46 protein-coding genes and 2 pseudogenes (1 of these 48 only partly in view) are annotated in these 52,561 nt (G+C 69.3%); 28 read left to right on the forward strand and 20 right to left on the reverse strand.

The annotated features are described in order from the left end of the window. The 3 genes from secA to ABZ412_RS23640 form a co-directional block, all read left to right on the forward strand. Positions 1–1,687: the 3' portion of a preprotein translocase subunit SecA gene (secA, locus tag ABZ412_RS23630; protein WP_357283595.1), read on the forward strand. The gene continues 1,139 nt to the left of window position 1, outside the view; 1,687 of the gene's 2,826 nt are visible here — the last part of the coding sequence; the start codon falls outside the window, past its left edge; it ends in the stop codon at positions 1,685–1,687. A gap of 171 nt (positions 1,688–1,858) precedes the next feature. Continuing rightward, positions 1,859–2,098: a hypothetical protein gene (locus ABZ412_RS23635; protein ID WP_357283598.1), complete on the forward strand. Its 240-nt coding sequence runs from the start codon at positions 1,859–1,861 to the stop codon at positions 2,096–2,098. A 282-nt stretch (positions 2,099–2,380) separates the two neighbouring features. Then, a complete protein-coding gene (locus ABZ412_RS23640) occupies positions 2,381–5,002 on the forward strand; it encodes a LuxR C-terminal-related transcriptional regulator (RefSeq protein WP_357283601.1) in 2,622 nt (873 codons plus the stop codon). Between the two features lie 37 nt (positions 5,003–5,039). On the opposite strand, the gene ABZ412_RS23645 is transcribed toward ABZ412_RS23640, so the two are convergent. Then, positions 5,040–5,357, reverse strand: a complete 318-nt coding sequence (locus tag ABZ412_RS23645) for a hypothetical protein (RefSeq protein ID WP_357283604.1) — start codon at positions 5,355–5,357, stop codon at positions 5,040–5,042. Between the two features lie 344 nt (positions 5,358–5,701). On the opposite strand from ABZ412_RS23645, the gene ABZ412_RS23650 reads away from it, so the two are divergent. Further along, positions 5,702–8,479, forward strand: coding sequence for a LuxR family transcriptional regulator (locus ABZ412_RS23650; protein ID WP_357283728.1), 2,778 nt, complete (start codon positions 5,702–5,704; stop codon positions 8,477–8,479). 6 nt (positions 8,480–8,485) lie between these two features. On the opposite strand, the gene ABZ412_RS23655 is transcribed toward ABZ412_RS23650, so the two are convergent. From ABZ412_RS23655 to aroA, 4 genes are all read right to left on the reverse strand, one after another. Next, complete coding sequence (locus ABZ412_RS23655) at positions 8,486–9,010, reverse strand: nitroreductase family deazaflavin-dependent oxidoreductase (protein ID WP_357283607.1); 525 nt, start codon at positions 9,008–9,010, stop codon at positions 8,486–8,488. A gap of 27 nt (positions 9,011–9,037) precedes the next feature. Next, complete coding sequence (locus ABZ412_RS23660; protein ID WP_357283610.1) at positions 9,038–9,193, reverse strand: hypothetical protein; 156 nt, start codon at positions 9,191–9,193, stop codon at positions 9,038–9,040. A gap of 78 nt (positions 9,194–9,271) precedes the next feature. Then, entirely contained in the window at positions 9,272–10,279 is a 1,008-nt protein-coding gene (rsgA, locus tag ABZ412_RS23665; RefSeq protein ID WP_357283730.1) for a ribosome small subunit-dependent GTPase A, read from the reverse strand. Then, complete coding sequence (gene aroA / locus ABZ412_RS23670) at positions 10,276–11,577, reverse strand: 3-phosphoshikimate 1-carboxyvinyltransferase (protein WP_357283612.1); 1,302 nt, start codon at positions 11,575–11,577, stop codon at positions 10,276–10,278. Before aroA ends, rsgA begins: the two co-directional genes overlap by 4 nt. A gap of 106 nt (positions 11,578–11,683) precedes the next feature. Between aroA and ABZ412_RS23675 the strand changes: the two genes are divergently transcribed. After that, on the forward strand, positions 11,684–11,974 hold the full coding sequence (locus tag ABZ412_RS23675; RefSeq protein ID WP_357283615.1) for a hypothetical protein: 291 nt from the start codon (positions 11,684–11,686) through the stop codon (positions 11,972–11,974). Between the two features lie 52 nt (positions 11,975–12,026). Here ABZ412_RS23675 and ABZ412_RS23680 read toward each other — a convergent pair whose 3' ends face one another. After that, positions 12,027–13,535: an aldehyde dehydrogenase family protein gene (locus ABZ412_RS23680; RefSeq protein WP_357283618.1), complete on the reverse strand. Its 1,509-nt coding sequence runs from the start codon at positions 13,533–13,535 to the stop codon at positions 12,027–12,029. Positions 13,536–13,681: 146 nt separating this feature from the next. Between ABZ412_RS23680 and ABZ412_RS23685 the strand changes: the two genes are divergently transcribed. Beyond that, positions 13,682–14,449, forward strand: coding sequence for an SOS response-associated peptidase (locus tag ABZ412_RS23685; protein WP_357283732.1), 768 nt, complete (start codon positions 13,682–13,684; stop codon positions 14,447–14,449). A 34-nt stretch (positions 14,450–14,483) separates the two neighbouring features. On the opposite strand, the gene ABZ412_RS23690 is transcribed toward ABZ412_RS23685, so the two are convergent. The 4 genes from ABZ412_RS23690 to ybaK form a co-directional block, all read right to left on the reverse strand. Continuing rightward, positions 14,484–14,786 (reverse strand): hypothetical protein, encoded by a 303-nt coding sequence (locus tag ABZ412_RS23690; RefSeq protein WP_357283621.1) that lies wholly within the window; start codon positions 14,784–14,786, stop codon positions 14,484–14,486. 168 nt (positions 14,787–14,954) lie between these two features. Then, complete coding sequence (locus ABZ412_RS23695) at positions 14,955–16,646, reverse strand: MDR family MFS transporter (protein WP_357283623.1); 1,692 nt, start codon at positions 16,644–16,646, stop codon at positions 14,955–14,957. Next, positions 16,643–17,188 carry a MarR family winged helix-turn-helix transcriptional regulator gene (locus ABZ412_RS23700; RefSeq protein ID WP_357283626.1) on the reverse strand — a complete coding sequence of 182 codons (546 nt, stop codon included), beginning with the start codon at positions 17,186–17,188 and terminating at the stop codon, positions 16,643–16,645. The genes ABZ412_RS23695 and ABZ412_RS23700 overlap by 4 nt, the downstream gene beginning before the upstream one ends. Positions 17,189–17,344: 156 nt before the next feature. Next, on the reverse strand, positions 17,345–17,836 hold the full coding sequence (gene ybaK, locus ABZ412_RS23705) for a Cys-tRNA(Pro) deacylase (protein ID WP_357283629.1): 492 nt from the start codon (positions 17,834–17,836) through the stop codon (positions 17,345–17,347). A 129-nt stretch (positions 17,837–17,965) separates the two neighbouring features. Between ybaK and ABZ412_RS23710 the strand changes: the two genes are divergently transcribed. The 4 genes from ABZ412_RS23710 (at position 17,966) to ABZ412_RS23725 (ending at position 21,210) form a co-directional block, all read left to right on the forward strand. Continuing rightward, positions 17,966–18,799 carry a sigma-70 family RNA polymerase sigma factor gene (locus ABZ412_RS23710; protein WP_357087019.1) on the forward strand — a complete coding sequence of 278 codons (834 nt, stop codon included), beginning with the start codon at positions 17,966–17,968 and terminating at the stop codon, positions 18,797–18,799. Between the two features lie 65 nt (positions 18,800–18,864). After that, entirely contained in the window at positions 18,865–19,146 is a 282-nt protein-coding gene (gene rsrA, locus ABZ412_RS23715; RefSeq protein ID WP_357283734.1) for a mycothiol system anti-sigma-R factor, read from the forward strand. 247 nt (positions 19,147–19,393) lie between these two features. Then, a complete protein-coding gene (locus ABZ412_RS23720) occupies positions 19,394–19,609 on the forward strand; it encodes a biotin/lipoyl-binding carrier protein (protein WP_213559751.1) in 216 nt (71 codons plus the stop codon). An 86-nt stretch (positions 19,610–19,695) separates the two neighbouring features. Then, complete coding sequence (locus ABZ412_RS23725; RefSeq protein ID WP_357283632.1) at positions 19,696–21,210, forward strand: histidine kinase N-terminal domain-containing protein; 1,515 nt, start codon at positions 19,696–19,698, stop codon at positions 21,208–21,210. A gap of 351 nt (positions 21,211–21,561) precedes the next feature. On the opposite strand, the gene ABZ412_RS23730 is transcribed toward ABZ412_RS23725, so the two are convergent. Together ABZ412_RS23730 and ABZ412_RS23735 are read right to left on the reverse strand one after the other, a co-directional pair. Continuing rightward, positions 21,562–21,816 (reverse strand): WhiB family transcriptional regulator, encoded by a 255-nt coding sequence (locus tag ABZ412_RS23730; RefSeq protein WP_033087439.1) that lies wholly within the window; start codon positions 21,814–21,816, stop codon positions 21,562–21,564. Positions 21,817–22,071: 255 nt separating this feature from the next. Then, positions 22,072–23,010 carry a diacylglycerol kinase family protein gene (locus ABZ412_RS23735; RefSeq protein WP_357283736.1) on the reverse strand — a complete coding sequence of 313 codons (939 nt, stop codon included), beginning with the start codon at positions 23,008–23,010 and terminating at the stop codon, positions 22,072–22,074. A gap of 220 nt (positions 23,011–23,230) precedes the next feature. Between ABZ412_RS23735 and ABZ412_RS23740 the strand changes: the two genes are divergently transcribed. Then, on the forward strand, positions 23,231–23,689 hold the full coding sequence (locus ABZ412_RS23740) for a hypothetical protein (RefSeq protein ID WP_357283635.1): 459 nt from the start codon (positions 23,231–23,233) through the stop codon (positions 23,687–23,689). 93 nt (positions 23,690–23,782) lie between these two features. Here the strand turns inward: ABZ412_RS23740 and ABZ412_RS23745 are convergent, their stop codons facing one another. The 4 genes and pseudogenes from ABZ412_RS23745 to ABZ412_RS23760 all read right to left on the reverse strand — a co-directional run. Then, positions 23,783–24,262 carry a GNAT family N-acetyltransferase gene (locus ABZ412_RS23745; protein ID WP_357283639.1) on the reverse strand — a complete coding sequence of 160 codons (480 nt, stop codon included), beginning with the start codon at positions 24,260–24,262 and terminating at the stop codon, positions 23,783–23,785. Then, on the reverse strand, positions 24,259–24,876 hold the full coding sequence (locus ABZ412_RS23750; protein WP_357283641.1) for an acid phosphatase: 618 nt from the start codon (positions 24,874–24,876) through the stop codon (positions 24,259–24,261). The genes ABZ412_RS23745 and ABZ412_RS23750 overlap by 4 nt, the downstream gene beginning before the upstream one ends. Before the next feature lie 163 nt (positions 24,877–25,039). Continuing rightward, on the reverse strand, positions 25,040–26,263 hold the full coding sequence (locus tag ABZ412_RS23755) for a hypothetical protein (RefSeq protein WP_357283644.1): 1,224 nt from the start codon (positions 26,261–26,263) through the stop codon (positions 25,040–25,042). A gap of 1,269 nt (positions 26,264–27,532) precedes the next feature. Next, positions 27,533–28,951, reverse strand: a pseudogene (locus tag ABZ412_RS23760) (DEAD/DEAH box helicase); the annotation flags it as partial. A gap of 430 nt (positions 28,952–29,381) precedes the next feature. Here ABZ412_RS23760 and ABZ412_RS23765 point away from each other — a divergent pair. The 3 genes from ABZ412_RS23765 to ABZ412_RS23775 all read left to right on the forward strand — a co-directional run bounded on the left by ABZ412_RS23765 (position 29,382) and on the right by ABZ412_RS23775 (position 31,575). Beyond that, positions 29,382–30,416 carry an alpha/beta fold hydrolase gene (locus tag ABZ412_RS23765; protein WP_357283646.1) on the forward strand — a complete coding sequence of 345 codons (1,035 nt, stop codon included), beginning with the start codon at positions 29,382–29,384 and terminating at the stop codon, positions 30,414–30,416. 145 nt (positions 30,417–30,561) lie between these two features. Then, positions 30,562–31,251, forward strand: coding sequence for a ferritin-like fold-containing protein (locus tag ABZ412_RS23770; RefSeq protein WP_357283649.1), 690 nt, complete (start codon positions 30,562–30,564; stop codon positions 31,249–31,251). 96 nt (positions 31,252–31,347) lie between these two features. Continuing rightward, positions 31,348–31,575: a DUF3107 domain-containing protein gene (locus tag ABZ412_RS23775; protein WP_213559758.1), complete on the forward strand. Its 228-nt coding sequence runs from the start codon at positions 31,348–31,350 to the stop codon at positions 31,573–31,575. Positions 31,576–31,672: 97 nt separating this feature from the next. Here ABZ412_RS23775 and ABZ412_RS23780 read toward each other — a convergent pair whose 3' ends face one another. Then, complete coding sequence (locus ABZ412_RS23780; RefSeq protein WP_357283651.1) at positions 31,673–32,338, reverse strand: TetR/AcrR family transcriptional regulator; 666 nt, start codon at positions 32,336–32,338, stop codon at positions 31,673–31,675. 389 nt (positions 32,339–32,727) lie between these two features. Between ABZ412_RS23780 and ABZ412_RS23785 the strand changes: the two genes are divergently transcribed. From ABZ412_RS23785 to ABZ412_RS23795, 3 genes are all read left to right on the forward strand, one after another. Beyond that, a complete protein-coding gene (locus tag ABZ412_RS23785; RefSeq protein WP_357283738.1) occupies positions 32,728–33,723 on the forward strand; it encodes a DUF3152 domain-containing protein in 996 nt (331 codons plus the stop codon). Positions 33,724–33,867: 144 nt separating this feature from the next. Further along, entirely contained in the window at positions 33,868–35,052 is a 1,185-nt protein-coding gene (moeZ, locus tag ABZ412_RS23790) for an adenylyltransferase/sulfurtransferase MoeZ (RefSeq protein WP_357283654.1), read from the forward strand. Between the two features lie 171 nt (positions 35,053–35,223). Further along, entirely contained in the window at positions 35,224–36,075 is an 852-nt protein-coding gene (locus ABZ412_RS23795) for a TIGR02569 family protein (protein ID WP_357283740.1), read from the forward strand. Positions 36,076–36,160: 85 nt separating this feature from the next. On the opposite strand, the gene ABZ412_RS23800 is transcribed toward ABZ412_RS23795, so the two are convergent. Next, positions 36,161–37,615 carry a nitrate/nitrite transporter gene (locus ABZ412_RS23800; protein ID WP_357283657.1) on the reverse strand — a complete coding sequence of 485 codons (1,455 nt, stop codon included), beginning with the start codon at positions 37,613–37,615 and terminating at the stop codon, positions 36,161–36,163. A 145-nt stretch (positions 37,616–37,760) separates the two neighbouring features. Then, positions 37,761–38,444, reverse strand: coding sequence for an FCD domain-containing protein (locus ABZ412_RS23805; RefSeq protein WP_357283659.1), 684 nt, complete (start codon positions 38,442–38,444; stop codon positions 37,761–37,763). A gap of 218 nt (positions 38,445–38,662) precedes the next feature. On the opposite strand from ABZ412_RS23805, the gene ABZ412_RS23810 reads away from it, so the two are divergent. The 8 genes and pseudogenes from ABZ412_RS23810 to ABZ412_RS23845 all read left to right on the forward strand — a co-directional run bounded on the left by ABZ412_RS23810 (position 38,663) and on the right by ABZ412_RS23845 (position 48,072). Beyond that, positions 38,663–39,814 (forward strand): MFS transporter, encoded by a 1,152-nt coding sequence (locus ABZ412_RS23810; RefSeq protein WP_357283742.1) that lies wholly within the window; start codon positions 38,663–38,665, stop codon positions 39,812–39,814. 284 nt (positions 39,815–40,098) lie between these two features. Beyond that, the gene (locus ABZ412_RS23815; RefSeq protein ID WP_357283744.1) at positions 40,099–41,601 is read left to right on the forward strand and encodes a nitrate/nitrite transporter; all 1,503 of its coding nucleotides are present in this window, start codon (positions 40,099–40,101) and stop codon (positions 41,599–41,601) included. Between the two features lie 39 nt (positions 41,602–41,640). Then, the gene (gene nirB / locus ABZ412_RS23820; protein WP_357283746.1) at positions 41,641–44,193 is read left to right on the forward strand and encodes a nitrite reductase large subunit NirB; all 2,553 of its coding nucleotides are present in this window, start codon (positions 41,641–41,643) and stop codon (positions 44,191–44,193) included. 65 nt (positions 44,194–44,258) lie between these two features. Continuing rightward, positions 44,259–44,654, forward strand: coding sequence for a nitrite reductase small subunit NirD (gene nirD, locus ABZ412_RS23825; RefSeq protein WP_357283661.1), 396 nt, complete (start codon positions 44,259–44,261; stop codon positions 44,652–44,654). Next, positions 44,651–45,796: pseudogene (locus ABZ412_RS23830) on the forward strand (uroporphyrinogen-III synthase); the annotation flags it as partial. The gene nirD and the pseudogene ABZ412_RS23830, both read left to right, overlap by 4 nt. Before the next feature lie 560 nt (positions 45,797–46,356). After that, positions 46,357–47,181 carry a CbiX/SirB N-terminal domain-containing protein gene (locus ABZ412_RS23835; protein ID WP_357283664.1) on the forward strand — a complete coding sequence of 275 codons (825 nt, stop codon included), beginning with the start codon at positions 46,357–46,359 and terminating at the stop codon, positions 47,179–47,181. Positions 47,182–47,317: 136 nt separating this feature from the next. Further along, a complete protein-coding gene (locus ABZ412_RS23840) occupies positions 47,318–47,530 on the forward strand; it encodes a hypothetical protein (protein ID WP_357283665.1) in 213 nt (70 codons plus the stop codon). Positions 47,531–47,664: 134 nt separating this feature from the next. Continuing rightward, positions 47,665–48,072 (forward strand): nuclear transport factor 2 family protein, encoded by a 408-nt coding sequence (locus tag ABZ412_RS23845; RefSeq protein WP_357283667.1) that lies wholly within the window; start codon positions 47,665–47,667, stop codon positions 48,070–48,072. Here ABZ412_RS23845 and ABZ412_RS23850 read toward each other — a convergent pair. Further along, positions 48,069–48,707 (reverse strand): TetR/AcrR family transcriptional regulator, encoded by a 639-nt coding sequence (locus tag ABZ412_RS23850; protein ID WP_357283670.1) that lies wholly within the window; start codon positions 48,705–48,707, stop codon positions 48,069–48,071. The genes ABZ412_RS23845 and ABZ412_RS23850 overlap by 4 nt on opposite strands. A 117-nt stretch (positions 48,708–48,824) precedes the next feature. Here ABZ412_RS23850 and ABZ412_RS23855 point away from each other — a divergent pair, with 117 nt between their 5' ends. The 3 genes from ABZ412_RS23855 to ABZ412_RS23865 form a co-directional block, all read left to right on the forward strand. Further along, on the forward strand, positions 48,825–50,207 hold the full coding sequence (locus ABZ412_RS23855) for an NAD(P)-binding domain-containing protein (protein WP_357283673.1): 1,383 nt from the start codon (positions 48,825–48,827) through the stop codon (positions 50,205–50,207). A gap of 13 nt (positions 50,208–50,220) precedes the next feature. Next, on the forward strand, positions 50,221–51,369 hold the full coding sequence (locus tag ABZ412_RS23860; protein ID WP_357283675.1) for a serine hydrolase domain-containing protein: 1,149 nt from the start codon (positions 50,221–50,223) through the stop codon (positions 51,367–51,369). Between the two features lie 58 nt (positions 51,370–51,427). After that, positions 51,428–52,561 (forward strand): class I adenylate-forming enzyme family protein (locus tag ABZ412_RS23865; RefSeq protein WP_357283678.1); only part of this gene is annotated, 1,134 nt, incomplete at its 3' end.

A 52,561-nucleotide genomic window follows, 5' to 3' on the forward strand; every position in this document is an offset into this window, starting at 1 on the left:
GGCCGAGCTGCACCAGACCTACGGCCTGGGCGTGGTGCCGATCCCGACCAACAAGCCGATGGTCCGCCAGGATCAGTCCGACCTGATCTACAAGACCGAAGAGGCCAAGTTCGCCGCGGTCGCCGACGACATCCAGGAGAAGCACGAGCTGGGCCAGCCGGTCCTGGTCGGCACCACCTCGGTCGAGCGTTCGGAGTACCTGTCCAAGCTGCTCACCAAGCGCGGCATCGCGCACAGCGTGCTGAACGCCAAGTTCCACGAGCAGGAAGCGCAGATCGTCGCCGAGGCCGGTCGGCCGGGCGCGGTCACCGTCGCCACCAATATGGCCGGTCGTGGTACCGACATCGTGCTGGGCGGCAACCCGGACATCATCGCCGACATCCTGCTGCGCCGGCAGGGTCTGGATCCGGTCGAGACCCCCGACCAGTACGAGGCCCAGTGGCACGCCACCCTGGACCGGGTCAAGCAGCAGGTCGACGCGGACGCCGAGGCCGTGCGCGAGGCCGGTGGCCTGTACGTGCTGGGCACCGAGCGCCACGAGTCGCGGCGTATCGACAACCAGCTGCGCGGTCGTTCCGGCCGTCAGGGCGACCCGGGCGAGTCCCGCTTCTACCTGTCGCTGGGCGACGAGCTGATGCGGCGCTTCAACGGCGCGGCGCTGGAGTCGATCATGACCCGGCTGAACCTGCCCGACGACGTGCCGATCGAGGCCAAGATGGTCTCGCGGGCCATCAAGTCGGCGCAGACCCAGGTCGAGCAGCAGAACTTCGAGATCCGCAAGAACGTCCTCAAGTACGACGAGGTCATGAACCAGCAGCGCAAGGTGATCTACGCCGAGCGCGCCCGCATCCTCAACGGTGAGGACATGGAGGGCCAGGTGCAGGAGATGATCACCGACGTGATCACCGCCTACGTCAACGGCGCCACCGCGGAGGGCTACGTCGAGGACTGGGATCTGGACAAGCTGTGGGGCGCGCTCAAGACGCTGTACCCCGGCAGCCTCGACTACCGCGAGCTCACCGGTGAGATCGAGAGCGGCGAGCCCGGCGACCTGTCCCGCGAGGAACTGCTGGACGCGCTGCTCGACGACGCGCACACCGCCTACGACAACCGTGAGGCCGAGATCGACGGCCTCGCGGGCGAGGGCAGCATGCGCAACCTGGAACGCCAGGTGCTGCTGAGCGTGCTGGACCGCAAGTGGCGCGAGCACCTCTACGAGATGGACTACCTCAAGGAGGGCATCGGCCTGCGTGCCATGGCGCAGCGCGACCCGCTGGTCGAATACCAGCGCGAGGGCTTCGACATGTTCGCGGCCATGCTCGAGGGCCTCAAGGAGGAGTCGGTCGGCTTCCTGTTCAACCTCCAGGTCGAGGTGCAGCAGCCGCAGCCGGTGGGCGTGAACGTGGCCGCGGGCCTGCAGTCGCCGGTCGGCAACCGTCCGCTGCCCACCCAGGAGGACACGGCGCAGGCGGGTAACGGCGCTCCGGCGGCGTTGCGCGCCAAGGGAATCGACGAGTCCGGCCCGCGCGGGCTGTCCTACAGCGGCCCCGACGAGGGCGGCCACGCGGCCGTCCGCAGCGACAGCGACGAGTACGGCGCCGAGGACGGTCAGGGCGGCACCCGCCGCGAGCGTCGTGAGGCGGCGCGGGCGCAGTCCAAGGCGGATCGGTCCAAGCGCCGCCACTGAGTTCGCGACCCTGTCGAAACGTGCCGCGCCCCGGGTGTTCTCACCCGGGGCGCGGTGTTTTCCATAGTGCGCCAGGAGTTTTCGCGCGGTCATGAAACGATCATGATCGGTGCGATGAAATGGTTTCGGTCCGATCGCCTCGGGGCGGTCGCTAAGGAAGGAAATCAGATCATGCGCAAGACTCTCGCCCTCACCGCCATGGCCTTGGGAATCGCCGGACTGGGCGCCGCGACCGCGCACGCGGAGACGCTGACCGTGGACGGCAGCTACCCGACGGTCGACGCGTGCGCCTCGGATGGCAACAATGGCCGGTTCCAGGCCGGTGGCGTGCAGCTCCGCGGCGAGGACGGTTGGCAATGGAGCTGTGACCAGGGCTGGGATGGTCAGTGGTACATGACCATCTTCCGTTGATCGGAAGCCGGTAACCGGCCCTGTTGAACTCTGTGCTCCCGGTGAATTCGCCGGGAGCACAGTTGTTTTCGTAGCGCGGCTGGTCCTGGGGCGCGTATCCTAATTTGTGCCTTTTCGCTTTTGCGGTCCCCGATGCGAGGGTATTCATATCGCGCGAACTCGGTTGCGCGTTAATTGAATTGCTCCTATTGATCTTGTGATCTGCGTCATTCGGGACAATTTGTGCCAGTTACTTGCGGAGGGCTTGGTTGCACGCTATTAGCTAGACTAAATTTCCCGAATGTGTGGGAGGACCTGAAGCTCTACGGGAGGGAACGAGAACGCATCCACGTGGATAGCGTTCTCGCGGAGGCGCGTTCGGGCCGCGGTGCGGCGCTGGTGCTGTCCGGGGATCCGGCGATCGGCAAGACCGCCCTGCTCCGGGCCGCGCTCGACCAGGCCGCGGACTTCCGGGTGCTGCGCTGCCAGGGCATCCGCGCCGAATCCGGCCTGGACCACGCGGCCCTGCACGAGCTGCTGCTGCCGGTCGCCGACCGGCTGCCGCTGCTCCCGCCCGCCCAGGCCCGCGCCCTAGGCGTGGTGCTCGGCCTCGACGCCGGTCCCGCCGACGCGTTCCTGGTGGGGGCGGCGCTGGTGCGGCTGCTGACCGAACTGGCGGCCGAGCAGCCGCTGCTGCTGATCGTGGACGAGGCCCGCCTGGTCGACCCGGAATCGGCGCGGGCCATCGTCTTCGCCATCCGCCGCCTCACCGCCGCCCCCGTCGCGCTGCTGGCGGCGCTGCGCGACGACCCCGCCGACACGCTGTGGCGGGACCTGCCCGCGCTGCGGGTCACCGGCCTGCCCGACGCGGAGGCCCGCGGTCTGCTCGCCGACCGGTACGGCCCGCTCGGCGCGCTGCGCCTGAGCCGGATTCTCGCCGTGGCCGGCGGCAACCCCCTCGCGCTGCTCGAATTGCCCGGTGTCGTGGGCGATCTCGCGGGCACCGCCCCCGAACCCATGGCGCTGGGCCCCGGCGTGCGCACCGCGTTCGGCGAACGCGTCGCCGCCCTGCCCGCCACCGTCCGGACCCTGCTGACCGTGGCCGCGACCGAGACCCGCGGCGTGCTCGGCATCGTCACCGCCGCCGCGGCCGCCCTCGGCGTGGACTCCCGGGCCTGGGAGTACGTCACGGCGACCGGACTGCTCACCATCAGCGACGGCCGCGTCGAACGCACCCACGCGCTGCTGTGCGCCGCCGTGCACGCGGCCGCGACCGTGGCCGAGACCCGCGCCGCCCAGCTGGCCGTCGCGGACGCGCTGACCGGGACCGGCGATCACGACCTGAGCGCCTGGCATCGCGCCCTCGCCGCGGGCCGACCCGACGAGGACCTCGCCGCCGCGCTGACCGAACGGGCGACCGCCGCCGCGCACGGGCCGATGGCCGCGGCAGCCATGCTGCGCCAGGCCGCCGCCATCTCACCCGATCCGGAGCGGGCCGGGGAGCGGCTGGCCGCCGCGGGCCGATTCGCCTGGGCGGGCGGCGATATCGCCTCCGCGCACGGCCTGCTCGACCGCGCCGTCGCGCGCCTGGGCCCCGAACGGGCCGCGACGGCCGCGCGCGGTCTGGCCGGACTGCTGGAATTCGTTGCGGGAGAACCGGAACGGGCGAGCTGCCTGCTGCTGCGCGACGCCGAACTGGTGGACCCGGCGACCGCCGCCAACCTGCGGGTCGACGCCGAACGCGCGCGCTGGGCCGCCGGGCACGGCGTGCTCGACCTGGATCCCGCGGAAATGACCGTGCGGGAAGGCATCTCCCGCTTCCACACCATGATCCGGCCGCTGCCGCCCGCCCCGCTGGTGCTGCTGTGGGGGTTGGCCGAGACCGCCCTGGAGCCGTACACCCAAGCGGCGGCGTCGCTGCGGGGCAGCGCCGCCCCGGCGGCGGTGTCGCTACTGCCGCAGCTGGCCATCCTGCAATTCGCCAATGGCCGCTTCCCGGCCGCCGAGCGCACCCTGGCCGAGGCGTTCGAGCTGGCCGAGGCCGGGGGCGTGGACAACGTGCTCGCCCAGTGCTGGGCGCTGCGCGCGAAGATCGCCGCCCTGCACGGTGATTCGGACGGGGTGCTGGCGGCCGCGGATCAGGTGCTGGCGCTGGCCCGGCCGCGGCGCGCGCACGCGGTCATCGCGTCGGCGCACTGGCACCTGGGCTTCCACGCCCTCAGTCTCGGCGATCCGGAGACCGCCTACCTGCGCCTGCGCACCCTGGCCCAGCCGGGCCACGACGCCCGGCATCCGACCTACGCGCGGCTGGCCGCGGTGGATCTGGTGGAGGCGGCGGTCCGGGTGGGCCGCCACGACGAGGCCGCCGGGTACTACGAGGAGATCCGGGACTGGGCGCTGCGCTCCCGCGCCGACTGGGCGGTCTCGGCCGCCTACGCCTGCCGGGCGCTGCTGTGCACGGACGACCGCGCCGACAAGTACTTCCGGCGCGCGCTGGCGGTGCGGCGCACCCGCCACGATCTGAACCAGGTGCGCACCCGCCTGCTCTACGGCAAGTGGCTGCGCCGGGCCCGCCGCCGCGCCGACGCCGCCGAGCAATTGCGTTCGGCCGCCGAGGCGTTCGAGGGCATGGGTGCGGCCCAGTGGGTGCTGCGCGCCCGGCAGGAGCTCGAACTCACCGGCCGCCGGGCCGCGCCGGTCACCGCGCACGGCGAGACCTCGGTGCTGACCGCGCAGGAGCTGCGGGTGGCGCGGTTGGCGGCCCACGGGCTGACCAATCGGGAGATCGGGACCGAGCTGTTCCTCAGTCCCCGCACCGTCGGGCACCACCTGTCGCGGGTGTTCGGCAAGCTGGGGCTCAGCGGCCGGTCCGATCTGGTGGATGTCGACTTCGACAACGGCATGCGAATCGTGCGGCCGCGCTGAGGCTTCCGGCTCGCGGCGTGCGGTGGCCCGCGACCGGTCAGTCCAGGTTGACCGACTCGCCCCAGTAGCGCGGGTCCCAGTTGATCAGGATCATTCCGGCCACGCTGCCCGCGCAGCCGCCGCAGGCGTGCACCTGGATCACGCTGTCCACGTCGGTGTCCCCGGCCATGACGGCGCGGGTGGACAGCCACACCGCGCGCAGGTGCAATGCCGCGGGTCTGCCGCAGCGGACGCATTCGGGCAGCGCGTCGTCCGGGTCGTTGCGCCCGATCCGGACCTCCGGGGTGACGGGTGCTCCCGGGCCGAGGGCTGCGTCGAGGAGCGGCGAAAATTCCTTGCGCTCACGGTCTTCCACCTGCGCAGGCTAACTATTTCCGGCGGGGTCCGCACGCCGTGCGACCGAAACGTGTCCTGGGCCCGGCCCGGTGCGGGCCGGAATGTTTAACCGGGGCGCCGCCGGGAATGCAATGGAAAGCGTTTCGGAGTGATGTCCGAATCAGGGGTTCCCTAAACGCGCCCGCATTTTAGTCCTCCCGATCCGATGGAGAATCGGTCATCGTATCGGTCGGTCAATCGGTCGATCGCGAAATGTCCGGAATCGCTTATCCCGGCGGTGATCTCAGCCGCTGGGAAGGTCGCGTTTACAGGTTTGTCGGTTGCTCGTAATGCGAGGTACCTTGCGACGTGCGCGAGATCCGGGTGCTCCAGGGGAGGGAACGAGAACAGAACGAACTGTCTCGGGTCCTGACTCGGGCGCGTGCCGGTCACGGCGGGGGAATGCTGCTCTGGGGAGAACCCGGGATCGGGAAAACCGCGCTACTGCGTGACGCCGAACAACGCGCCACCGAATTTCGAGTTCTGCACTGCCGCGGAAATTCCGCCGAAAGTGGAGTGGATTTCGCGGCATTGCGCGAACTGCTCGGCCCGCTCGCCGATCGTGTGCCCGCGCTGCCCGGTCCGCAGGCCCGCGCCCTGACCGCCGCCCTCGGCCGCGGCCCCGGCCCGGCGGACCGGTTCCTGGTGGGCGCGGCCGTGGTCTCCCTGCTGGCGGTCGTGGCCGCGGATCAGCCGGTCCTGCTCATCGTCGACGACGCGCAGTCGGTGGATCTCGCGACCGCCCGCGCTCTCACCTTCGCGTTGCGCCGCCTCGGCGGCGTCCGGGTGGCCCTGCTGGTCGCCATGCGCGACAGCCCCGCCACCACGGTGTGGCAGTCACTGCGGGTACTGCCGGTCGCGCCGTTGCCCGACCCGGAGGCGCGGCGGCTGCTGGCGCGGCGGGCGGGCGGCGTCGGCGCGCCCCGGGCGAACCGCATGCTGAAGCTGGCCGGCGGAAACCCCCTGGCCCTGCGCGAATTCCCGATCGACACCGAGGACGGCGCCGGAATCGCGTGGGGGCCCGCGCCTTTCGGCCCCCGCCTGCGCGCCGCCTTCGCCGACCGGCTCGCCGCCCTGGACCCCGGCGTCCGCCTGCTGCTGGTGGTGACGGCCGCCGAGGACCGCGGCACCCTGTGCCCGATCACGTCCGCCGCCACCGAACTCGGTGTCGCCCCGGCGGATTGGGAGCGGGCGTTCGAGGCGGGCCTGCTGGTCGTCACCGACGGCCGCGTCGACATGCGGCACCGCCTGCTCGGCGGCGCGGCCTACGATGCCGCCCCGCCCGCCCAGCGCCGCGCCGTCCACCTCGCATTGGCCGCCGCCCTCCCCGGCTCCGGCGCCGAACAGCTCCGAGCCTGGCACCTGGCCGCCGGACTCGACACCCCGGATCCCGAACTGGCCCGGGCCCTCGCCGACGGCGCACCCCGCGTCCTGCGCCACAATGGCCCCCTCGCCGCCGCCGTCGTCCTGCGCCGCGCCGCCGCCATCACCGCCGATCCGGCCACCGCGGGTCTGCGTCTCGCCGCGGCGGCCCAATTCGCGTGGGAAGGCGGCGATATCGAATCCGCGCGCCGCCTGCTCACCCTCGCCGAATCCCGCACCACCCCGGCCGCCATCACCACCGCCGCGGCGGGCCTGCCCGGTCTCCTCGAACTCGTCGCCGGCGACCCCGCCCGCGCCCACACCCTCCTGCTTCGCGACGCCGACGCCATCGCCGCCCGCCTCGCGCAAACCCCCGCCACCCTGGTCGGCCCGTCGACGGTGCCACCCGTTCCGACCGGGCCGGAGGAAGTCGCGGTCAGGAGCGCGAATCCGGTCCCGTCCGGCCGAGATTCGGAACCCGCGCCGACCCTCGCGGGCTCGAGGCTCGAGCGCGGGGCCGACCTGGTCGCCGGACTGCGGCTCTTGGCGGAGCGGACCGAGTGGGTGCTCGGGCAGGGCGTCGACCGGCCGATGGACGGGCAGCTGGAGGCCGTGGTGGCGGAGCCGTCGCCGACGTACGCGGTGCAACTGCTGCCGCCCGCGGCGCAACTGCTGGAGTGGGGGCTGGCCGAGGCGGGGCTGGAGCCGTATCTGACGGTCGCGGCGGGGCTGCGGGCCGCGGGCGATCGGGCGGCGGCGGTCGGGATGCTGCCGCAGCTGGCCACCATGCAGTTCGCCACCGGGCGGTGGGAGGCGGGGGAGACCACCCTCGAGGAGGCGTTCGACCTGGCGTCGGGGCCGGGCGCGGACAATATCCTCGCCCAGTGCTGGAACCTGCGGGCCCGGCTGGCCGCCCAGCGCGGCGACGCGGACCTGGTGGCCGACAGCGTGGAGCGCGCGCTGGCGCTGTCCCGCCCGCACGCGGTGCCGCTGCTCACCGGCGGCGCCTACTGGCACCACGGCTTCCACGCGCTCACCGCCGGTGACGCCGAGGCCGCCTACCGCCGGCTGCGCGCGCTGTCGCAGCCGGGCCACGAGGCCGCGCATCCCACGCTGGCCCGGCTGGCCACCCTCGATCTCGTCGAAGCGGCGTGCCGCGTGGGTCGTTTCGACGACGCCGCCGCGCACTCGGACCACATCGTGCTCTGGGCGCGGCGGTCCCGCGCCCGCTGGGCGCTGGCCGCCGCCTACGCCTGCCGCGCGCTGCTCGCGGAGGAGGACCGCGCCGAGCACTACTACCGGCGCGCCGTCGCGGTCGGCGATTCCCGGCACGGCAGTTTCGGGCGCGCCCGCACCCAGCTGCTCTATGGCAAGTGGCTGCGCCGGGTCCGCCGCCGCCGCGACGCCGCCGAGCAATTGCGGCTCGCCGCGGACGGTTTCGAGCTGATCGGCGCGACCGCGTGGGCCGCGCGCACCCGCACCGAACTCGATCTCACCGGCACCGGGACCAAACCCGCCGGAGGTTCGGACACTCCGCTGACCGTGCAGGAGTCCCAGGTGGCTCGCCTCGCCGCCCAGGGCCTCACCAATCGGGAGATCGGCGCGGAACTGTTCCTCAGCCCGCGCACCGTCGGCCACCACATGTCCCGGATTCTCGAGAAGCTCGGTCTCACCGGCCGTTCCGAGCTGCGCGGCATCGACTTCGACAATGGCATGCGGCTGACCCGCCCGCCGCTGTGACCCCGCTCAGGCGCGGGTGAGTTCGAACAGCCGGAACCGGCGCGTCCCCGCCAGCCGCTGCTCCATGGCGTAGCCGGGCCAGAATTCCAGCGCCCGCCGCCAGGCCCGATCCCGATCGTCGCCGGTGAGCTCCCGGACCCGGACCGGGAACCGCTCGCCCCGCACCATCAGCTCGGCCGCTTCGGCGTGCCGCAGATTGGCCGACCAGGACGGCTGTTCGGGCTTGCCCCAGTTCGACGTGACGATCAGGAACCGCTTCTCGTCCAGGAGATCGGGCGTGTACAGCAGACTGACGGTGCGCGGCAGCCCGGTGCGGCGGCCCGCCACCGTCAGCACTACCGCGGGCAGACCCGCCACATCGAGAATCCCCTTGCGGCCCTTGGTGGTTCGCCGCGCGAGCCGTTCCAGTGCGAAGACCAGCGGGGCGGCGCGCATGACGGTGCGGCGGCGAGCGAGCGTCCGCCCCAGTCGAGGGAGCGGATTCCAGCGGGCGGGAGCGCCGGGGCCGCGCTGCCATTCAGCGAAAACCATGTCCCCGATTATGTTGCCGGGCCGCCGCTAGGGCGCCCAACGCGCCCGGTCCCAGTCGTCGTTCCAGTCGTTCGGGTCGGCGGGGGAGCGGTCCTCGTCGTGTTCGCGGCGCAGTTGTTTCTTCTCGTCCTCGCGCGGGTCGGCGTCGTCGTCATGCTCGCGCGGCGGAGTTTCCTCGCTCATGACTTCCCTTCGTGCCTGTTATGCACAAAAGGTATCGAATGGGCGATTCTTCAGCTACTAGTGGCGGCCCGTGTCGCCTCAGGATTCGCTGTTGCCGCGGAACCAAGGGTCGTTGGAATTCAGCGCGGTCAGCAGACGGCGGATGGCCGCCACCCGCTGCTCCTTGCCTTCCAGCAGGTCGAGTGCACATTCCGGATCGGCCGGCGGGCCCAGATGGGTGCAGCCGCGCGGGCAGTCCTCGATGGCGTCGGCCAGATCGGAGAAGGCGGCGATCACGTCGTCGGGAGTGATGTGGGCCAAACCGAACGAGCGCACGCCGGGCGTGTCGACCACCCAGCCATCGTCAGGCAACGGCAACGCCACCGACTGGGTCGAGGTGTGCCGGCCCTTGCCGACCCCCGACACCTCACCGACCGCGCGTTCGGCGTCGGGGACGAGCCGGTTCACCAGGGTGGACTTGCCCACCCCCGAATGCCCGATGAAGGCGGTCAGCTTGTCGTCGAGCAGCTCCAGCACCGGCTCCAGGGGATCCTCGATGCCCGCGTAGACGATGGTGAGATCCAGATCCTCGAAGGCCGAGGCGAATTCGGAGTCGGCGGCCAGATCGTGCTTGGTGAGGCACAGGATCGGTTGCAGCCCACCGACATACGCCGCGACCATGGCCCGCTCCACGAACCCGGTGCGCGGCGGCGGATCGGCCAGCGCCACCACGATGAACAGCTGCTCGGCGTTGGCCACCACCACCCGCTCGAACGGATCGGTGTCATCGGCGGTGCGGCGCAACACCGTTCGCCGTTCGGACACCCGCACGATGCGGGCCAGGGTGTCGGGCTTGCCGGACAGGTCGCCGACCAGATCCACCTGGTCGCCGACCACGATCGGGGTCCGGCCCAGCTCGCGCGCCCGCATGGCGACCACGCCGCGCTCCGGATCCCCGTCCAGCACGCACCCCCAGCGGCCGCGGTCCACCGAGACCACCATGGCCGCTTCGGCATCCAGATGTTGCGGCCGGGTCTTGGTGCGCGGTCGCGAGCCCTTGCCCGGGCGCACCCGGACATCGGACTCGTCGTACTCGCGGCGCCTCAGCGTCCTGCTCCCGGCTCGCCGGCGTGGTCCGCTCCGGCCAGCATGCTCTCCCACAACTCGACGAATCCGGGCAGCGTCTTGGCGGTGGTGCCGATGTCCTCGATCTCGACACCCGGCGTCACCAGGCCGATGATCGCGCCCGCGGTGGCCATCCGGTGGTCGGCGTAGGAGTGCCACTGCCTGCCGGTGAGCGGGTTCGGCACGATGGCCAGCCCGTCCTCGGTCTCGGTGGCCTTGCCCCCGAGCCGGTTGATCTCGGTGGCCAGCGCCGCGAGCCGGTCGGTCTCGTGGCCGCGCAGGTGCGCGATGCCGCGCAGCCGTGACGGCGAATCCGCCAGGGCCGCAAGGGCGGCCACGGTCGGGGTGAGCTCGCCCACGTCGTGCAGGTCGATGTCGATGCCCGCCAGGCGTTCCGGACCGCGCACGGTCAGCACGTTCTCGAAGAAGCGCGCCTCCGCGCCCATGCGCACCAGGATCTCGCGGATCACGTCGCCGGGCTGAGTGGTAATCCGCGGCCAGTGCGGAATGCTCACCTCGCCGCCGGTGACGGCCGCCGCGGCCAGGAACGGGGTGGCGTTGGACAGGTCCGGCTCCACGTCCCAGTCCACCGCGCGGATCGGGCCGGGCGCGACGGTCCAGGTCTGGGCCTTGCGCGGATCGTTGGGGGCGTCGACGCGAACGTCGGCCCGGCGCAGCATCTCCACGGTCATCTCGATGTGCGGCATGGACGGCAGCGCCGCGCCGTCGTGGTTCACGGTGACGCCCTGCTCGAACCGCGCCGCCGACAGCAGCAGCCCCGACACGAACTGTGAGGAACCCGACGCGTCGATGGTGACCGGCCCGCCGCGCAGCGCCCCCGTCCCGTGCACCACGAAAGGCAGCCGGTTGCCGTCGATGTCGAGGCCCAGCGCCCGCAGCGCGTCCAGGATCGTGCCCAGCGGCCGCGCCCGCGCCTGCTCGTCGCCGTCGAAGGCGACGTCGCCGCGCGCCAGCGCCGCCACCGGCGGCAGGAACCGCATGACCGTGCCCGCCAGCCCGCAATCGACCATGGCGCTACCGAATTCGGCGGGCGGAGTCACCACCAGCGTGCTGCCGTCACCCTCGATCCCGGCGCCCATGGCCCGCAGCGCCGCGATCATCAGATCGGTGTCCCGGCTGCGCAACGCCCCGGTGATGGTGGACGGCCGATCCGCCAGCGCGGCGAGGATCAGCGCCCGATTGGTAATGGATTTGGACCCGGGCAGGGTCACGGAAGCGTGGACGGGAACTCGGACATGGGGCGCGGGCCAGAAAGTCACAATGCCCATCCTCCCAAATGACCGGGGTCTCGGGGGGCGCACGTCCCGTTCTCGCCCGGACCGCAACCCTTCGACGTATACGTATACAAGTACGTATGCTGGGTGGGTGATCGATCCCATCAGCCTGGTAATCGGTGGCGCGCTCGTCGGCGGCGGCTGGCTCGCGGGCCGATTCGGTTCCCGCCGCATCAAGTCCGAGCAGCCGAGTCCGGCGCTCTGCGGCTGCGGCCACGACCTGGCCCTGCACGACCGTGAAGCGGGCCACTGCCACGCCGAGAACTTCCGCAAGACCGGGGCGGGCATCAAAGCCTGGGCGCGTTGCAATTGCCGGCGCTACACCGGCCCGACCCCGCTCGAGGAGTTCTTCGCGGCACCGCCGTTGCCGCCGACCACCTGACGCACAACGCCGGTCCCCGTAGGGACCGGCGTTGTCGCGGTGGGTGTTTCGCTTACTTGGCCCGGCCGTGCACCAGGGGCACGATCTTGCGGAGCAGCTTCATGGTGCGGTCGGTGCGGGTGTAGGACAGCAGCGCCATGCCCGGAATCGTGAAGCGCTGCACCGCGATCGAGTGCGGGCGGGCGAATTCCAGCAGGCCGGGGGCGCCGTGGATGCGGCCGATGCCGGAATCGCGGACGCCGCCGAAGGGCAGGCCGGAGATGGCGGCGTAGGACAGCACCGAGTTCACCGAGGTGCAGCCGACCTGCAGGCGCCGGGCGATCTCCATGCCCTGCTTCTTGGAGTAGACCGCCGAGCCCAGGCCGTACTTGCTCTTGTTGGTGAGCTCCACGGCCTCGTCGACGCCGCTGACGGTGCGGATGGTGACGGTCGGGCCGAAGGTCTCCTCGCACACCGCTTCCGAGGACTCGTCCACGTCGACCAGGATGACCGGGTCGATGAAGGAGCCCTTGACGGACTCGGGGCCGCCGAGCACCGCGGTGCCGCCGTTCTTCAGCGCGTCCTCGATGTGCCGGCGCACGATGTCGACCTGGCTCGGCATGGTCATCGGCCCGTAGGAGGCCTTGTCGTCGGAGCCGGGCTTGATGTCGGTGAGGATGCGCTTGACCTCGGCGACGAACTCGGTGGCGATGGACTTGTCCACGTAGACGCGCTCGACGCCCGCGCAGGTCTGGCCGGAGTTGGCGGTGGCGCCCCAGGCGACGGCGTCGGCGGCGGCCTTGATGTCGGCGTCGGCGGCCACGATCACCGCGTCCTTGCCGCCGCACTCCAGCAACACCGGGGTGAGCGACTCGGCGGCCGAGGCCATGATCTTCTTACCGGTCGCGGTGGATCCGGTGAACGCCAGCTTGTCGACGCCGGACTTCACCAGCGCGGCGCCGGTGGCCCCGTAGCCGTTGATGGTGATGAACACCCCGTCCGGCAGTTCCGGGTTCGCCTCGGCGAACGCCTCGGCCACGAAATTGCCGATGCCGGTGGAGAATTCGCTCGGCTTGAACACCACGCAGTTGCCCGCGGACAGCGCGTAGGCGATGGAGCCGTTGGGTGTGTAGACGGGGTAGTTCCAGGGGCCGATGATGCCGACCACGCCCAGCGGGCGGTACTCCAGGTGCGCGGCGAAGTTGGCCATGAACGCGCCCGGCGCGACCTTGCGCGGCTTGAGTACCTTCTCGGCGTTGGAGGCGGCCCACTTGATGTGCTCGAGCGCCAGCATGAGCTCGAGGAAGGCGTCGTCGACGGGTTTGCCGTTCTCGGCGTGGATGAGCTCGCACAACTCGTCGGACTTCTCGACGAGCTTGCTGCCCCAGCGCAGCACGTGCTTCTTGCGCTCGGCGTAGCTCAGCGCGCCCCAGGTGGCGGCGGCGCTGCGGGCTTTGGCGACGGCAGCGCGCACGGCCGCCTCATCATCGATCCGGTAAGTGGCGAGGGCCTCGCCGGTGGCAGGGTTGACGGAAGTCAGCGTCTCGGCCTGATCGAGCGGGGCGGCTTCGGTTGCAGTCATTGTGCGGCGATCCCTTGATGAGAGTTTGATGAGACGAACGTCTCACACCGTCCAAGTGATGTCAATTGCCATCACATCGATGTCGATTCGATTCGCGGGCGCGGTGGTCCTGGTGGGTGTCGGTGACCGGTGGCAGCATGGTCGGCATGTGCGGTAGATACGCGACCACGACGAATCCCGCGAAGCTGGCCGTCGAGCTCGACGCCATCGACGAGACCGGCGACAAGGGCTTCGACCCCAACTACAACGTGGCCCCCACCAACCAGGTGCTCACCGTCGTCGAACGCCACGACCGCGACCACCCCGAGGACCCGGCCGCCCTGCGCCTCCGGGCCATGCGCTGGGGATTGATCCCACCCTGGACCAAGACCGCCGAGCCGGGCGTCCCGGTGAAGGGCAAACCGCTCTTCAACGCCCGCGCCGACAAGGCCGCCACCACCGCCTCCTTCCGCGACGCGGTGAAGAAGCGCCGCTGCCTGGTACCGATGGACGGCTGGTACGAGTGGATCACCGAGGCGGGCGGCGCCGGCAAGGCCGTCAAGCGCCCGTACTTCATGTCCCGCGCCGACGGCGGCCGCCTCTATATGGCGGGCCTGTGGTCGGTCTGGCGCGACCGCGAGCTCGGTGACGCCGCACAGCCGCTGCTGTCCTGCACGATCCTGACCACCGACGCCGTCGGCGATCTCAGCAAGGTCCACGACCGCATGCCGCTGCCCATGCCGCGCGAACACTGGGCGGCCTGGCTGGATCCGGATCACCCGGCCCCGGAGGAACTGCTGGAAACGCCTGCCGCCGCGGCGGTTTCGGACATCGTGATCCGCGCGGTGCCGTCGCTGGTGAACAGCGTCAAGAACAACGGCCCGGACCTGTTGGCGACCGTCGACGAACAGGCCGGTCAGATCAGCCTGATCTGACCGGCTACCCGCGAGAGAGTCCCGAGCGGTCGGATCAGCCGCACTTCACCGTCGGGATGCCGATATTCAGCACGCACTTCAAGGTGTCGGCCATGGAGTCGATCATCTTGGTGACGATCCCGCCGCCGAGCTTCTCGGCCTTGTCGACCTTCTCATCCTTCTTGGGTGCGGCCCCTCCACCGGGGGCTCCCGGATCCGGGAAGCTCGGGCCCTGCGGCGCGACGGGCACCGGGACCGGCGCGGCCGTCGCGGTCACGATGGTCACCGGGCCCGCGCTCAGCGCCAGCGCGAGTACTCCGGCGGCGGCAATTGTGTGAATACGCCGTTGGCGAGACATAAACCGCATCACATCCTCGGTTCGAATCGGACCTTGCGGACTGCACACGTTCACAACGATCTCACTGCTCGCTCCCCAGTAACTCACAGAAAACCGCGGGGATAGTGAAATGACAGTGCCCCCGCCGCGTCTCCGCGGCAGGGGCACTGTCGATTCGGTTGTCGCCGGTCAGACCGTCGCGGGATCCGCCTTCTCGGCGGCCTCGTCCCGGGCCTGGATGCCGCCCGCGGTCCGCAGCGGCACCTCCTTCCAGAACAGCACCAGGATGAAGGCGATCAGCGCGACGCCGGTGGCCGCCAGGAACACCCGGTCCATGGACTCGGCGAAGCCCTCCTTGAACGGATGCGCCAGGGTCGGGTCCAGCTTCTGGATGACCGAGCTGTCGTTGAGCACCTGGTTCGCGACCGCCGGATCCTTGGCGACCAGGCCCTGGGCGACCTGCTTGTCGACCGGGTTGTCGCTGGTCATGCCGTCCTTGATGGCCTGCACGTAGGCGGGCTGCTGGGCGGCGGACTCGAGCGAGGTGGTGATGTTCGGGGCGAGCTGGGTGAACAGCACCGACAGGAACACCGCCACACCCAGGGTGCCGCCGATCTGCCGGAAGAAGGTCGCGGCGGCGGTGGACACGCCCATGTCCTTGGGCGGCAACGCGTTCTGCAGCGCCAGGGTCAGCGGCTGCATCAGATTGCCCAGGCCGAAGCCGGTGATGGCCATGAAGATCATGACGATCCACAGCTTGGTATCGGCCGAGACCAGGTGCAGCAGGAACAGGCCCGCGGTGAGCAGCCCCGCGCCGACCGGCGGGAAGTACTTGTACCGTCCGGTCCGCGAGATCAGCTGACCCGCCAGGATCGAGCCGGTCATCATGCCCGCCACCAGCGGCAGCATCAGCAGACCCGCCTTGGTCGGGCTCGCGCCCTGCACCACCTGCAGGTACTGCGGCAGCAGGGTGATGCCGCCGAACATGGCCGCACCGACCACCACCGAGATGAGCACGCCCAGGGCGAAGGTGGAGTTCTTGAACATGCGCAGCGGGATCAGCGCGGCGTCGCCCTGCTTGGCCTCGACCGCGATGAAGGTCAGTACGCCGAACGCGCCGAGGGCGTAGCAGATGATGGCATGTCCACTGGTCCAACCCCATTCGCGGCCCTGCTCGGCGATCACCAGCAGCGGCACCAGGCCGACGATCAGCGCCGAGATGCCCATCCAGTCGATGGCGACCTTGTTGCCGGGACGCTTGGGCAGCTTGAGCACGCGGGTCACCACGGCCAGCGCGAGGATGCCGACCGGCACGTTCACCAGGAACACCCAGCGCCAGCCGGTGACGCCCAGGATCTGGTCGGTGCCCGAGAGCAGACCGCCGATGACGGGTCCCACCACGCTGGAGGTGCCGAACACGGCCAGGAAGTAGCCCTGGTAGCGGGCGCGTTCCCGCGGGGACACGATGTCGCCCATGATGGTCAGCGCCAGCGACATCAGACCGCCCGCGCCCAGGCCCTGGAAGGCCCGGAAGGCGGCCAGTTGGTACATCGAGGTCGCCATGGAACAGGCCAGCGAACCGGCCACGAAGATGGTGATGGCGGCCAGATAGAACGGCTTGCGGCCGTACATGTCCGACAGCTTGCCGTAGAGCGGGGTGGCCAGCGTCGAGGTGATCAGGTAGGCGGTGGTGACCCACGCCTGCGCCGAATAGCCCTGCAGCTCATCGGCGATGGTGCGGATGGAGGTCGACACGATGGTCTGATCGAGGGCGGCCAGCAGCATGCCCATCATCAGGCCGCTCATGATCACCAGGATCTGCTTGTGGGTGAAGCCGGCCGAATTGAGTTCCGGCTCCGCCGCTGTGGTTTGGGTTGTCACGAATTGCTCTCCGCGGGTTCGTAATAGGATTTCAGGTCTTTGTGGGCCGCGATATCGGCCAGCATGCGCTGCCGGGTCCCCTCGTAGCCGTCGACGAAGCGATGCAGCAGCCGGGAGAAGACCTCCCGTTCGCCGGGGGTCCAGTCGGTGAGGATGTCGCGCAGCGAGTCGTTGCGGCGGGCCCGGATCTGTGCGGCCACGGTGCGTCCCGCGGGGGTCACGTCGAGCACGCTGGCGCGGCCGTCGGCGGGGTCGGCACGGCGCTCGATGAGTCCGCGCTTGACCAGGCTCGCGACCTGGCGGCTGATGGTCGAGGCGTCGGAGTAGAGGGCCTCGGCGAGCGCGCCCGAGCGTTTCGGGCCGCCGTGGATCAGCTGGAACAGGATGCTGAACGCGGCCGGTTCGATCTCGCCCCCGGTGAGCGCCGAGATCTGCGCGTTGGTGCGATCGCGCAGCTTGGTGAGCCGGGCGATCTCGTAGGCGATGGCATCGACAAGGCCGTCGTCGATGTCGGTGGTGGTCGCCGGGTCATCGTCGGTCACGGTCGGTCTCACCTCCTTGCGTCGGGCAATTGCTTGTAAAAGGCAACTAGTTGTACGGCGCAAGTATTCCGACATAGTTGTCACTTGGCAAGGGGTTTCCGGAGGTTGTGTCTCCGCTCACGGCCGAATCGGACAATTCGCCCATAAATCGGCAGGTCAGGCCACCGCGATCGCGGCGGTCACCGCCCCCGCCAGCCGCACCAGATCCGCAGGCGCGAGCTCGATCTCCAGTCCGCGCCTGCCCGCGCTGCACAGCACCCGATCCCACTCCAGCGCCGAGGAATCGACGATCGTCGGCAGGCGCTTCTTCTGTCCCAGCGGCGAAATCCCGCCCAGCACATAGCCGGTCGTGCGCTCGGCCTTCGCCTTGTCGGCCATCGCCGCCTTGCCGCCGCCCAGCGCCGCGGCCGCCGCCTTCAGCGACAGCGTGGTCGGCACCGGCAGCACCGCCACCGCGAGCCCGCCCGAACCCAGCTCGATCACCAGCGTCTTGAAGATCTGCCCGGCGCTCACCCCGACCTCGGCCGCCAGCGCGTCCACCGCCTCCGCGCCGTACGAATCACTGCGCGGGTCATGGGCATACGCGTGCACCCGATGCTCCACCTTCGCCTGAACCAGGGCTTTGATCGCGGGAGTAGAAGCGGCCATGCGGCTCACCCTAGACACCGCGCGCAAGCCGATTTCAGAGTGTGGGAACAGGCGGAGCGTTCACCCTGTTGCATGCGATACGCGCTTCTCGGCAACCGTCGGGCCCACGGACGGGAAGCACTCGATCCCATGACCAAGGAGGAGTCGGTGTCCGTTCTGCTCGAGGAGCGACCAACCGGTTTCCGGGCCGAATCCCTGTTCGCGGTAGATTCAATTGCTACGGCGATCGAAGGGATTAGCGTGACGAGCGACGACGACATGGTCGATCGCCGGCGTGATGACGATGCGGACAGCATCGACGCCGGTGACGACCAAGCGGTCGACTATGACGACGAAGTGAGCGAATCCGGTGCCAGGAGCTCCGAATCGACGGCCGAACTGGCCGCCCGGTTCGAACGCGACGCGCTGCCGCTGCTGGACCAGCTCTACGGCGCGGCCCTGCGCATGACCCGCAACCCGGCCGATGCCGAGGACCTGGTGCAGGAGACCTTCGCCAAGGCCTACCAGGGCTTCAAATCCTTCCGTGAGGGCACCAACCTGCGGGCCTGGCTGTACCGCATCCTCACCAACACCTACATCAACTCGTACCGGAAGAAGCAGCGCCAGCCCGCGCAGTATCCGACCGACGAGATCACCGACTGGCAGCTCGCCGCCACTGCCGAACACACCTCCCAGGGCCTGCGCTCCGCGGAGATGGAGGCGCTCGAGGCCCTGCCGGACGACGACATCAAGGCCGCTCTGCAGTCGCTGCCGGAGGAGTTCCGGATGGCGGTGTACTACGCCGACGTGGAGGGCTTCCCCTACAAGGAAATCGCCGAGATCATGGGTACTCCCATCGGTACTGTCATGTCCCGCCTGCACCGGGGCCGCAAGCAGCTCAAGGGCCTGCTCGCGGACGTGGCGCGGGAACGTGGATTCAACCGGTCGGGCAGCGATGCGGCGCGCGAGGAGGTAACCCAGTGAGCGAGCGCAGCGAGCGGAAAATGGGCACAGCCGACGCGTCGCTCGGGCCGGAGCGAAGCGGAGGCATGAGCGACGAGATGGAAGAACTGGATTGCTCGGCGGTGCTTGCCGATGTCTGGCTGCTCTTGGACAACGAGTGCGACGAGACCGTGAAGGCGCGGCTGCGTGAGCACATCGACCGCTGTTCGCCGTGTGTCGAGGCCTACGGCCTGGAGGAGAAGCTCAAGTCGCTGCTGAACCGCAAGTGCGGCGGCGACCGCGCGCCCGATTCCCTGCGTCAGCGCCTGACCATGGAGATCCGGACCAGCTACACGGTCATCCAGACCCGGGCCGAAACGGCTGAATAAGACATCCCGGATACAGCTGAGCGGCACCCTTCCCGAGTGGGAAGTGGTGCCGCTCAGCAGTTTTCGAGCTTATCGAAGCAGCTCAGGCGTTCGGCCGCTTGCCGTGGTTGGCGGCATTCTTCTTGCGGCCACGCTTCTTACGTCCACGCTTACCCATAGGTAATCTCCCTTCAGTCGGTCGCCATTCTTTCACGGGTGATCTGCTGTACCTTCAGGGGCTACAGGTCACTCGAAACGAGAGGTGTTCATGGCTGAGGAAGTGCTGGCCGAGATGGTGTCGACCGTTCAGGAGATCCTGGTCTCCGTCGGCGACGAAGTGAAGGCCGACGACCCGGTGGTCATGCTCGAGTCGATGAAGATGGAGATCCCGGTCATCGTCGAGGGCCCCGGCACCGTGGCCTCGATCAACGTCAAGCCCGGCGACGTCCTGCAGCCCGGCGACCTCATCGCCGTCATCTCCTGAGTGAGAGCCCCCAGCCGCTCCTGACGCATCCTTGCCGTGTCGCATGGGAACATACACGCGACGTGGGAACAGAGGAGTGTGGGTGAATGTCGACCCTGAGTGAGCTACTGGCCGAGCACACCGATCTACCGGGCGCGGCTGTCGACCATTTGCAGCGGGTGGTGGGGGATTGGCAGCTGCTGGCGGATCTGTCCTTCGCGGATCTGCTGCTCTGGGTGGGGACCGGACCGGTGACCGAGGGCGCGGAGGTGGTCTGCGTCGCCCAGTGCCGCCCCACCACCGCCCCCACCGTGCATCCGGAGGACCTGGTCGGCGGCTACGCCACCAAAGAGTCGAATCCGCACGTGTTCGAGGCCCTGCTGAACGCCGATATCCAGCGCTTCGAGGCCGACACCGCGCTGACCGGGGTCTATCACCCGCATCCCGTGCACGCCATGCGCGAGGCCATTCCGGTGCGGGTCGGCGACGACATCATCGCCGTGCTCGGCCGCGATACCGACACCCAGCGCCGCAAGATGCGGTCCAGTCTCGAGATCGCGTACATGTCCTGTGCCGACGACCTGTGCCAGATGGTCGCCGACGGCACCTGGCCGGCGCTCGAGGACCGCACCGGCTCGCATTCCAGCCCGCGCGCGGGCGACGGTTTCATCCGCCTCGACACCGAGGGCACCGTCGTCTACGCCAGCCCCAACGCGCTGTCGGCGTATCACCGCATGGGTCTGCAGAACGATCTGGTCGGCCAGGACCTGGCCCTGACCACCCGTTCGCTCATCACCGACCCGTTCGACGCGCAGGAGGTGGTCGGCGACATCCAGGCGGCCCTGGCCGGAAAGGGCGGGCGCCGAATGGAAGTCGAGGCGCGCGGCGCCACCGTGCTGCTGCGCACCCTGGTGCTGCGGCCGCACGGTGAGCTCGGCGGCGCCGCCGTGCTGGTCCGCGACGTGACCGAGGTGAAGCGCCGCGACCGCGCGCTGCTGTCCAAGGACGCCACCATCCGCGAGATCCACCACCGGGTGAAGAACAACCTGCAGACGGTGGCCGCGCTGCTGCGCCTGCAGGCCCGCCGCACCGAGAACGAGGAGGCCCGCCTGGCGCTGACCGAATCGGTCCGCCGGGTCACCTCCATCGCGTCCGTGCACGAAATGTTGTCGATGTCGGTTGACGAAGAGGTCGATCTGGACGAGGTGGTGGACCGCCTGCTGCCGATCATGGCCGACGTGGCGACCGTGCACACCGCCCGCATCAAGGTCCGCCGCGCCGGGTCCCTGGGCGTCTTCTCCGCCGAACGCGCCACGCCGCTGGTCATGGTGCTGACCGAGCTGGTGCAGAACGCCATCGAGCACGCCTTCGACGCGGGTGAGAACGGTACGGTCACAATCCGTTCCGAGCGTTCGGCCCGCTGGCTCGACGTCATCATCAGCGACGACGGCCGCGGCCTGCCCGACGGATTCAGCCTGGAAGCCTCCGACCGGTTGGGCCTGCAAATCGTCCGCACACTGGTCACGGCGGAATTGGGCGGCTCGATCGGACTTCACCCCGGAGCCGATGTCGGAACCGACGCGGTGCTGCGAGTTCCGCTCGGCCGGCGCTCCGCGCGCTGAAATATCAACTTCGACGCATAAGTTCGGGCGTGAGCTGAAAAGCCGCGCCCGAACTTTCGTTCGAGGCGCGAATCCCGTTGATCGGGAATTGCCCCGGGAATTCTTGCCGGGGACCGTTTGGGGAGGAACCTCCGAAGACGGTCTCGGGGTTTGAGGGCGAAGCCTCGGAGCGGCCCCGGGGTTTGGGGGCGGAGCCCTCGAGCAGCTGTCGGGGGTTAGGGGGCGGAGCCCCTCGGAGTCCCGTGGTCTTCCCCTTTACACACTGAAGCCCGGCACCTGTGTTGGTGCCGGGCCGAATTGCGCTGCGGCCCCGAGGCTGGGGTGGGCCGTAACGCCTTGTCGTCTAGGTGGTTAGACGACGCTGCGGGTGCGCGTGCGCGCGTTGCGACGCTTCAGCGCGCGACGCTCGTCCTCGCTCATTCCACCCCACACGCCGGCATCCTGGCCCGACTTCAGGGCCCAGGAAAGGCAGTCAGCGGTGACAGGGCAGCGAGCGCAGACCAGCTTGGCATCGGCAATCTGCGCGAGCGCCGGACCACTGTTACCCACCGGGAAGAACAGCTCGGGGTCCTCGTCGCGACAGATGGCCTTGTGGCGCCAGTCCATTCCTCTGCTCCTTTGCTAGGGCGCGCATGGCGCTGCCCCTCGGGTTTGTGGTCCGTTCACTTGTGCGACTCGAATGTTTCCGCACGGTTGCTTGTGAATGCTTTCACGAACACCGTAGATGTCAATAGATACCTGGTGCACCGTGGGGAAGCTCACGCTGTAAGACCCCTACATGGGGGTCCGCCGTGTCATTTGTACTCGGTCGAGCGGGTTTTCGCAGCGCAACAACGAGTTTTCTCAGGTGTGTCGAGCCGGCTAGGGCTTGGGCGCGACCACACCGAGGATATCCGGGACGGCTGTGAAATTCACCATGTTGCGTCGACCGATGAAGTCGCCGTCGATTTGCAACCCGATCGGTTCTTCCGCCGTGACGGTTACGCCCGGTACGTCGTCCTCGCGAAACAATGTGTGGCCCTTGGGATCCCCCTGGGCTGCCAGCAACTGTCTCGCGACCATCAAGGTGGGGAGAACACCCATGGTGCGCATGGCAAACACCCCGAGACCGGATTCGAATGTGGTCCCCGGGTTGGTGACCACAGGCGTGTTGTCGAGATACGTCCAGGGACTGGCGTTGGTAACGAATGCGTAATGCACATCCGTGACCGGTTCGTGACCTGGAATGTCCAAGGTCACTTGCGGGGCACGGCGTTTGGCGCGGAAGAACTGCTTGACCGTGGTGCGCAGATAACGAGCGGGCGTGGCCGCCTTGCCCTTCGCGCGCTTCTCGTCGATGGCCTCGCACACATCCGCGTCCAGGCCCACTCCCGCGCTGAAGCAGAACCAGCGATCGTCGGCCACGCCCAGACCGATGCGGCGGTCCGCGCTGTCGGCCACCAGATCGATCAGCTGATTGGTCGCGGTCACCGGATCCGGCTCGATACCGAGCGAGCGCGCGAACACGTTCGCCGAACCGCCGGGAATGATGCCGAGCCGCGGCAGCCATTCGCGCTGCGGCCGGCCGGGCAGCGGGAGGAAGCCGTTGATGGTCTCGTTCACGGTGCCGTCGCCGCCGTGCACCACGATCAGATCCATCCGATTGTCGGCGGCCCAGCTCGCCAATTCGGCGGCGTGCCCCCGGTGCTCGGTCTGGCGGACGGTGAGTTCGGTGCGGCTTTCCAGTGCGTGGGCGAGGAGATCGCGAGTGGACCGAGTGGTCGAAGTGGCATTCGGGTTCACGATCAGGAGCGTCCGCACGGTGCCATTCTGCCTTCGCTCCGCTCGGGCTGGTTCGCGGCCCCGAAGTCTCGTTCTTCCCTCCTCGGCTCCTCCGCTTCGCTGCCGCTTCCGCTCCAAGCGTGGGGAGGCGGAGCGTGGTCCGGAACGAGACGGTGGCGAACCTTCCAGTGCCACTTCTCAACTGGTCGAACGCCGTGCGGGTGCGTTCGCCAACGACGCTCGGTCGTAGGCTGGGGGCGTGGCTGAGCAGAACCAGGGCGAGAGCAAGTCGGCGGGCGACACCGGGGGCGGGGCCGCGCAGGCCGGGGGCGTGCCCACGACCGTGCGGGTCGCGGGGGCGCTGGTCGCCCTCGAAGGCGCGGCCGGGCTGGTGGCGATGGTCATCCTGATCATCGTCGGCCTGAACGGGGAGGCGCAGAGCGCGAAGAACAGCTATCTCACCGCCGGGTACGCGGCGATCCTCGGCGGCGCGGTGCTGGCGGCGGGGCTCACGCTCATGCGCGGCAAGCGGTGGGGGCGGGCGCTGGCCACGTTGACCCAGCTGTTGCTGCTCGGTGTCGCGTATTACATGTTCACCTCGGGGCGGCCCGAATTCGGGACGCCGCTGGGGTTGCTGGCGCTGGGCACCCTGGGCGCGCTGTTCGCACCCGCCTCGGTCAAATGGATGGCCGAGGGGTACGGCTCGGGCGCGGAGTAGCGCCGCGCGCCCGGCTCAGTGGCCGCTGAGCCGATTTTTGGACGCTCGCCCACTTCCCTGGGTGAGCGAGCGCTTCCCGGGCCTCTCGGGCCCTCAGTCGTCGGCGTGCGTCGCGAGGCGCGCCAGGTGAGCGCCGGAGAGCCGGTAGCCGGTCCATTCGTGCTGATGCTCGGCCCCGATGGACCGGTAGAAGTCGATGCTTGGGGTGTTCCAGGTGAGGACCGACCAGTCCACCCGCGCGTACCCCTGCTCCACGGCCTCGCGGGCCAGCGTCGCCAGCAGGCTCTTGCCCAGGCCGCGCCCGCGCGCCTCCGGCTTGACGTAGAGATCCTCCAGGTAGATCCCGTGCACGCCCTTCCAGGTGGAGTAGTTCAGGAACCAGATGGCGCAGCCCACCACGCCGCGATCGCTCTCGGCGACATGCGCGTACAGCGCGGGCGTGGGCCCGAACAGCGCGGTCCGGAGCTGCTCCTCGGTGAGCGTGCACTCGTCGGGGGCCTTCTCGTACTCGGCCAGATCGTGGACCAGACCCACCAGCGCGGGAACGTCGTCGGGTGTGGCGCGGCGGATCATGCGGAGGTCCCTTCCATCGGTTCGAGCGGCGCGACCAAGTTGTGCGCGAGCACGGTTCGCGCTCGATGATCGTGTCCCAGCACCGTAACCGCGGCCGTGGACAGGAAGAACCGGCGGCCCTCGGTCACCTCGAACTCGGCCCAGCGAGCGATGAGCGCCCGCGAGAAGTGACCGTGCCCGACCAGCACCACGTCGCGGGTGGCGAGTTCGGGAATGACCGTGGCCAGCACGTGGTCGGCGCGTTTACGGACCTGGTCGGCGGTCTCGCCCTCGGGGACCTCCCCGGTCCAGATGGTCCAGCCGGGCGACATCCGCTGGATCTCCGGCGTGGTCAGGCCCTCGTATTCGCCGTAGTCCCACTCGACCAGGTCGTCGTCCACGATGACCCCGGTCAGCCCGGCCAGTTCGGCGGTCCGCAGCGCCCGCTGCCGGGGACTGCTGAGCACCAGCGGATTCGACAGGTCCAGGTCGTACAGCAGTTTTCCGGCCGCCCGAGCCTGAGCCTCACCGATCTCGGTGAGAGGCACATCGGTCCGCCCGGTGTGGCGGCGCGCGGCCGACCAGGCCGTCTCCCCGTGTCGAAGCAATACCAGCCGGAATTCGCCACCGCTCATGAATCGATCATGCGCCACCGCCTCGCCGAATACTCGGCGGGCGACAGATTGCCGTCGGAATTAGCGTCCGGGCCGGCGGTCGGGAGCCGATCCGACCCGGGCGTCCCCGGGAGGTTTACCCCGACCGTCGCGAAATCAGCTGTCGCGGTGGCAGACGAGCGCCTCAGGGGCGAGCGCCGACTCCGTACACCTGCGTGCCGCGGCGTTCCAGGAACATGGTGCCCGACACCCCGAGCGAGATGGGTTCCTTGTGGTAGTCGCTGCGCTGCAGTGGGATTCGCGATAGCTGCGCGCCGGTGGCGGGATCCAGAATGGCCAGCCCCTCCGGGATCGGGGCGATCAGCTGGCCGGACATCATCGCGGCGGTGCCGAGCACATTGTGGGTGCCCCACAGCGGGTCCAGGGTGGAGAGGTTCAGCGCGACCAGCGCCTCACCGGTGAAGACGAAGAAGCCCGACGACAGTCGCGCCACCATGGCGGTGTCGGAGAACGCCGGCATCTGGTGTGTGGCAATCAGATTGCCGTTCACGTCGTAGAGCGCGAGAACCGGTGTGGTGGACGGGGTTCCGGGTAGGTAGAGCGCGATCCTGGTGTCGGACACCGCGATCACCTTCGCCCCGTCGACCGCGCCGCCCGGCTCGGTGAGCACGTGCGAGCTGTACTCCTCCGGCGTGGTGCCGTCCTTGGGTGCGGGATTGAGGATGGTCAGCCGCGCGGCCGCCTCGTTCGGGCAGCGTTCCAGCACCGCCACCCGGCTCGGCGCCGACGCCGACGACATCAGGGCGCACCCGCTGCGCGGCTGGGTGTGCGGGTTCACCGGGGCGTCGACATAGCCGTACTCGAGGGTGCGGACCATGTCCGAACGCCACAGTTCCAGCCGCCGCGGACCCTGCGCCAGCATGTAGGTGCTGTCGGGGGCCAGAGTGATCTTGTCGTCCATGTAGCTGGACCGGGCCGCCACCCGAGAGCCGTTCTCGGCGTTCAGCAGTGTGGTCTGACTGCACCCGCGCTGATCCTTGTAGGTGGCGACGACCGTGCCGAACTGGACTTCGGCCGCGCACAGCGGCAGATCCCGCTCGTAGGTCCACACCTGCTCACCGGTGCGGGGATCGCGCCCCGACACCGTGCCGCCGTCGGCGGTGACGGCCACGCCGCCCACCACCAACGACCGCTGGGTCGCCCCGTCGGAGGCGTGCCACAGTTCCGCGACCTGCTGGGGCACCGGATCGGTGGAGATCGGCGCGGGCAGGGTGCGGGTGGCCGTACTGGCGTGGGTACCGCGAACACCGCTGGTCAGCACCACGACCACTGTCGCGATCGCCACCAGAGCGGCGATCGCGACAGCAGTGAGAATATCGGCGCGCGTCCGCCGCTCGGGTGCGAGCACGACAGCGAGAGTAGCCGATCCGGCCGACTAGGCCGAGGCCGCGACCGCGGTGTCGGCCACCGTGACGGCGCCCTCCGCCCCGTCCTCGGTCTTCTTGCGACGCGTCCGCTTCACCGGGGCCGCCTCGGAACCGCTCGCCGCGGTACCCGGCTCGACGGCCTCGACCTCGGACTTCGCCGCCGCCTTCACGGCCTTGCGAACCCGCTTCTTCGGCGCCTCCGCCTCGGCCACGACCTCACCGGTCGCGGCGGTGGACTTCTTCGCCGCGGCCTTGGCCTTGGCGGGCGCGGCCTTCGCGGCGGCGGCCTTCGCCTTGCCGTTGGTGGCCGGCTCCGTCGTGCTGTCGGCGGCTTCGGCCTGGGGGTCGGCGGCAGCGGCGGCGACCTTGCGAGTCCGCTTGGCCGGAGCCTTCTTCGGCGGCTCGACGGTCTCCGCGGCGGGAGCCTCGGCGCCGGCGGCGGTCTCGGCCACGGCCTTGCGAGTCCGCTTGCGCGGCGCCGCCTTGGCGACCTCGCCCGCCACCTCGGTGGTCGCGGCCTTGGCCCGGCTGGCCCGCTTCTTCGGCGCGGTCATCGCGACCTCACCCGAATCAGCCGCGGCCTTGCCCGAATCAGCCTTGACCTTGCCCGAATCAGCCTTGACCTCGGCCGCCGCGGCCGTGTCGGTGGCGACAGCGGAATCCGCTGCGCCGGTGCCGGATTCGGCCACGGCCTTGGTTCGCCGGGTGCGCTTGCGCGGCGCTTCGGCCTCGGGCGCGGCAACCTCGACCGCCACGGCAGCCTCGGCCTTCGGCGCGGCCTCGGCGACCGCCGAACCCGCGTCGGCGACCGGCGCGGCGGCCTTGGCGCTGCGGGTGCGCTTGCGCGGCGCCGTCGTCGCGGCCGCGTCCACACCGGACTCGGTGGTCGCGACAGCGGCGGGTGCCTGGTCCTGCGCGGCAACCGGAGCCGCGGCGGCGGGAGCCGCCTCGGCGGTGGCCGCGCCCTCGGTCACCGCGGTGACGGTGCCCTCGGCCGAGCCCCGCCCGCGGCGGTTCCGGCGACGGTTGCGGCCGCCCTCGGCAGCTGCCTCGCCCGCCGGTTCACCGGCGGCCTCGGTCTCCACCGAGGTGGTGGCCTGGACCGTGCCGGTGGCCTCCGCTCCGTTCGCGCCGCCCTTGCCGCGACGGCGGCGACGGCGACGGCGGCCGGTCTTCTCCGGGTCGCCGGTGGTCGAATCCGTCTCGGCGGCAACGGTTTCAGTGGTGGTGGCGGCCGGAGCCGCGTCACCCTCGGCGCGGCCGCCACGGGTGCGGCGACGGTTGCGTTCGCGGGGCGCGCGGCGCTCGCGTTCGACGACGACGGCGTCCTCGTCGCGCGGGGCCGGGCCCTTGCGCACGATGCCGGTGACGCCCTGCGGGATGCCGAGCTCCTCGTACAGGTGCGGGGAGCGGGAGTAGGTCTCCGCCGGTTCCGGAATACCGAGGCCCAGGGCCTTGTCGATCATGGCCCAGCGGTTCAGCTCGTCCCAGTCGACCAGGGTGACCGCGACGCCGGTCTTGCCCGCGCGGCCGGTGCGGCCGATGCGGTGCACGTAGGTCTTCTCGTCCTCAGGGCACTGGTAGTTGACGACGTGGGTGACGTCGTCGATGTCGATGCCGCGGGCGGCCACGTCGGTGGCGACCAGCACGTCGATCTTGCCTTCGCGGAACTTCTTCAGCGCCTTCTCACGGGCGATCTGCCCGAGGTCGCCGTGTACCGCGCCGACCGCGAAGCCGCGCTCGGCCAGATCGTCGGCGACCTTCTGCGCGGTCCGCTTGGTGCGCGCGAAAATCATTGTCGCGCCGCGGGTCTCGGCCTGCAGAATGCGGGCGACCAGCTCGCTCTTGTCGAGCGCGTGCGCCCGGTAGATCAGCTGGGTGATCCGGTCGTGCACCGCGGATTCGTGGTGCTCCTCGGCGCGGATGTGGGTGGGTCGGCTCAGGAAGGTGCGGGCCAGGGTGATGATCGGGCCCGGCATGGTGGCCGAGAACAGCAGGGTCTGCCGCTGCTCGGGGACCATGTTCAGGATCCGCTCGATATCGGGCAGGAAGCCCAGGTCGAGCATTTCGTCGGCCTCGTCGAGGACGAGCACCTCCACCTTGCCCAGGATCAGGTGATTCTGCTGGGCCAGATCCAGCAGGCGGCCCGGGGTGCCGACGACCACGTCGACGCCGGCGCGCAGCGCCGCGATCTGGGTGTCGTAGGGGCGTCCGCCGTAGATGGCGGTCACGCGCACCGGGGTGCCCTGGTCGTCCTTCAGGTACTTGCTGGCGTTCTCCAGATCCTCGGTGACCTGCATGCAGAGCTCGCGGGTCGGCACGATGATCAGGGCGCGCGGGGTGCCGTCGAGGGTCTTGGTGCCGGAGCCTGCGGTGGCGATCCGGTTCAGTAGCGGCACACCGAAACCGAAGGTCTTACCCATACCGGTGCGGGCCTGGCCGATGAGATCCTCACCGGCCAGCGCGAGCGGCAGGGTGAGTTCCTGAATGGCGAAAGTGCGTTCGATGCCGATGTCGGCGAGGGCCCGGACGATTTCGGGGCGCACGCCCAATTCGGCGAAAGTGGGAGCGAGGTGGGTGTCGTCGAGTTCCGCGGTCAGCAGCGTGTCCGCCACACCCGGTTCCTGCTCTACGGTGATCTTGCTCAGGTTCTTGCCTTTCCTCGTTATCGCGTCTCGCGCGCACGAGGCGTGGGGCGGACCCGGACGGCCCGCGACGACCACTAGATCCGGTTTCTCGCCGCTGCTGGGATGCCTGTCCGGGGGGATGGGCGTCGACCTGGCGCGGCGGTGCAGTGCTGCGGATCGGAGTGCGCGCACATTTTCCATGGACTGGCGGGTATGAATTTCCGCCGTCCGCGGAGATTGTAGCGTGATACGACCTTCGCCCTGTTTTCCGCCACCGCCGATGTGCGGCATTATTACGCTGGTAGGCGCGCTTATCGATATCCGATACGGGTCTGATCCGGGGTTTCGCAGTAGCGTTAATGATTGCGGCGCACCATAATTCGGTCCGGGGGCGGGTGCGGGCCGCGCGACCGGCAGTTGAGTTGCTCACATGTGTGATACGTCGTGTACCACTATCTGTCATGGTGGTGCCGTGAGCTTGGCAGACACCGTGACAACCGCTGCGCGCAACGCGTGGGCCCTGACGTTCGGCGACGGCATCGAGGCCCCCGACCCCACCCCCTCGACGGTGCTGTCCGACGCGCCGCACCGCGAACTGCGCCGCTACGACGGCGCGGGTCCCGACGATCCGGCCGTGCTGCTGGTGCCGCCGCTGGCCGCGCCCGCCTTCTGCTTCGACCTGCGCCCCGACCAGAGCCTGGCCCGGTTCCTCCTGGACTCCGGCCGCGCCCCCTACCTGGTCGACTACGGCGACATCACCTTCGACGACCGCCGCATGGGCTTCGAGACCTGGATCGACGACATCCTGCCCGAGGCCATCCGCCAGGTGTCCGCCGATCGCGGTGGCCGCCCGGTGGACGTGGTGGGCTGGTCCATCGGCGGCGTGCTGGCCCTGCTGACCGCCGCGGCCGACCAGACGCTGCCCGTCCGCTCGATCACCGCGGTGGGCGCGCCCCTGAGCTACGACCACATGTTCGGCGCGCGCGAGCTGCGCTCCCTGGCCCGTCTCGACGGCGGCCGCACCGCGACCACCGCGATCCGCGCCCTCGGCGGGGTCTCGGCGCAGATCACCCGGTTCGCCTACCGGGCCACCGCCTGGAACCGGGAACTCGAGCGCCCGCTGTTCATCGCGAGCAATATCGCCGACACCGCGACCCTGGCCCGGATGGAGACCATCGACCGGTTCCAGAATTCGCTGCCCGGCTATCCGGGACGGTTCTACAACCAGCTGTGGGGTCGCTTCATCCTCAACAACGACATCGGCAAGGGCGGGCTGCGGCTGGGCGAGCGCGAGATCGCGCTGGCCGAGGTCACCCAGCCGGTGTTGCTGGTCGGCGGACCGCAGGACGCGATCACCGCGGCCGCCGCCGTGGAGCACGGGACGAAGACCCTGACCGGATCGCCGGATGTGCGGTACGAGACCGCACCCGGCTCGCACCTCGGCATTCTCCTCGCCCGTGACGCCACGTGGACCTATCTGGACAAGTTCCTGCGCGACCTGGCCTGATCGGAGCCCGGCGGGTTGTGAACAGCGCCGGAGTGTTGTGAACAGCTCTGTGGCGCAATGCTTTTCGAGTTGATCGAGAGTGCGCTCGCGACCCGCCCCGCGATGGGTGAATGTGCGGCGTTTCCTGGGGCTAGGGTGGGGACCCATGGGAGCAAACTCGTCCACCGCCCCGGAGCCCACGGGCCACCTCATCGCCGCCGAACACCCGGGTGTCACCGACCTCTTCGCCGTCCTCGCCTACGGCGAGATCTCCGCCTTCTACCGTCTCGCCGAAGAGGCCAAGCTGTCGCCCACGCTGCGCGGCAAGGTCGCCGTCGCCAAGATGGCGGGCAACGAGGCCGAGCATTTCCGGACCCTGGAACGCGCCCTCGCCGACCGCGGCACGGACGTCTTCGACGCCATGGCCCCCTTCGTGCGCGCCCTGGACGCCTATCACGCCTCCACCGACCCCTCCACCTGGCTGGAGTCGATGGTCAAGTTCTACGTCGGTGACGGCATCGCCGCCGACTTCTACACCGAGATCGCCGGCGCCCTGGCTCCCGAGGTCGCCGACGTGGTGCGCGACGTGCTGGCCGAGACCAACCATTCCGAGTTCGTGATCGAGGAGGTGCGCGGCGCGGTCGCGCAGAACCGCTCCGAGCGCGACCGGCTGGCGCTGTGGGGCCGCCGGCTGCTGGGCGAGGCGATCACCCAGGCGCAGTACGTGATGGCGCAGCGCGACGAGCTGACCGAGCTGGTGCTCACCGCGACCGGTGATCTGAACGGCATCGCCACGCTGTTCGAGCACATGCAGAACAGCCACGCCGAGCGCATGCGCGTGCTCGGCCTGGGCTGAGTTTCGCTATCAGCGCAGGCGGTCGGGGCCGATGGCGGTCGCGGCTGCGCTAGCGTGATCGGGACAGGACTACGACTCTAGGTTCGGAGGTTGGCCGTGGAGGTCAAGATCGGCATTTCGGATAGCCCGCGTGAGCTCGTCATCAACAGCTCGCAGACCCCGGCCGAGGTCGAGGCGCTCGTCAGCGGTGCGCTGCAGGGTGAGGGCGGCGTCGTGGCGCTCACCGACGAGAAGGGCCGCAAGTTCCTGATCCAGGCCGCGAAGGTCGCCTACGTCGAGATCGGCGCTCCGTCCTCGGGTCGTGTCGGCTTCGCCGCCGTCTAGTTTCCCGCGCGCGACGCGGTAGATCGCGCGAAAAGAATTGGCCCGCCGACTTTGTCGGCGGGCCAATTCTTTTTGATTCAACGAGAGTTGTTATCTCTCAATCGATCGGGTGCAGCGGAACGTGCTTGAGCCCGCCCCAGCACAGCGCGACCGTGGTGTCGACGGCGTCGTCCTTGGGGATCGGCCGGTCCGCTTCGAGCCAGTACCGGGCGCTGAGCTGGCTGGCGCCGACCAGGCCGACCGCGAGTACGCGGGCCCGGTAGGGGTCCAGACCGGAGTCGTGGGCGACCAGGTCGAACACCGCGTCCACGCAGGCCTCGGTGGCCTGCTCGACCCGGCGCTGCACCTGTGGCTCATTGGTCAGATCCGATTCGAAAACCAGTCGGAAGCCCTGGGTTTCATGGTCGACGAAGTCGAAGTACGCGGCGACGGCGGCGCGCACGCGCTGCTTGTTGTCGGTGGTGGAGCGCAGCGCCTGGCGCACGCTCGACACCAGCACGTCGACGTAGTTCTGCAGCACCGCCAGGTACAGCTCGAGCTTGCTCGAGAAGTGCTGGTAGAGCACCGGTTTGCTGACGCCGGCGCACTGCGAGATCTCATCCATGCCGGCGGCGTGATAGCCGCGTTGCACGAAGACCTCGCTGGCTGCGGCGAGAAGCTGCGCGCGGCGCGCCTCGCGGGGCAGACGGGTGCCGCGCTTGCTCGTCGCCATGGCCTCGGACGACATGCGGTGCGATGTCATCCGGTCCACGAGGTCAGTCATTGCCTATTTCTCCCAGTTGATTCCCGGTGTGAAGGATGTTCACCGGTATCCCACGAACGATACGCGCTCAGGGGGCCGCTGCCGATCCAGGTTCCGAATATTGGTCGCGTGATGCTCGCTTTGATTATGCGAGGCCGATCACAAGTGTGTAGCACATGTTCCGATTTGTGAGGTCTGCCGCATTAGCGTGAGATATCTCGCAGCAATGATCACGGGCTGGGACGGCCGCTCTCGGTGACCGGCCGGGCTGTGAGAGTCTGTCAGGCGTGACCGAGAAGGCCGCCGGCAACAAGCGACGGGGTAGACCCAGCGGGCCGATCTACGATCCGCTCGGTTTGTTCGACGACGACGGCGCATCGGAGACCGGCCCGTCGGCATCTTCTGGGCTCATCGCGCCACCCGATTCGGACCTCCTCGCCGAGGACCGCCCGCTGCCGCATCAGCCGCTGCGCGCCCGCTGGGACCCCACCTCCCCGCCCGCCGACGCCCGCAACCGCCCGCGCCCCGACCGCGAGACCAAGAAGCAGAGTCCGCTGGGCCGGTTCGTGAACACCTACGGCTGGCGGGCCTACGCCCTGCCGGTACTGCTGGTGATCACCGTCGTGGTCGCCGTCGACGCCTTCCGCCACACCGGTGACAGCGATGCCGGGCTGCCCGGATTCGGTCGCTTGAGCGAGTACACCGACAAGCCGGGCCGCATCATCGGCGGCGCGCCCAAGGGCGACGGCAAGTACGCCGTCGACCTGCCGACCGGCGCGGTCCCGCCCGGCGGGGCCTACACCGACACCGGCGCGGGCACCTGGCGGGTGATTCCGGGTACCACCGCTCAGGTCGGCACCGGCACCCAGCACGCCTTCACCTACTCCGTCGAGATCGAGAACGGGGTGGACACCGCGTCCCTGGGCGGTGACGCGGCGGTGGCGCAGATGATCGACGCCACCCTCGCCAATCCCAAGTCCTGGACCCATGATCCGCGCTTCGCGCTGCGCCGTGTCGACACCGGCAACCCGGACTTCCGCATCTCGCTGACCTCGCGGGACACCACCCGCAAGTCGTGCGGTTTCGAGATCCCGGTCGACTCCTCCTGCTACAACACCGAACTGGGCCGCGTCGTGCTCTCGGAGGTGCGCTGGGTGCGCGGGGCCCCGGCCTTCGAGGGCGATGTCGGCTCGTATCGGCAGTACCAGATCAATCACGAAGTGGGCCATGCCCTCGGCTACCACGAGCACCAGCCGTGCGAGACCGACGGCGGGCTGGCCCCGGTCATGATGCAGCAGACCTTCGGAACCCGGAACAACGACATCGCGAAGCTGGATCCCGAAGGCGTGGTGCCGATGGACGGCAAGACCTGCCGCTTCAACCCCTGGCCCTACCCCCGCGCCTGAGCGGCCGCCGCCCGCCGGCGGCGGATTCCGGCCGCTGATCACCCCGGTTCGAACGGGACTAGGCTTGGGGAAGAACGGCCCCGGTCGCTGTGTTGCAGAAATGGCCGCGAGTTTCCGGCGAATTCGATTGAGGAGTCCGCAGACGTGTCATCGCATCCCTCCCTGCCGCCCTTGGTGGAGCCGGCGGCGGAGCTGACCCGGGACGAGGTCGCCCGCTACAGCCGCCATCTGATCATCCCGGATCTCGGGGTGGACGGTCAGAAACGTTTGAAGAATGCCAGGGTGCTGGTGATCGGCGCGGGCGGGCTCGGCTCCCCGGCGCTGCTGTACCTGGCCGCCGCCGGTGTCGGCACCCTCGGCATCGTCGAGTTCGACGAGGTCGACGCGTCGAACCTGCAGCGGCAGATCATCCACGGCGAATCCGATATCGGCCGCTCCAAGGCCGACAGCGCCCGCGACTCGATTCTGGAGATCAATTCCGGAATCACGGTGGAGCTGCACAAGATTCGGCTCGAGCCCGACAATGCGATCGAGCTGTTCCGGCAGTACGACCTGATCGTGGACGGCACCGACAACTTCGCCACCCGCTATCTGGTCAACGACGCCGCCGTCCTGGCGGGCAAGCCGTACGTGTGGGGTTCCATCTACCGCTTCGAGGGCCAGGTCTCGGTCTTCTGGGAGGACGCCCCCGACGGCCGCGGCATCAACTACCGCGATCTCTACCCGGAGGCGCCGCCGCCGGGCATGGTCCCGTCCTGCGCCGAGGGCGGCGTGCTGGGCGTGCTGTGCGCGTCCATCGGCTCGATCATGGTGACCGAGGCGATCAAGCTGATCACCGGGATCGGCGACCCGCTGCTCGGGCGGCTCATGGTGTACGACGCACTGGACATGAGCTACCGCACCATCAAGCTGCGCCGCGATCCGGAGCGTCAGCCCATCACCGAGCTCATCGACTACGACGCCTTCTGCGGCGTGGTGTCGGAGGAGGGCCAGGCCGCGGCCATCGGCTCCACCATCACCGCCCGTGAGCTCAAGGAGATGCTGGACGCGGGCAAGGACGTGGCCATCATCGATGTGCGCGAGCCCGTGGAATGGGACATCGTCCGGCTCGAGGGCGCGACCCTGATCCCCAAGGACCGCATCCTCTCCGGTGAGGCGCTGTCGGAGCTGCCGCAGAACACCCCGATCGTGCTGCACTGCAAGACCGGTATCCGCTCCGCGGAGGCGCTCGCCGCCCTGAAGAACGCGGGCTTCTCCGATGCCACCCACCTGCAGGGCGGAATCATCGCCTGGGCCAACCAGGTCGACCCCTCCCTGCCGGTCTACTGAGCCCGTCGGACGGGCCCTCGGCGGCAGCGCGGGGGCCTGTTCGACGGCGGTCCGGGAGCCCGGAGGTAACGCCTCGGTCGCCGGTGTTTCACACCATGGTTTCGGCGTGTGGAACGGTCGGCGCGGCAACGGTCGCGAAAACCTGGCCAGCGGTACCGTACGCGCGTGACGATGACTGTTGTGGAACCTCCTGAGCATGTGCGCTCAACCTTCGGGTTGCGCGAGGAACCGCCGGTCCCGTTGGGGAACTGGGATGGCGGCTGGCGGTGTGGCGATGTCGTCTTGAGCCCGGTGACCGATCACGCGCGGGCTGCCTGGTCGGCGAAGGTACGCGAGACGCTGCGGGTGGACGGGCTTCGCCTGGCGCGGCCGGTACGGGCCACCGATGGACGGTATGTCGTATCCGGGTGGCGCGCCGACACCTACCTCGAAGGCGTGCCGGAGCCGCGGCACGACGAAGTGGTGTCGCTGTCGCTGCGGCTGCACCAGGTGACCGCGCAGCTGGAGCGCCCGCGTTTCCTGGCCGCGCAGCCGGTCGCGCCGTGGGCCGACGTGGACGTGTTCGCGGCCGCCGATCGCGCGGCGTGGGAAGCGGTTCCGCTGCGCAGCCTGAAGCTGGGCGGCATGCTGCCGTCCACTTCGCCGGACGGCGACCGCAGCCTGACCCTGATCACCCAGTTGTCGACCCTGCGCAAGCCGGTCACCACGCCCCCGCAGCTGGTGCACGGCGACCTGTTCGGCACCGTGCTGTTCGCCGGCGGTTACGCGCCCGGCCTGACCGACATCACCCCCTACTGGCGTCCGGCGCCGTGGGCGGCGGCGGTCATCGTGGTGGACGCGCTGTCCTGGGGCGGCGCGGACGACGGTCTGATCGAGCGCTGGGCCCAGTTGCCCGAGTGGCCGCAGATGCTGGTGCGCGCGGTCATGTTCCGGCTGGCCGTGCACGCCCTGCACCCGCGCTCGACCCCCGAGGCGTTCCCGGGTCTGGCCCGCACCGCGGATATGACCCGGCTGCTGCTCTAGGGCCGGGTGAGAGCATGCGGAAAGGCCGCACCGGGCGACGAATTCCGGTGCGGCCTTTCCGTTCCCCAGGGGCGGTTGGGGAGTCTTACACGTTCGCGTGGGCGAGCGAGGGCGCCCGGCCGACGGCGAACGAGGACCGCAGGTAGAACCACCAGCACAGCGCGCCCATGGCGAGGTAGGCCGCCACGTAACCCCAGAAGGCCGGATTCATGCTGTGGTAGTGGGTGTTCGACAGTCGCAGCGCCTGCTGCAGGATCCAGCCGCCCGCCGCGCCGACCGCGCCGATCACGCCGATGGCCGCGCCCGCCTGCCGTTTGGCCGAGGTCAGTGCCTCGCCGATGTCCTGCCCGGTCTCCGAGGCGTGCCGCCGCGCTTCGGCGGTGAAGATCATCGGGATCATCCGGTAGGTCGAGCCGTTGCCGATGCCGCTGAGCACGAACAGCAGCAGGAACGAGGCCAGATAGAGCGGGAAGTTCTTGGCGGACAACGACGCCACGATGAGCGCGGTGGCGAAGGCCATGCCGCCGAAGACGTAGAGCGTGATCCGCGCGCCGCTGAGCTTGTCGGCGATCCACCCGCCGAAGGGGCGGCTGAAGGATCCGACCAGGGCGCCGAGGAAGGCCAGGTTGCCCAGCGTGCTCATCCAGCCGATCTTGGCCAGGCTCGGGAAGTTGGCCTTGAGCAGGGTCGGGAAGGCGAAGGAGAAGCCGATGAAGGAGCCGAAGGTGCCGATGTAGAGGATGGCCATCACCCAGGTGTGGCGGTTGGCCAGCGCCCGCTTGTACGACGTGCCATCGGATTTCGCGCCGCTCAGCGAGTCCATGTAGCGCAGCGCGCCGAAGAGGGCGGCGAGGATGAACGGAATCCACACCAGCACCGCGAGAGTGATGCCGAAGCGGTATCCGGCGGCGTCCTTGGCCATGATGTGCGTGCCCAGCGTGATGATGAGCGGTACGAACAATTGTGTCTGTGCCACACCGAGATTGCCGCCCGCGGCATTGATGCCCAGGGCCGCGCCCTTCTTACCCTCGGGGAAGAAGAAGTTGATATTCGCCATGGACGACGAGAAGTTGCCGCCGCCGACACCGGCGATGGCGGCCAGCACCATGAACACCCACATCGGGGTGCCGGGCTGGTTGATGAAATAGGCCAGGCCCAGGGTGGGCAGCAGCAGCATGCCCGCGCTGAACGCGGTGAACGCGCGGCCGCCGAAGCGGGGGATGGCGAAGGTGTAGGGCACCCGCAGCGCCGCGCCGACCAGGGTCGGGGTGGAGGTGAGCAGCAGGGCGTTGTTCACGGCGTCCGGATTGTTCTTGCCCAGGAAGGCGAATCCGGCCGAGCCCATGGCGGTGACGACGCTGGCCCAGAGCACCCAGACGCTGAATCCGAGGTTCTCCGCGAACACCGAGAAGATCAGATTCTTGCGGGCGGTCTGTTTACCCCCGTTTTCCCAGAATTCGGTGTTATCGGGTTCCCAACGGTCGATCCAGCGCCCGCGTTTCTGATACGTGATTTCGGTAGGCTCGATAACTGTTGCCATGAGCGGTTGTCCTCTCGGCTGATGCGACCGCCCTCATCTGCGGTCCCGTCAACCGTAGGAAGCCCGTTTTACGTCCGGGTGTTTTTCCATGACGGAGATGACAATTCGGGCTCACTTGGCCCAGATTCGCATGGTGACCCTTCGGTTACCCGAAATTCTTATCGAGCGTCCGGTATTCAGCCATGAGCGAGTCCAGGAAGCAGTTGGCGGTCCGGGCCGCCCGGTCGGGGTCGCCCTCGATCACCGCGGCCACCAGTTCGGCGTGCTCGTCATGGTAGGTCTCGCCCTCGCGCGCGGATCGGAAACGGATGCCGGCGGCGATGACGGGCAGCAGCGAGTCGTAGAACTCGAGGTACACCGCGTTGTGGCTGGCGACCACGATGGCGCGGTGCAGCTGCACGTCCGCCTCGATGGCGGCGTCGAAGTCGCTGTCCCACAGCCGGGTCCGGTCGTCGAGCAGTCGCCGCAGTTCGGCGATGTCGTGGTCGTCGCGGCGGGCGGCGGCCAGCCGGGCGGCGGTGGTGTCGAGGGCCTGACGCAGTTCGAGCACGTCGCGCTGCTGGGCGTCGGCGAAGTACTCGGTGAGGGTGCCGCCGAGGGTGGAGGTCGAGATGACGTAGGTGCCCGAGCCCTGTCTGCGTTCGAGCATGCCGGCATGCACGAGGGCCTGCACGGCCTCGCGCACGGTATTGCGGCCGGTGCCGGTGAGTTCGGTGAGTTCGGGCTCGGTGGGGATGCGCGAGCCGACGGCCCAACGGCCGGAACGGATTTCGGCACGAAGCTGCTCGGTCACCTGGGCGATGAGGCTCGTGCGCCGGACTGGTTGCACGGGGGACAGCGTACCTTGCCTCACATTCGTTGCATCACATCATCGGGTCATCCTATGATTTCGTGGTGACTGCGACGATCGATGAGACGATGGCCCCCGGGCGGGGCATGACCCGTACCCCTGCCGAGCCGGGGCGCGTCCATCTCGAATCGCCGAAGCCCGAACTCTCCCGGCGCGCTCTCTTCGAGGGCCGCCTGCTGGTGCTGGTCGCCATCGTCATGTCGGCGCTGACCCTGCGGATCGCGGTCACCGCGTTCACCCCGCTGGCCGCCCGCATCGGCGACGACATCGGCTACTCCACCGCCGTGGTCGGCGTCTTCGGCATGCTGCCGACCGCCATGTTCGCCCTCGGCGGCCTGCTCACCCCCGTGCTCTCGCGCCGATTCGGCCTGGAGATGACCGCGCTGGCGGCCATGCTCATGACCGGCATCGGCTCGGTGCTGCGTGCCCTGGTGCCCGACACCTGGCAGCTGCTGGCCTTCTCGGCCTTCGCGCTGGCCGGTATGGGCATCGGCAATGTGGTGATCCCGCCACTGGTCAAGCGGTACTTCTCGGATCGGCTGGCGCTGCTCAGCTCGGTCTACATCGTGATGGTGCAGCTGGGCACGGTGTTCCCGGCGCTGATCACGGTCCCGATCGCGGACGCGCACGGCTGGCGGTTGTCGCTGGGCATGTGGGCCGCGCTGGCCTTCGCCGCCGCGCTGCCGTGGATCGCGGTGCTGCGCACCCGCCGCGCGAACGCCCGATTCGACACCACCGAGCTGCCGGTGGACGCGGTCGAGTCCACCGGCAAGGTGTGGCGCTCGCCGCTGGCCTGGGGCATGGCCTTCATGTTCGGCATGACCTCGCTGATCACCTATTCGATGTTCACCTGGCTGCCCACGATCTTCAGCGACGCGGGCGCGGACGCGGCGTTCGGCGGCTCGATGGTCGGCATCTTCGCGCTGATCGGCCTGGTCGCGGCCTTGAGCGCGCCGATCGTGGTGGGCCGCACGGCCAATCCGTTCCCGGTGGTGATCGGCTGCGCGGTGTTCTTCTTCATCGGCTTCGGCGGCCTGCTGTTCGCGCCGATGAGCGCCCCTCTGGTGTGGGTGCTGGCGCTGGGCCTGGGCCCGTCGACCTTCCCGATGGCGCTGACGCTGATCAATCTGCGGACCCGCACCGGCGCCGGTTCGGCCGCGCTGTCCGGTTTCACCCAGGGTGTCGGCTACTCGGTGGCGTGCGTGGGCCCGCTGCTGTTCGGCACGCTGCACACCATGACCGGTGGTTGGCCGGTGCCGTTCGCGTTCCTCACGGTGGCGGTGCTGATCCTGATGGCCGGCGCGTGGGTCGCGTGCAAGCCGCGTTTCCTGGAAGACAGCTGGAACTAGCGGTCACCGGGAACTAGCCGGAATTTCACTTTTCGAGTTGCCGAGTCGTGAGGTTGGGGCCATGCTGTGTGGCAAGGCTCTCACCTCACGGCTCGGAAATTCGTTTTCAGGCGTTTCGTGACCGCCGGAAACCCTTGTGTCACATAGGCGAAACATAAGACCGGATCTCACGCCGTAAACCCGGATTTCGTGAGCAACCGTTGATTTGCCGGACATTTCGCGCAGCACGGGCGCAATACCCGTTTTCTACCTTGGGGCCATCCAGATTTCAGGAGGGCCTCTTGTTGACGACGCTGACCCGCAAGCGCGACATCGAGCATTGGGATGCCGAAGATGTCGTGGCTTGGGAAGCCGGTGGTAAGGACATCGCGCGCCGCAATCTGATCTGGTCGGTCTTCGCCGAGCACATCGGGTTCTCGGTGTGGTCGATCTGGTCGGTCATGGTGCTGTTCATGCCGACCGACGTCTTCCACATCGATCCGGCCGGCAAGTTCTTCCTGGGCGCGGTGCCGACCCTGGTCGGCGGCTTCATGCGGATCCCCTACACCGTGCTGACCGCGAAGTTCGGCGGCCGCAACTGGACCATCGTGTCCGCGCTGCTGCTGCTGATCCCGACCCTGCTGACGCTGTACTTCATCAACCAGCCGGGCACCTCCTACACGACCTTCCTGATCGTGGCGGCCTTCGCGGGCCTGGGCGGCGGCAACTTCTCCTCGTCGATGTCCAACATCAACGTGTTCTTCCCGCAGCGGCTCAAGGGCTGGGCGCTGGGCATGAACGCGGGCGGCGGCAATATCGGCGTTCCGGTGGTGCAGCTGATCGGCCTGGCGGTCATCGCCACCCTGGGCAACCACTACGGCAATGCCTCGGTGGTGTGCGCGGTGTACCTGGTGCTGATCGCGGTGGCCGCGGTGGGCGCGGCGCTGTACATGGACAACGTCAAGAACCAGAAGGCCGACCTGTCCTACATGCTCAAGGCGCTGCGCGTCCCGCAGTCCTGGGCGATCGCCTTCCTCTACATCGGCACCTTCGGTTCGTTCATCGGCTACAGCTTCGCCTTCGGCCAGGTCCTGCAGATCACCTTCAAGGCCGGTGGCGCGAGTGTCTCCGCCGCCGCGCTGCACGCCGCGCAGATCGCCTTCATCGGACCGCTGCTGGGTTCGCTGGCCCGCCCGTACGGCGGCAAGTGGGCCGACCGGATCGGCGGCAGCAAGGTCACGCTGTACACCTTCGTGGCCATGACGCTCGCGGCCGTGGTGGTTGCGGTGTCGTCCACCATGGGCGATCACGCCGGGCACCCGAAGGGCGGCGTGCTGGTGGCCATGATCGTCGGCTTCACCGCGCTGTTCGTCATCTCCGGTATCGGCAACGGTGCGGTCACCAAGATCATCCCGTCGGTGTTCGAGGCCAAATCCCGCTCCCTGGAAGGTGATTCGGCCAGCCGCGCGGCGTGGGCCCGCAACACCTCGGGCGCGCTGATCGGCTTCGTCGGCGCGATCGGCGCGCTGGGCGGCGTCGGCATCAACCTGATGCTGCGCACCTCCTACGCCTCCACCAAGTCCGCGACCACCGCCTTCTGGGTCTTCATGGCCTTCTACGTGCTGTGCGGCGTGGTCTGCTGGGCGGTCTTCATGCGCCGCCCGAGCCTGCGGGCGCTGTCCAGCGATACCGCTGACGCCGATGTGGTCGTCGAGGCGGAGGCTCTGGTCCTCGAAGCCGAATCCGGCTCCGCCGCAACCGATCTTGCGTCCAACCCCGCCTCGTCCACTCCGTCGGCTCGCGCCTGACCCGTCCAGCTCGAAAGGGACACCGTCATGACCCACAGCATCGAACGCAAAACCGCGATCGTCGTCGGCCACGGCATGGTCGGACACCGCTTCGTGGAGGCCCTGCGCTCCCGCGACGAAGCCGGGACCTGGCAGGTCATCGTGCTCAGCGAGGAGAAGCTGGCCGCCTACGACCGCGTCGGACTGTCCTCCTACGTCGGCATCTGGGAGACCTCCGCGCTGGCCCTGCCGGGCAACGGCTACGAGGGCGACGACCTGGTCGAGGTGCGGCTGGGCGTGCGCGCCGACAGCATCGACAAGGCCGCCCGCAAGGTGACCACCTCCACCGGTGACGTGATCGGTTACGACGCACTGGTTCTCGCGACCGGTTCCTACGCCTGGGTGCCGCCGGTGCCGGGCGCCGACGTCGAGGGCTGCTACGTCTACCGCACCCTCGAGGATCTCGACGGCATCCGGGCCACCGCCGAGGCGGCGGGTCCGGGCGCGGTCGGCGTGGTGGTCGGCGGTGGTCTGCTCGGCCTGGAGGCGGCCAACGCGCTGCGCCTGCTGGGCATGACCCCGCACGTGGTCGAGTACAACAACTGGCTGATGCCCGCCCAGGTCGACGAGGGCGGTGGCGCGATCCTGGAGAAGCTGGTCACCGAGCTCGGCCTGGCCGTGCACACCGGTGTCGGCACCGCCTCGATCGAATCCGACGACGCGGCCCCGCCGGCGGAGAAGCTGACCGTCACGCTGTCCGACGAGAGCGAATTGCGGGCCGCCCTGGTGGTTTTCGCCGCCGGTGTGCGTCCCCGCGACGAGATCGCGAAGGCCGCCGGCATCGAGGTCGGCCCGCGCGGCGGTGTCATCACCGACCTGGGCCTGCGCACCTCGGACCCGAGCATCTACGCCATCGGTGAGGTCGCCGCGGTCGAGGGCGTCTGCTACGGCCTGGTGGCCCCGGGGTACAGCACCGCCGAGGTGGTCGCGGACCGCCTGCTCGGCGGTGAGGGCGAGTTCCCGGGCGCCGACATGTCGACCAAGCTGAAGCTGCTCGGCGTGGACGTGGCCTCCTTCGGTGACGCGCACGCCAAGACCGAGGGCGCGCTGTCGGTGGTGCTGCACGACGCCGCCAAGGGCACCTACGCCAAGCTGGTCGTCTCCGACGACGCGCAGACGCTGCTCGGCGGCATCCTGGTCGGTGACGCCACCCAGTACTCGGCGCTGCGTCCGCTGGTCGGCCGCCCGCTGCCCGCCGATCCGGCCGCGCTGATCTCCCCGGCCGGTGCGGAACTGGGCGCGGACGCGCTGCCCGATGACGCGCAGATCTGCTCCTGCAACAATGTCTCGAAGGGTTCCATCTGCGGCGCGATCGCCGACGGCGCCTGCGACGTCCCGGCCATCAAGAGCTGCACCAATGCCGGAACCTCCTGCGGCGGTTGCGTTCCCATGCTCAAGAAGCTGCTGGAGCAGTCGGGCGTGAGGGTCTCCAAGTCGCTGTGCGAGCACTTCTCGCAGTCGCGCGCGGAGCTGTTCCACATCATCCAGTCGACCGGTGTCCGGACCTTCTCGGGCCTGATCGCCAAGTACGGCAAGGGCACCGGCTGCGACATCTGCAAGCCGACGGTGGCCTCCATCCTGGCTTCCACCTCGAGCGATCACATCCTCGACGGCGAGCAGGCCTCGCTGCAGGACACCAACGACCACTTCCTGGCCAACCTGCAGAAGAACGGCACCTACTCGGTCGTCCCGCGGATGCCCGGCGGTGAGGTGACCGCCGACCAGCTCATCACCATCGGTGAGATCGCCAAGGAATTCGACCTGTACGTGAAGGTCACCGGCGGTCAGCGCATCGACCTGTTCGGCGCCCGCGTCGAGCAGCTCCCGCTGATCTGGAAGCGCCTGGTGGACGTGGGCATGGAGTCCGGTCACGCCTACGGCAAGTCGCTGCGCACGGTGAAGTCCTGCGTCGGCTCGACCTGGTGCCGCTACGGCCAGCAGGACTCGGTCGGCATGGCGGTGCTGCTCGAAAAGCGTTACCGCGGTTTGCGTTCCCCGCACAAGTTGAAGCTGGCCGTGTCGGGTTGCGCCCGTGAGTGCGCGGAGGCCCGCGGCAAGGACGTCGGCGTCATCGCCACCGAGAACGGCTGGAACCTCTACGTCGGCGGCAATGGCGGTCTGACCCCGAAGCACGCCGTGCTGCTGGCCGGTGAGCTCGACGACGAGACGCTGATCAAGTACATCGACCGCTACCTGATGTTCTACATCCGCACCGCGGACCGCCTGCAGCGCACCGCACCGTGGCAGGAGGCCCTGGAGGGCGGCATCGACTACCTCAAGGCCGTCGTCTGCGAGGACAGCCTGGGCATCGCCGCCGACCTGGAGGCCGCCATGGCCAAGCACGTGGACGGTTACAAGGACGAGTGGGCCGCCGTGCTCGAGGACGAGGGCAAGTTGTCGCGCTTCGTGTCCTTCGTCAACGCCCCCGAGGAGTCGGACCCGACCATCGGCTTCGACGAGAGCGGCGAGCGCAAGGTGCCCGTCCTGCTCGGCATTCCGGAGCTTCCGGTCGGTGCGGCCCAGGCCACAGAACCCGCCACGCACGGGAAATGACTGCTTAACGACTTGGAAACAGGGCGCCGGTACCAATAGGTAAGGCGTTCGGAGGAGAGTTACCGATGACCGTGATCGACACACCCGGCACCGCAGTCACCACCACCTCGGGGTGGACCCAGGCCTGCCGACAGGACTATCTGATTCCCGGCCGCGGCGTGGCGGTGCTGTTGAAGGGCGGCCGCCAGGCGGCCCTGTTCCTCACCACCGACGGCACGCTGTTCGCGGTCGGCAATATCGACCCGTTCGGGCGCGCGGCGGTCATGTCGCGCGGCTTGGTCGGCGACCGCGGCGGTGTGCCCGTCGTGGCGTCTCCGCTGCTCAAGCAGGCGTTCTCGCTGATCGACGGGCGCTGCCTGGATGACGACGCCATCTCCCTGCCGGTCTACGCGGTGCGCGTGGAGGACGGCGTGGTCGCGGTGTCGAACGACCCCGTGCAATTCGTCGGCGGTACCGCATGACCGAGGTCGACGGCGGTACTCCGCTGGCCGGTTTCACGGTCGGCATCACGGCTGCCCGGCGTGCCGACGAACTCGGCACCCTGCTTGCCCGCCGGGGCGCGAATGTCGTTTCCGCCCCGGCCATCCGGATCATTCCGCTGGCCGACGACAACGAGCTGGAGCGAGTGACGCGACAGCTGGTCGCCGACCCGCCGCAGATCGCGGTCGCCACCACCGGCATCGGTTTCCGCGGCTGGATGGAGGCCGCGGAGGGCTGGGGCCTGGCCGAGGAGCTGCGCTCCACGCTGGCCTCGACCCGCATGCTGGCCCGCGGCCCCAAGGCCAAGGGCGCCATCCGCGCGGCTGAGCTGCGCGAAGAATGGTCTCCCGCTTCGGAATCCAGTGCCGAGGTGCTCGATCACCTGCTGGCGCAGGGCGTCGAGGGGGTGCGGATCGCGGTGCAGCTGCACGGCGCGACCACCGAATGGGAGCCCGTCCCCGACTTCTGCGAGGTGCTGCGCTGCGCCGGAGCCGACGTGGTTCCGGTGCCGGTGTACCGGTGGATCCCGCCGGACGACCGCACCCCGATGGATCGCCTGATCGAGGGGATCGTCACGGCCGGACTGGACTGTGTGACCTTCACCAGCGCCCCGGCCGTGGCCTCACTTCTCATGCGCGCCAAGGAAACCGGTCTGCTGGAGGCGGTACTGCACGCCTTCCGTACCCGGGTGCTGCCCGCCTGCGTCGGCCCGATCACGGCCGCGCCGCTGGAGGAGCTGGGCGTGCCCACCACGAGTCCCGGCCGAGCCCGCCTGGGTGCGCTGGCCCGGCACGTCGCCGAGGAACTGCCCCGGCGCGCCAACCGGATTCAGGCCGCCGGTCACGTCCTGAGCGTCCGCGGCGGCTGTGTCGTGGTCGACGGTCAGGTGCGGCAGCTGGCTCCCGCGCCGATGGCGCTCATGCGTTCGCTGGCCCGGCAGCCGGGCCGCGTGGTCTCCCGCGAGGATCTGCTCGCCGCCCTCCCGGGCGGCGGCGATGACACCCACGCCGTGGAGACCGCCATCGCCCGCCTGCGGGCGGGTCTGGGCACCCCCAAGGCCATCCAGACCGTCGTCAAGCGCGGCTACCGCCTCGCCCTGGACCCGGCCGAGTGCATCGACAACCCGCATGAGGCCGCGAATCCCGTTGCCCGCCAGCCGGGCCCGGCTCGCAGCAACGGTCTGGGCACCCGCCGCGAGGTCCCGCAGTCGCGGATCCCGGGCACCCGGCAGCCGATGGCCGACACCCCGCCCGCCGCGGCTCCCCGCCGTCCGGGCGCCCCGTCGGCGGTCAACGGCGCGGCGCATCCGGCCGCGGCTCCGTCGCCGGTGGCGCGATCCGTTGCCACGCCGCTGCGATCGGTGCCCGCTCCGGCGGGCCCGGGCACCGGGGCGGCGCGACCGGGCGCGGCCCCGGTGCGATCGGCATCCCCGGCGAATGATGTTCGCCCCATTGGTCTTCCGGTGCAGCCCGGCGGCACGACACCCGTGACACCGGTCGCGGGTCCGGCGGCCACGTCTGCCCGGTCGGCGGCCACCGCTCGCGCCGTGTCGGCGTCGCGCCCGTCGAATCCCAATGCCACACAGTCGAGTTCGGTGTCACGGCAGGCGTTCCCGCCCCGCTCGTACGGTTCTCCCGGCGCCCTGCCGGGTTCGGGGGCCGTCCGTCCGCCGCGGGGTGCGTGGTGAGCGCCCCCGCGCTGGTGCTGGTCGCCCACGGCACCCGTAGCGCGCGCGGCGTGGAGATGATCGCCGAGCTGGCCGAGGCGGTCGCGCGGGAGCTGGGCGCGTCGGCGCTCGCGCACGCGGCCCGGCTGTCCGGGACAGGTGCCGGTGCCGATTTCGGGGCCGCATCGGCATCGTTGCGTGAATTGGCGATCACGGCCGCGCCGCAGGTGCGGACCGCGTTCGTGGATGTGCTGGGCCCGTCCCCGGCCGAGGTGTTGCGGGATCTGGATCCGGTTCCCGCCGTGGTGGTTCCGGCCTTCCTGGCCTCGGGCTATCACGTGTATCAGGATGTGCCGCGAGAGGTGGCCGCGAGTGCGCACGACGCGGTCGCGGTCACCCAGGCCATGGGTCCGGACCCGGCGCTGGCCGAGGTCATGCACCTGCGGCTGCGGGCGGCGGGCTGGCGGCCGGGGGACGCGGTGGTCTTCGCCGCCGCGGGTTCCTCGGACGCCCGGGCGCGCCAGGATGTGCAGCGGGCCGCCAATCTGCTCTCCGAGCGGGTGGGCACGCCAGCCCACCTGGCCTACATCGCCACCGGCGAGCCCAAGGTCCCCGAGGTGGTGGCCCGGGTCCGGGCCGCGGGCGCGCGCCGGGTCTTCGTGGCCTCGTATCTGCTCGCGCACGGCCTGTTCCATCAGCGCCTGCACAAGGCGGGCGCGGACGGTGTCGCCGAGCCGATCGGCGTGCACCCGTCGGTGGTGCGCCTGCTCGCCGATCGCTATGACGCGGCCGTCGAATCCTTGACGTCCGACATCTCGGCGGCCGACGTCCGAGTTGCCTGATCGGTCCCTTCCGTCCTGTGTGGGGATTAGGGGTTCTGCCCTAATTCCCACGCCGAATTCCCGTACCGCTTGGTGATTTTCGGATTCGCGTGGCAACCTTTACCGCAATTCGGTAAAGACTCTGGAGGATTCCCACGTGAAGAAGCTTGTCGTCGCCGCAGTGATCGCGGGCGGTATCGCCGGCCCGGCCGCCACCGCCGCCGCCGATTTCCCCACGATCTACGACCCGTGGACGGCCTGCATCCAGTCGGGTCAGACGGTCGAGCAGTGCGAGGCGCTGGTCAACAGCACCCAGCCGACCGATCAGGGCGCGGGTCTGGGTTACAGCGGTTCCGCGTTCTCCCGCTGATCTCTAAAACAATTCAATTTCAGATTTCGGGCCGACGTCTTCGGACGCCGGCCCGACGTCTTTCCGCGCACTCGATATCCCGCTCACCGGAATTTGCCGGTTCGGTCCACGCGCGTGGCGGCCAGGATGGCGGGATGTCGCTCGAACACCCCGCTCGCCGTGCCGGACTCGCCTCGCAGGCGGCGGTGCGCGCCAAGCGCAAGGACGAGTGGCTGGCATTGTTCGCCGCCGACGCGCGCGTGGAGGATCCGGTCGGGATCTCGCCCTACGACCCGGTGGGGGAGGGGCACGCGGGGCACGCCGCCATCGCGGCGTTCTGGGATCTGGCGATCGAGCCCAGCCGGATCGAATTCACCTGGACGGATTCCTTCGCCTGCGGCGACGAGGCCGCCTTCACCGGAACCATTCGCAGCACGCGTCCCGAGGTGAGTGTCGAGGTGGATCTGGTGGCCGTCTACCGGGTGAACGCGGACGGGAAAATCATTGCGCTGCGCGCGTTCTGGGAACTGGGCCGCGCCCGCGTCACGCCGGCGTCGGATTAGTCCTTCGGCGTCTGCAGCGCCGGGAACCAGATGTCGGTGAGGACGGCCGCGGCCTCGTCGGCCGAGACGTCGATGGTGCCCTGCATGGCCCAGCGGGTGAAGAAGCGTTCCAGCTGGGCGACCAGGAGTTCGACGCGCAGGCGCGCCTCCTCCTGGCGGTCGGCGGGCCAGCGCGACAGGTAGGAGCTCATGACGCTGGGCAGCGACATGATGCCCTCCTTGGCCACTTCGCGGAATTCGGGTTCGAGCGTGGTGGCCTCGTCCCAGGCGGGGAGCAGGTCCTTGTATTCCTGGAACCAGTCGATGGCCCGGCGCATCCACGCCGCGAATTCCTCGCGCGAGCCGGTGTCGAGCACGTGGTCGAGATCCTCGTAGAAGTTCCGGACGCTGGGCAGCGTGCCCTGTTCGGCGATGGCCCGCAGCACGTCCGGCTTCCCGGTGAAGTGCAGGTAGAAGGTGGCGCGGCTGCAGCCGACGGCGGCGGCGATGTCGTCGACGCGGACCGGCGCGTAGCCCTGCTCGGTGAACAGCTGCTTGGCGGCGTCGATGAGCCGGCTGCGGGTGAGCCGTTTCTGTTCGTCGCGCAGCGAGGTGCGCCGCGGGGTTTCGGGGTGGTCTACATCGGATCGGGTCACGGTTGAATGATAGACGCAAGTTAACTCACTAGACACCGTGTCTAGCGAGTGTTAGCGTGTGTGGCACGTCACGTCCGGCAGGGCTCGTCAGACCCGTCGCCGAATCAGGAGAGTGAATTGGCTGCGAAATCCGCACAGAACCGCGAGCTACCCCGGGTCGCCATTATCGGCGCGGGCCCGTCGGGCATCACCGCCGCGAAGCGCATGGCCGAATACGGCATCCCCTTCGACTGCTACGAAGCCTCCGACGAGGTGGGCGGCAACTGGTACTACAAGAACCCGAACGGCATGTCGGCGTGCTACCAGAGCCTGCACATCGACACCTCCAAGTTCCGTCTGCAGTTCGAGGACTTCCCGGCGCCCGACGAATGGCCGGACTTCCCGCACCACAGCCAGTTGCACCAGTACTTCAAGGATTACGTCGACCACTTCGGCCTGCGTGATCGAATCCGGTTCAACCACAAGGTGACCGCGGCCGAGCGCGGCGCCGACGGCCTGTGGACGGTCACCACCGATCAGGGCACCGTCGAGACCTACGACGCGCTGATCGTGGCCAACGGCCACCACTGGGATCCGCGCACCCCCGACTACCCGGGCGAGTTCGACGGCACCCTGCTCCACTCGCACGCCTACAACGACCCCTTCGACCCGATCGACATGCGCGGCAAGCGCATCGTCGTGGTCGGCATGGGCAATTCGGGCCTGGATGTGGCCTCGGAACTGTCGCAGAAGTTCATCGCCGAGAAGCTGTGGGTCTCGGCCCGGCGCGGCGTGTGGGTGCTGCCCAAGTATGTCGGCGGCAAGGTCGGCGACACCCAGGTGGTGCCGGCCTGGATGCCGCCGAAGGTGGCGCTCAAGCTCAAGCAGCGCTTCGTGGTCAAGAACCGCGGCCGCATGGAGGATTACGGCCTGCCCAAGCCGGATCACCTGCCTTTCGAGGCGCATCCGTCGGCCAGTGAGGAGTTCCTGCACAAGGTCGGTTGCGGCGATATCGATTTCAAGCCCGCCATCACCAAGCTGGACGGCAAGGTCGTGCACTTCGCGGACGGCTCCACCGAGGAGGTGGACGTGATCGTGTGCGCCACCGGCTATCACATCAGCTTCCCGTTCTTCACCGATCCGGTGCTCAAGCCCGACGCGAGCAACAAGCTGCCGCTGTGGCGTCAGATGCTCAAGCCGGATATCGACAATCTCTTCTATCTCGGTCTGGCACAGCCGATGCCGACGCTGGTGAACTTCGCCGAGCAGCAGTCCAAGCTGGTCGCGGCCTACCTGTCGGGCAACTACCGATTCCCGTCGCAGGCCGACATGAGCGCCGCGGTGACCAAGGCGGAGGCCGAGCGCGCCGAGCGCTATTACAACTCGCCGCGGCATACGATTCAGATCGACTTCGACATCTATGTGCGCGAGCTGAAGAAGGAACTCGCCGACGGTGCGCGCCGTGCCGCGGCGGTGGGCAATGCCCTGCCGGTTCGCCGCCGCGCGCTGGTCGAGGCGTAGGGGAGCGGTCGGAATGAGCAACGTCGCTGGATTCTGTGCCGACGAATTCGAGGCTGTCCGTAGGGCTTTCACCGAACAGGTGGAGTCGGGCGCGGAGCTGGGCGCGTCGGTCTGCGTGACCGTGGACGGCGAGGCCGTGGTGGATCTCTGGGGCGGTTACGCCGATCCGGAGAAGACCGCGCGATGGGCCCCGGACACCCTGGTGAACACCTTCTCCATCACCAAGACCATGGTCGCGCTGAGCGTCCTGCTGCTGGTCGACCGCGGTGAGCTGGACGTGCACCAGAAGGTGGCCCACTACTGGCCGGAGTTCGCGGCCAATGGCAAGGCCGATATCGAGGTGCGGCACCTGCTCTCGCACACCTCGGGCGTCTCCAGCTGGGAGGCCCCGATCGTGCTGTCGGACATCTACGACACCGATGCCTCCACGGATCGCCTTGCGGCGCAGGAGCCTTGGTGGGAGCCGGGCACCACGTCGGGCTATCACGCCATGAACTACGGCCACCTGCTCGGTGCGCTGGTCAAGCGGGTCACCGGGCGTCCGCTGGGCCGGTTCTTCGCCGAGGAGCTGGCGGGCCCGCTGGGCGCGGACTTCCACATCGGCACTGCCACAGCGGATCTGGGCCGGATCGCGACCCTGGTGCCGCCGGAGCTGCCGGACTTCGATCCGGCGCTGCTGCCGCAGGACAGCGTCATGTTCAAGACCCTGTTCCAGCCGCTGCTGGACTTCGCCGAGTGCGGCACCCCGGCGTGGCAGCAGGCGGAGCTGGGCGGCATGGGCGGGCACGGCAATGCTCGTTCCATCGCCCGGTTGCAGTCGCTGATCAGCAATGGCGGCGAGCTGTCCGGCCGGAAGTTCCTGTCGGACAAGACCATCGACCTGATCTTCGAGCAGCAGTCCGACGGCGTGGATCTGGCGATCATGGTGCCGCTGCGGTTCGGCATCGGTTACGGCCTGCCGCAGCCGCAGACCGCCCCGCACGTGCCGGACGGCCGGGTGTGCTGGTGGGCCGGGATCGGCGGCTCGATGGTGGTCAACGACCTGGACCACCGGGTCACCTTCGCCTACGCCATGAACCGGATGGAGGCGGGCCTGATCGGTTCGCCTCGTGCCGACGCCTATCTGAAAGCGACCTTCGATACAGTCCGGGGGTCGGCGTGATCGGTCTCACTCTGGTCACCCGCCACGGTTCGCGCACAAGGATTCGAGGACTTGATTCATGACCAACGCCGTTGACCTCCAGGCTCTCGCCGCCCAAGTCGCCGGAAAGCTGACCGCGCCGGGCGCCCCGTTCGAGATGACGGTCGAGCAGGTGCTGGGCGTTCCGCAGCCGGTGTTCAAGAACCGGCACGCGTCGCTGCTGGACCTGCTGGAAGCCTCCCGGGAACTGGGCGACCTCGACTATCTGGTGTCCGCGCGCACCCGCTACACCTTCGCCGAGCACTACGCCGCCGCGGGCGCGCTGGCCGCCGCGCTGGCCGAGCGCTACGGCGTCGGCAAGGGCGACCGGATCGGCATCCTGGCCGCCAACACCCCCGAATGGGTGCTGACCTTCTGGGCCGCGCAGCGCCTGGGCGCGATCCCGGTGGGCTACAACGCCTGGTGGGTGCCGCGCGAGATCGAGTACGGTCTCGAGCACTCCGCCCCGAAGGTGGTGATCGCCGACGCCAAGCGGGCCGCGCTGGCCGCCGAGACCGGCACCGACATCCCGGTGCTGACCATGGAGACCGACCTGCCCGCGCTGATCGCGGAGTTCGCGGGCGGCAATCCGGCCGCCGAGGTGACCGAGGACGATCCGGCGATCATCCTGTACACCTCCGGCACCACCGGCCGCCCCAAGGGCGTGGTGCACACCCAGCGGAACATGGTGGCGGTCGCCGACTACCACCGCTTCATGGACGCGCTAGCCGCCGGCTTCCGCGGTCAGGCCTGGGACGGTTCCCCGGCCGGCCGCCGCTACCTGGCCACCATGCCGCTGTTCCACATCGCGAGCCTGCACAACCTGTCGATCCCGCGCCTCACCACCGGTGACGCCGTGGTCTTCCCGGCCTCGGGCGAGTTCGACGCGGAATCGCTGCTGCAGCTGGTCGAGACCGAGAAGGTCACCAACTGGGCGGCCGTGCCGACGCTGGCGAGCCGCATTCTGGCCGTGGACATCTCGAAGTACGACCTGTCCTCGCTGACCGCGTTCTCCCTGAACTCCGCGCCGTCCTCCCCGGCGCTGGTGCAGCGCCTGCGCGAGAAGTTCCCGGTGGCGCTGCAGGGCCTGACCACCAGCTACGGCTGCACCGAGTCCGGCACCGCCGCGACCGTGGCGACCCCGCCGGAACTGGCCGCCGACAACGAGACCGTG

This window comes from Nocardia sp. NPDC005746, from assembly GCF_040630785.1.
In the GTDB taxonomy this organism is placed as follows: domain Bacteria; phylum Actinomycetota; class Actinomycetes; order Mycobacteriales; family Mycobacteriaceae; genus Nocardia.

Coding starts and splice junctions, on each gene's coding strand:
- ABZ412_RS23845 (WP_357283667.1), top strand. CDS start 47,665: ATGTCGCTCGAACACCCCGCTCGCCGTGCCGGACTCGCCTCGCAGGCG.
- ABZ412_RS23690 (WP_357283621.1), bottom strand. CDS start 14,786: ATGTCTCGCCAACGGCGTATTCACACAATTGCCGCCGCCGGAGTACTC.
- ABZ412_RS23655 (WP_357283607.1), bottom strand. CDS start 9,010: ATGGTTTTCGCTGAATGGCAGCGCGGCCCCGGCGCTCCCGCCCGCTGG.
- ABZ412_RS23750 (WP_357283641.1), bottom strand. CDS start 24,876: ATGAGCGGTGGCGAATTCCGGCTGGTATTGCTTCGACACGGGGAGACG.
- ABZ412_RS23780 (WP_357283651.1), bottom strand. CDS start 32,338: ATGACTGACCTCGTGGACCGGATGACATCGCACCGCATGTCGTCCGAG.
- ybaK (WP_357283629.1), bottom strand. CDS start 17,836: ATGGCCGCTTCTACTCCCGCGATCAAAGCCCTGGTTCAGGCGAAGGTG.
- nirD (WP_357283661.1), top strand. CDS start 44,259: ATGACCGTGATCGACACACCCGGCACCGCAGTCACCACCACCTCGGGG.
- ABZ412_RS23800 (WP_357283657.1), bottom strand. CDS start 37,615: ATGGCAACAGTTATCGAGCCTACCGAAATCACGTATCAGAAACGCGGG.
- rsrA (WP_357283734.1), top strand. CDS start 18,865: ATGAGCGACGAGATGGAAGAACTGGATTGCTCGGCGGTGCTTGCCGAT.
- ABZ412_RS23860 (WP_357283675.1), top strand. CDS start 50,221: ATGAGCAACGTCGCTGGATTCTGTGCCGACGAATTCGAGGCTGTCCGT.
- ABZ412_RS23710 (WP_357087019.1), top strand. CDS start 17,966: ATGACCAAGGAGGAGTCGGTGTCCGTTCTGCTCGAGGAGCGACCAACC.
- ABZ412_RS23730 (WP_033087439.1), bottom strand. CDS start 21,816: ATGGACTGGCGCCACAAGGCCATCTGTCGCGACGAGGACCCCGAGCTG.
- ABZ412_RS23685 (WP_357283732.1), top strand. CDS start 13,682: ATGTGCGGTAGATACGCGACCACGACGAATCCCGCGAAGCTGGCCGTC.
- ABZ412_RS23810 (WP_357283742.1), top strand. CDS start 38,663: ATGTCGGCGCTGACCCTGCGGATCGCGGTCACCGCGTTCACCCCGCTG.
- ABZ412_RS23795 (WP_357283740.1), top strand. CDS start 35,224: ATGACTGTTGTGGAACCTCCTGAGCATGTGCGCTCAACCTTCGGGTTG.
- ABZ412_RS23770 (WP_357283649.1), top strand. CDS start 30,562: ATGGGAGCAAACTCGTCCACCGCCCCGGAGCCCACGGGCCACCTCATC.
- ABZ412_RS23720 (WP_213559751.1), top strand. CDS start 19,394: ATGGCTGAGGAAGTGCTGGCCGAGATGGTGTCGACCGTTCAGGAGATC.
- ABZ412_RS23680 (WP_357283618.1), bottom strand. CDS start 13,535: ATGACTGCAACCGAAGCCGCCCCGCTCGATCAGGCCGAGACGCTGACT.
- ABZ412_RS23635 (WP_357283598.1), top strand. CDS start 1,859: ATGCGCAAGACTCTCGCCCTCACCGCCATGGCCTTGGGAATCGCCGGA.
- ABZ412_RS23660 (WP_357283610.1), bottom strand. CDS start 9,193: ATGAGCGAGGAAACTCCGCCGCGCGAGCATGACGACGACGCCGACCCG.
- ABZ412_RS23725 (WP_357283632.1), top strand. CDS start 19,696: ATGTCGACCCTGAGTGAGCTACTGGCCGAGCACACCGATCTACCGGGC.
- ABZ412_RS23745 (WP_357283639.1), bottom strand. CDS start 24,262: ATGATCCGCCGCGCCACACCCGACGACGTTCCCGCGCTGGTGGGTCTG.